The organism is Rhodoferax sp. OV413 (assembly GCF_900104385.1).
Classification (GTDB): Bacteria; Pseudomonadota; Gammaproteobacteria; order Burkholderiales; family Burkholderiaceae_C; genus Rhodoferax_B.
Window position 1 is genome coordinate 283,196 of the sequence record NZ_FNJA01000004.1, and the last position, 56,929, is coordinate 340,124.

The following is a 56,929-nucleotide window of genomic DNA, read 5'->3' on the forward strand; positions in this document are numbered from 1 at the left end:
TCATGGCCGCTTCGCTGGCCGTCGCGTTGTCACGGCGCAAAGCCACCAGCGCGTAGCTGGACAGCGTCAACAGCTCCAGCCCCATGTAAATGACCAGGAAGTTGTTGCCCGAAATCATCACCGACATGCCCAGCAGCGCAAACAGGCTGAGGGTGAACATTTCGCCGCCCTGCAGCATGCCACGGTCGCCAGCATAGGGACGGCCGTAAACCAGGGTCACCATGACCGAGATGGTGGCAAAACACTTCAGCCAGTTACCCATGGGATCGCTGACAACCATGTTGCCAAAGCCGTACAAGGTGGTATTACCGTTGGCGTAAAGGCCTTGCAGGAAGGCCACCACGCCCAGGGTCAGAAGCGTCAAGGCATAGGTGCCTGTGCGGCGGGGGCTTTTAACGGCCAGATCTACCAGTGCAATGATGCAGGCCATCGCCAACAGGACGATTTCTGGGTAGACCGTGATCCAACTGATTGTGTCAATCATCTTATCGTTCTCAATTCAGTGGGTCAGTTCAGCTTGGAAACTGCAACATGCTTGATTAAATCGGCCACCGAAGCGTCCATTACGTCGGTGAAAGGCTTGGGATAGAGGCCCATGGCGAGTACGGCGATCGCCAGCAGCAGCAACATCAAAAATTCGCGGGCATTGATGTCCTTCAACTCTTTCACGTCGTCGTTGGCCACCGGCCCCAGATAGACGCGCTTGAACATCCACAAGGTATATGCCGCACCAAAAATCAGGGCCGTGGCGGAGGCAAAACCAATCCAGAAGTTGAATTTAACCGCACCCAGAATCACCATCCACTCGCCCACAAAACCGGCTGTGCCCGGCAGGCCGCAATTGGCCATGGCGAACAGCAAGGCAAACGCCGCAAACTTGGGCATGGTGTTGATCACGCCGCCATAGCTGGCGATCTCACGCGAATGCACGCGGTCGTACAGCACACCGATCGACAAAAACATAGCTGCAGAGACAAAGCCATGGGCGATCATCTGCACGATACCGCCGGAAATGCCCAGGTCGTTGAAGATGAAGAAACCCAGGGTCACGAAACCCATGTGGGCGACAGATGAGTAGGCCACCAGCTTCTTCATGTCTTCCTGGACCATCGCCACCAAACCAACGTACACCACCGCCGTCAGCGACAGCGCAATCATCAGCCAAGACCATTCATGGGCTGCGTCGGGTGCGATAGGCAAAGAAAAACGCAGGAAACCGTAAGCACCCAGCTTCAGCATGATCGCAGCCAGCACAGCAGAGCCGCCGGTAGGCGCTTCCACGTGCACATCGGGCAACCAGGTGTGTACAGGCCACATCGGAACCTTGACTGCGAAAGCCGCCAAGAATGCGAAAAACAGCAGGGTCTGGGTATGGCTGTCCAGGGGCAGCTGGTGCCAGGTTGCAATATCAAAACTGCCGCCCGACTTGGCGTACAGGAAGATCAAAGCAACCAACATCAGCAATGAGCCGAGCAAGGTATACAGAAAGAACTTGAACGCTGCGTAAATCTTGTTGGGACCACCCCAAATACCGATGATCAAGTACATCGGTATCAAGGTAGCTTCGAAGAACACGTAGAACAAGATGCCATCCAGCGCACAGAACACGCCGATCATCAAGCCGCTGAGGATCAGAAATGCGCCCATGTACTGGTTCACGCGGCTGGTGATCGACTCCCAGCTGGCAATCACAACGATCACGTTGATGAAGGCCGTGAGGATAACGAACCACACCGAAATGCCGTCTACGCCAAGGTGGTAGTTCACATTGAAGCGCTCAATCCAGCTCGTATTTTCTACAAACTGCATGGCCGAAGTTCCAAGCTGGAAACCACGGTACAGCGGCAAGGTCACCAGCAAACTGATCACAGAACCGATCAAGGCGATCCAGCGGACCGCCCCTGCCTGCTCGTCACGGCCTAAGGCCAAAAGTACAACGCCAAAGAATATCGGTATCCAGATGGCAAGGCTCAACAATCCCATTTTTCTTATTCCTCTACTTGTTGAGCCAAACGAAATACGTCATCAGCACAAAAATACCCACAATCATGGCCAACGCATAGTGGTAAATAAAACCGGTCTGAACCCAACGCACTGCGCCAGAAATCCAACCCACGATTTTCCATGAGCCATTCACGACAGCACCATCAATGATGGCCCGGTCACCGATTTGCCAAAGGCCTGTGCCCAAGCCACGTGCACCACGCGCCAAGACGTTTTCATTGAACCAATCGAGGTAGTACTTGTTTTCCAACAAGGTGTAGATAGGTTGGCAGGCACGTTTGATAGCAGCAGGCAGCGCGGGGTTGACCATGTACATGTAGTAGGCCGTCAAGACACCCGCCAGCGCCAGGATGAATGGCGCAGTTGTCAGTGCATGAATGGCCATCTGCAGCGGGCCGTGGAATGCATGCGCAAGCTCTTCCATCGCACCATGCTTCTCATGGTCCACAAAAATAGCACCCTTGAAGAACTCGCCATACAGCATGGGTTCAATTGTCAGGAAACCTAACACCACCGACGGAATCGCCAGCAAAACCAGAGGCAGGGTCACAACCCAAGGCGACTCGTGGGGTTTGCCGTCACCATGGTGTCCATGGTCGTCGTGGTGGTGGTCATCATGGTGGGCATCCGGATTCTGGTCGAACCGCTCCTTGCCGTGGAAAACCAGGAAGTACAAACGGAACGAATAGAAGGCCGTCACAAAGACGCCTGCCAATACGGCAAAGGATGCGAAACCGGCACCTGGGAGATGGCTCTCGCGCACCGCCTCAATGATGCTGTCCTTGGAGTAAAAACCCGAAAACAGCGGCGTACCGATCAAAGCCAAAGAACCCAGCAAAGAAGTAATCCAGGTAATCGGCATGTACTTGCGCAGACCCCCCATCCAGCGGATGTCCTGGTTGTGGTGCACGCCCATGATCACAGAGCCCGCTGCCAGGAACAGCAGCGCTTTGAAGAATGCATGGGTCATCAGATGGAAGACCGCAACGGAGTAGGCAGAAGCACCCAAGGCCACCGTCATGTAGCCCAACTGAGACAGAGTGGAATACGCGACTACGCGCTTGATGTCGTTCTGGATGATGCCCAAGAAGCCCATGAACAGCGCCGTAATCGCACCAATCACCATGACGAAGTTGAGCGCGGTCTCACTGAGTTCAAACAGCGGAGACATCCGTGCGACCATGAAAATCCCGGCCGTCACCATGGTAGCTGCGTGGATCAGCGCGGAAATGGGTGTTGGGCCTTCCATGGAGTCCGGCAACCAGACATGCAACGGGAACTGGGCTGACTTACCCATGGCACCGATGAACAGACAAATGCAAATTACGGTTACCAGCATCCAGTCGGTGCCTGGAAATGCCAGTTTGCTCAGGTCGTCGGCCTTGGCGAAAGCCTCGGCATAGTTCAGCGTGCCTGCATACGCAGCGATCAAACCAATACCGAGAATGAAACCGAAGTCACCAACACGGTTGACCAGGAAAGCCTTCATATTGGCGAAGATGGCGGTAGGCCGGTTGAACCAGAAGCCGATCAGCAAGTAGGACACTAAGCCCACGGCTTCCCAGCCAAAGAACAGCTGCAGCATGTTGTTGCTCATTACCAGCATCAACATCGAGAAAGTGAACAGGGAAATATAGGCAAAGAAACGGTTGTAACCTTCGTCCTCCTCCATATAGCCGATGGTGTAGATGTGCACCATCAGCGACACGAAGGTCACAACGCACATCATCATGGCGGTCAAGCCATCGATAAGAAAGCCGACCTCCATGCGCAAGCCGCCAACCACCATCCACGTGTAAAGGGTTTCGTTAAAACGCGCGCCATCCAGCACGACGCTCTTCAGCGTCATGGCCGACAAAATGAAGGCGACGAAAACACCCAGAATCGTAAGGCTATGGCTCGCGCGCCGACCGATAAGGTTGCCACCGAAGGCAGTTCCCAGAACACCGGCTAACAAGGCGCCGGCCAAAGGTGCCAGCGGTACCGCCAACAAAGTAGAAGCTGTAAGGGTTTGACTCATTTTTATTAACCCTTGAGCGTATTGAGTTCATCCACATTGATGCTGGACTTGTTACGGAACAAGAGCACCAAAATAGCCAGACCAATTGCAGATTCGGCTGCAGCCACGGTCAAGATAAAAAACACAAAAATCTGACCGTGCATGTCATTCAGGTAATACGAGAACGCTACGAAATTCATATTGACGGCCAACAGCATGAGCTCGATGGCCATCAGCAACACGATGAGGTTTTTACGGTTCAGAAAAATACCAATGACCGACAGGGCAAACAAAATCGCCCCCAGTGATAGAAAGTGTCCCAGCGTTAACGTCATGCTTTTTTCTCCACACCTGCAGCAGCAGCCACCTCTTCCACTGCGGGCTGGGTTACCTTCATCTTGATGATTTCCACGCGGTCTCGCGCCTTGACCCGCACCTGATCGGATGGGTTGGTGTGCTTGCTATCTTTGCGCTGGCGCAAAGTCAAAGCGATCGCAGCCACGATAGCCACCAGCAGAATCACAGCGGCAATTTCCAGCGGATACAGATACTCCGTATAGAGCAGCTTGCCCAATTCCTTGGTATTGGAAATCTGGGCACCGATAGGAGCCGCCCCGGCCAAATTGCGCGACTCTTCGCTGACCCGGAATCCGCCCATCAGAACGGCAGCCATCTCCAGGGCGATCAACGCACCTACGGCTGCGGCAAAGGGGAAATGCTTCCAAAAACCCTGGCGCATGGAGTCGATGTTGATATCCAACATCATCACCACGAACAGGAAAAGCACCATCACCGCGCCGACATACACCAGCACCAAGGCAATAGCCAGGAACTCTGCTTTGAGCAAAATCCAGATAGCTGCCGCCTGGAAGAACGCGAGCACCAAATACAGCGCTGCGTATACCGGGTTACGCGAGGTAATGACCCGAAATCCTGCAAACAGCAAAACTGTTGCAAAAAGATAAAAAAGGCCGGTTTTAACGTCCATGGATCAATTCTTGTTATAGGGGATCGGGGGCTGTGAATAGGTGTACTTAACGGTACTTCGCATCTGCAGCACGGGCTGCGGCGATGTCTTTCTCGTACCGATCACCAACTGCCAACAACATGTCTTTGGTGAAGTACAAATCGCCGCGCTTCTCACCGTGGTACTCAAAAACATGGGTTTCCACGATGGAGTCGACCGGGCAGCTTTCTTCGCAGAATCCGCAAAAAATGCATTTGGTCAGATCGATGTCATAACGGCTGGTACGGCGTGAACCGTCTGCACGCACATCCGACTCAATCGTGATAGCCATAGCGGGACAAACTGCTTCACACAGTTTGCAGGCAATGCAGCGCTCCTCACCGTTCTCATAACGGCGCAAAGCATGCAGGCCGCGAAAACGTGGCGAGATCGGTGTTTTCTCTTCCGGGAACTGCACCGTGATCTTGCGTCGGAAAGCATGCTTACCGGTAAGCGCCAGGCCTTTGAAAAGCTCTGCCAACATAAAGCTGGACAAGAAGTCTTTGAGCGAAAAGGCTGGAGAAGCCAATGTGGACATAAACGACTTTCCTTACTTCCAGATATTAAAAGGCGTTTGCATCCAAGCGCCCACCACGACCAACCACACCAAGGTGACGGGTATGAAAATCTTCCAGCCCAAACGCATGATCTGGTCGTAACGGAAGCGAGGAAAGCTAGCCCGAACCCATAAGAACATGGTCACAACCGCAAATGTCTTGATGCCCAACCAAATCCAGCCCGGTATCCAATTGAACAGCACACTGTCAATCGGTGAAAGCCAGCCGCCCAGGAACATGATGACGGTCAAGATGGAGACCAACCACATATTCGCGTATTCGGCCAAGAAGAACATGGCGAAGCTCATGCCTGAATATTCGACCATGTGACCAGCAACAATTTCCGACTCCCCTTCCACCACGTCAAACGGGTGGCGGTTGGTTTCTGCCAGACCGGAGATGAAGTACACCAGAAACACCGGCAGCAAAGGCAGCCAATTCCAAGACAGGAAGGTCAAGCCCTTTTCAGCAAACATGCCCTTGGCCTGCCCCATGACAATGTCCGTCATGTTGAGGCTGGCAGAAACCATCAGCACGATCACCAGGCAAAAGCCCATGGCGATTTCATAGCTGACCATCTGCGCCGATGCCCGCAATGCACCCAGGAACGCGTACTTCGAATTGGACGCCCAACCGGCGATGATTACACCGTAGACTTCCAAAGAAGTGATCGCCATCAAGAACAACAAGCCCGCATTGATGTTGGACAACGCTATTTCCGGTCCAAATGGCACAACCGCCCATGCGGCCAAGGCCGGCATGATGGTCATGATGGGGCCAAGAAAGAACAGTCCCTTGTTCGCTACGGTAGGGAGAATAATTTCCTTCGTCAACAGCTTCAACGCATCTGCAATAGGCTGCAGCAAGCCCAAGGGGCCTACACGGTTCGGGCCAATACGAATCTGGGTCCAGCCAATGGCCTTGCGCTCCCACAGCGTGAGGTAGGCGACGCAGCCCATCAACGGCAACAGCACCAGCACGATCTTGAGCAGGGTCCAGATAACAGGCCAAACACCACCTGTCCACCAGCCAGCACCAACCAAGCCTTGGCCAAAACCGAAAATAGTATCAATCATGCGGCCACCTCTTGTGCAGCAGCTGCTGCATTGCGCGCGTCTGCCGTCAACTGCAAAGATGTTGCACGGCGAACAATGCCGTCCAGCTGGTACAGGCTCGCCACCACAGGGGCAGCCTTCTCGGCTTGAGAAAGGTTGATACTCGCCTGTGTCACATTGCTCAATTTGTCAGCAGCAACATGCGTTGCATCCTCCGAAAAACCGGAACGCAGGGAAGTCAGCACATCTTGCGAAGACTCAAACTCAAATCCCGGTAAGTCCAACAAATTAGCCAACACCCGCAGTACTTTCCAAGCAGGACGGGCGTCGCCCAAAGGCCGTACTACCGCATGGAAGCCCTGAACGCGCGCTTCCGCATTGACAAAAGTTCCAGAAGTCTCGGAGAACGGCGCGATCGGCAACAGCACATCGCTAAAAGCCATGTTCGCCTTGAAGGGGCTCAAAGTAACCACCATTTCGGCCTTGCCCAAGGCTTGCGCTGCCTGGATACCAGTGGCCGAATCGAACACCGGCTCGTTGTTCAGCAACACGACTGCCTTCAGCGCGCCAGACAACATCTGGGCTGCATCCAAGCCACCTGGGCCGGGTTGCGCACCAGCCAGTTGCGCACCGACCGTATTGGCGGCTTCCGTCAGATAACCCACTGTCGCACCGGTTTGCGCAGCAATCCAATTCGCAACAGCTAGCAAGCTGGACGCCTGGGCGTGGTGGGCTGCTGCATTACCCAGCAAAATAGCTTTGCGTTCGCCGCCCAACAGCGATTTGGCAATCGCCTTCGCCGATGCAGTCGCTTCCCCGGAAACGGGTGCCGCAACGCCTTTGTCTTCGGCAACTGCAACAGCGACGTCGGCCAATGCCTGCAACCATTGCGCAGCTGGAACCAGCACAGAATGTGCAACGCTCAAAGCCCAGGCGTCTGGTTTCGCCAGTTCTGCTGCAGAATTGATAGCACTCACCGCACAGCCCTTGCGCACCGCCTGCCGAATTCTTTGTGCAAACAAAGGATGGTCTTTACGCAAGTTGGAGCCAACTACCAGCACACGCTGCAATTGGCTTAACGACGCGATCGAGGTGCCCAAATAGCGTATGCCTTCAGACTGTACAAACTCGGCATTGCGCAAACGGTAGTCGATGTTTTCGCTACCCAAACCGCGCACCAGCGCTGCAGCCAGAGTCAACTCTTCCAAGGTGCTGTGGGGACTGACCAAGGCGCCAATACTGGCTGCACCATGCTGCGTCTTGATCTGCTTCAGACCATTGGCGACGTATTCGAGCGCGCTTTGCCAATCGACCGTCTTCCATTCACCACCCTGCTTGATCATGGGGCTGGTAAGACGCTCTTCACTGTTCAAGGCTTCGTAGGAAAAACGATCGCGGTCGGCAATCCAGCATTCGTTTACCGCTTCATTCTCCAGCGGCACCACGCGCATGACCTTGTTGTTCTTGACCTGCACCACCAGATTCGCACCCGTGGAGTCATGGGGACTGACCGACTTGCGGCGTGACAATTCCCAGGTCCGCGCGCTGTAGCGGAACGGCTTGCTGGTCAGTGCACCGACTGGGCAGATGTCGATCATATTGCCGGACAGTTCGGAGTCGATGGTCTCGCCCAGAACGGTCGTGATCTCGGAGTGTTCACCCCGATGGATCATGCCCAGCTCCATCACGCCGGCCACTTCCTGGCCGAAACGCACGCAGCGGGTGCAATGTATGCAACGGCTCATTTCTTCCATGGAAACCAGCGGGCCCACATCTTTATGGAACACAACCCGCTTCTCTTCCTCGTAGCGGGAAGAGGAACCGCCATAGCCCACGGCCAAATCCTGCAATTGGCATTCACCGCCTTGGTCGCAAATCGGGCAATCCAAAGGATGGTTGATCAGCAAGAACTCCATCACCGATTGCTGTGCCTTGATGGCCTTATCGCTCTTGGTGCGCACAATCATGCCTTGCGTCACGGGTGTGGCGCAGGCAGGCATGGGCTTAGGAGCCTTTTCCACATCAACCAAGCACATACGGCAATTGGCCGCGATGCTGAGTTTCTTGTGATAGCAAAAATGGGGGATATACGTCCCCGCTTTTTCGGCCGCATGCATGATCATGCTGCCTTCTTGAATGTCGACCTTCTTGCCGTCGAGTTCGATTTCTACCATGTGGTCCTACCTCGATCAGGCGTGCGCCGCAGCCCGTGGATTTTTGTTCTGGATCAACGCCTCGAATTCAGGGCGGAAATGCTTGATCATGGCGCGCACCGGCATAGCCGCCGCGTCGCCGAGCGCACAGATAGTGCGCCCCTGGATGTTGTCGGCAACGGAATTGAGCAGATCCAGATCGGCTGGACGTCCCTGCCCGTTCCAGATGCGGTCGATGACACGCCACATCCATCCCGTACCTTCACGGCACGGGGTGCACTGCCCACAAGACTCGTGCGAATAGAAATACGACAGTCGCAGCAAACTCTCCACCATGCTGCGAGAGTCATCCATCACGATGACTGCTCCCGAGCCCAGCATGGAGCCAGCCTTGGCAATGGAGTCGTAATCCATCGTGCATTGCATCATGATGTCGGCAGGCAGCACGGGCGCAGAAGATCCGCCTGGAATCACCGCCTTGAGGGTGCGACCGGTGCGAACGCCTCCAGCCAGCTCCAACAGCTTGGAGAAAGGCGTGCCCATGGGAATCTCGTAGTTACCCGGACGCTCGACATCACCGCTTACCGAGTAAATCTTGGTACCGCCATTGTTGGGCTTGCCGCACTCTAGATAGGCAAGGCCGCCATTACGGATGATCCACGGCACAGCCGCAAAGGTTTCCGTATTGTTGATGGTCGTAGGCTTGCCGTACAGACCGAAACTGGCCGGGAATGGAGGCTTGAAGCGGGGTTGGCCCTTTTTGCCTTCCAGCGACTCGAGCAAAGCCGTTTCTTCACCGCAGATGTATGCGCCAAAACCATGGGAGGCGTGCAACTGGAACGAGTAGTTGCTGCCCAGGATGTTGTTGCCCAACAAGCCTGCTGCACGCGCTTCTTCCAGGGCTTCTTCAAACCGCTCATAAGTGCCGAAGATTTCGCCGTGGATGTAGTTGTAGCCCACCGAGATACCCATGGCATATGCCGCAATCGCCATACCCTCAATCACGATATGCGGGTTATATTGCATGATGTCGCGGTCTTTGCAAGTGCCCGGTTCGCCTTCATCAGAATTGCAAACAAGGTACTTCTGCCCGGGAAACTGGCGCGGCATGAAGCTCCACTTCAGGCCAGTCGGGAAACCCGCACCACCTCGTCCACGCAAGGCCGACTCCTTGACCGTCGCGATGACTTGGTCTTGCGTCATGCCCTCGCCGCCATCTTGGCCGAGAATCTTGCGCAAGGCTTGGTAACCGCCGCGCGCTTCGTAAGACTTCAGGTTCCAGTTGGTTCCATCCAGGCCCGCCAAGATCTGCGGATTGATGTGCCGATCATGGAAGCAGGTTTGGACACCGGTCGCCTTGAACTGCGACAGAATTTGCTCTGCAGACATTATTTGACCTCCACAGATGCAACATGGGAAGCCCGCAAACCATCCACCAACTGGTCTAGTTTGTCGTTGCTCATGAAACTGCACATGGTGCGGTCATTCACCAGCATCACTGGCGAGTCGGCACAAGCACCCAGACATTCACTTTGCTGCAAAGTAAACAAACCGTCTGGCGTGGTCTCGTTCATCGAGATACCCAGCTTGTGCTCAAGATGCTTCAGCGCTTTGGCGCCATCTCGTAACTGGCAGGGCAAGTTGGTACAGACGTTAAGCTTGAAGCGTCCGGTCGGTGCCTGGTTGTACATGTTGTAGAAGGTAGTCACTTCGTGCACGGCGATGGGCGGCATGCCCAGGTACTCCGCAACGACGTTTTCACTTTCTGCACTGACATAGCCCAGCTCCTGCTGGACGATGGACAAACATGCCATCACGGCCGACTGTTTCTGGTCGGCCGGAAATTTTGCGACTTCACGCGCAAAACGGGATTTGGTGGATTCAGAAATCATACTTGCATTACCGGTCAATTTCACCAAACACGATATCCATCGTGCCGATAACAGCGACAGCGTCCGCAATCATGTGACCGCGTGACAATTCATCCATCGCCGCCAAATGGGCAAAACCTGGCGCCCGGATTTTCAGTCGATAAGGCTTGTTCGCACCGTCACTGACCAAATAGATGCCGAACTCGCCCTTAGGATGCTCCACAGCCGCATAAGCCTCGCCCAAAGGTACGTGAAAGCCTTCGGTGAACAGCTTGAAATGGTGGATCAACTCCTCCATGTTCGCCTTCATGGACTCGCGTGCTGGTGCCGCCACTTTGTGGTTATCGGTAATCACAGGACCAGGATTGACGCGTAGCCAGTCTACGCACTGCTTGATGATGCGATTGGACTCACGCATCTCTTGCACGCGCACCAAGTAACGGTCATAGCAGTCACCGGTTTTACCTACAGGAATATCGAAATCCACTTTGTCATAGGCATCGTAGGGCTGCTTCTTGCGCAGATCCCAAGCCACACCAGATCCCCGCAACATGGGGCCAGTAAAGCCCAGATTCAGAGCGCGTTCTGGCGTGACCACGGCGATACCCACAGTACGCTGCTTCCAGATACGGTTCTCGGTCAGCAGAGTTTCATACTCGTCTACGCATTTGGGGAAACGGCTGCTGAAATCGTCGATGAAGTCCAACAGGCTTCCTTGCCGGTTTTCGTTCAACTGCGCCATGGCCTTGGCATTCTTGATCCGGCTTGCCTTGTACTGGGGCATGGTGTCCGGCAGATCGCGGTACACGCCACCAGGACGGAAGTAAGCCGCATGCATGCGCGCGCCGCTAACGGCCTCGTACATATCAAACAGGTCTTCGCGTTCACGGAAGCAGTAAATCAGCACATTCATAGCGCCGCAATCCAGCCCGTGCGCACCCAACCACAGCAGGTGGTTCAGCAAACGGGTGATCTCAGCAAACATCACGCGGATGTATTGCGCACGCACGGGCACCTCGATGCCCATCATCTTCTCGATTGCAAGACAATACGCCTGCTCATTGGCCATCATCGACACGTAGTCAAGACGGTCCATATAGGGCAGAGACTGGATAAAGGTCTTGGTCTCGGCCAGCTTCTCCGTCGCGCGGTGCAGCAAACCGATATGCGGGTCTGCACGTTGGATCACTTCACCATCCAACTCCAACACCAAACGCAAAACACCATGCGCAGCAGGGTGCTGAGGCCCAAAATTGAGCGTGTAATTTTTAATTTCAGCCATGAGCCGTACTGCGCTTAATGCAGTCCCCCGTAATTGTCTTCCCGGATGATTCTTGGCGTAATCTCGCGCGGCTCAATCGAAACCGGCTGGTAAACGACACGCTTTTGCTCTGGGTCATAGCGCATCTCAACATGCCCCGAAGTTGGAAAATCCTTACGGAAAGGATGACCAATAAAACCATAGTCGGTCAGAATGCGGCGCAAGTCATTGTGCCCTTCGAAGATGATGCCGAACAAGTCGAAAGCTTCGCGTTCGAACCAGTTGGCAGCATTCCAGATATCGTTGATCGAATCCACCACGGGGAAATCATCGTCAGCGCATAGCACTTTGAGGCGCACACGCTGGTTCAAGCTGACGGACAGCAACTGCAGCACAACGCCGTAACGCGGACCTTCGTAGGCACCATCTTGGTACGACGAATAATCCATGCCACACAGATCAATCAACTGCTCGAACTTCAAGCCCGGTGCATTACGCAAAAGGGTGGCAACAGCGGAATACTTGTCGGCAGCAACCAATACCTCGACTTCACCCAAGGCCACTTTGACATGGCGCACTTGGTCGCCAAGCAGGCTAAGAAGCGTATCTCGCAAAGCTTCCGGCTGGACAGCAAATACAGTCATCTCAAGCCCTCGCAATCGTATTGGTGCGGCGAATTTTTTGCTGCAACTGGATCACACCGTAGAGCAAAGCTTCGGCGGTTGGCGGGCAACCTGGCACATACACATCCACCGGCACGATACGGTCGCAGCCGCGAACGACAGAATAGCTGTAGTGATAGTAGCCACCACCATTGGCGCACGACCCCATGGAAAGAACCCAGCGCGGCTCGGGCATCTGGTCATATACCTTGCGCAGAGCCGGCGCCATCTTGTTGCATAGCGTGCCAGCCACGATCATCAAATCGCTCTGACGTGGACTGGGACGAAACAACATACCAAAACGGTCTATGTCGTAACGGGCAGCACCGGCGTGCATCATTTCGACCGCACAGCAAGCCAAGCCGAACGTCATCGGCCACAGCGAGCCGGTTTTCGCCCAATTCACCACCGAGTCGTATGACGTAGTGACGAACCCTTCTTTCATGACACCTTCAATCATCGCTTTACTCCCAATCGAGGGCGCCTTTTTTCCACTCGTAAACAAAGCCTACGACCAGAATACCCAGAAAAATCATGACGGCCCAAAAACCCACCACACCCACTTCCTTAAGCGCTACAGCCCAGGGAAACAGGAAGGCGATTTCCAAGTCAAACAAGATAAACAAAATAGCCACAAGGTAGTAGCGCACATCGAATTTCATGCGCGCGTCCTCAAAGGCTTCAAAGCCGCATTCGTAAGGAGAGTTTTTGGCGCTATCAGGGCGGTTGGGGCCAAAAATATAGCCGAGCACCTGGGGCGCTACGCCGACACCCACGCCGACCAGGATGAACAAAAGGACGGGGAGGTACTGGTCGAGGTTCATCTTGAGGTTCTGATCACCGCTAGAACCTGCCGAACGCGTGTTCGACAGGTTTTTATGTTGGTGCCGTCGGCGAGACTCGAACTCGCACAGCTTTCGCCACTACCCCCTCAAGATAGCGTGTCTACCAATTTCACCACGACGGCGGTTTTTCTGTACAGATGGCATGAGGAACCTTGCGGCTTGTGGCTTTCTGTACAGACATAGAGTTTACCCGAAACACCCCCAATTTCTGGAGGCGAACCGGAAATTCAGCACAGATTATTTGGTCGGAATCTGGCCTGCACCCGAAGCCGCGACGGCAGGCGCAACCGGCGCCGGGACGGCACCAGAGGCTGCCAGCTCAGGGGCAGGTACGCTGCTTGCAGCTCGCTCCAGAACGCTGCCCGAACTGGTGGGACGCGCGCTATTGAAGTAAGCCAAGGCCAAGGTGCAAACGAAGAATACCGCCGCCAAAACACCGGTGGTACGCGACAGGAAGTTAGCACTGCCGCTGGCGCCAAACAGGCTGCCCGAACTACCACTGCCAAAGGCCGCACCCATATCGGCGCCCTTGCCGTGCTGGACCAAAATCAGGCCAATCATGCCGATGGCGGCAAGCATCTGAACAGCCAGAAGAATGGTCAATAAAAAATTCATCTCAATACTCCTAAATCTAACGCACGAATGTTGAACAAACACCACCCACGCAGCTGGCGCAGGTGCAAATAACTATTGGGCTGCAGCAATGATGGCCAGGAAGTCAGAAGCCTTCAACGCAGCCCCACCCACCAAACCACCATCGATATCAGGCTGTGACAGAAGCTGCGCGGCATTGGCCGCGTTCATGCTGCCACCGTAAAGAATCTGGATCCGATCCGACTGGTTGCTGGCCGCATGCAGCTGTGCACGCAGCAAAGCATGCACCTGCTGGGCCTGCTCTGGGGTCGCGGTTTTACCCGTCCCTATCGCCCACACCGGCTCATAGGCCAGCACAATTTCGCTGATGCAATGGCCATTGGTATGAACCACAGCGGCCAATTGGCGCTTCACCACTTCTTCGGTCTGGCCGGCTTCACGCTCCGCCAAGGTTTCGCCCACACACACGATGGGCGTAATGCCATTCGCCAGAGCAGCCTGGGTCTTGGCCGCGACCACGGCATCGGTTTCACCGTGGTAGAGCCGACGCTCCGAATGGCCGACGATGGCGTAGCGCACGCCAAACTCTTTCAGCATCGCTGCAGACTGTTCACCGGTAAAAGCGCCAGCGGCATGCTGAGATATGTCTTGCGCTCCCAAATCAATAGCACCAGATGCAAGCAAAGCCTGCGCCTGAGCCCAATATGGTGCAGGAACACAAACCGCTACACCACAGGCCGGCGTACCCACGCCAGCCAGCAAAGCTTCGATCAAAGCCTGATTGGCAGCCAGGCTGCCATTCATCTTCCAGTTGCCGACAACCAGTTTCTTCTTCATAGATTCACCATGTCAAAACAATCTTCCCCACATGCCGACCCGACTCCATCAAGGCATGCGCCTGCGCCGCCCCGCTGGACTCTTGCCCGCCATCCGCAGCAAACACACCGTGGATCACCGGCTTGATGCTGCGGTTTTCCAGCAAAGGCCAGACATGCAACTTCAAAGCCTGGGCAATCGCGCCCTTGAACGCCACGGACCGGGCGCGCAGGGTCGAGCCCGTAATGGTTAGGCGCTTGCGCAGCACTAAACCCGCATTGATTTCACTCTTGACGCCGCCTTGCACCGCAATGATCACCAGACGCCCATCTTCGGCCAAACACTGAACCTCACGCGCCACATAGCCGCCCGCAACCATGTCCAGGATCACATCTACACCTGCGCCACCGGTGATGTTTTGCACCGCCTCGGCGAAATCACGGCTGTTGTAGTTGATCGCGTGGTCCGCACCCAGTGCAAGACAAGCAGCGCATTTTTCATCGCTACCCGCCGTCGCCAACACAGTTGCACCCATCGCCTTGGCCATCTGGATCGCCGTCACCCCAATGCCGCTCGTGCCGCCTTGCACCAGCAAGGTCTCGCCCTTTTGCAGGCACCCACGGTCAAACACATTGCTCCACACCGTGAAGAAGGTTTCCGGTAGCGAAGCAGCCTCCACATCACTCAGACCTGCAGGGATAGGCAAACACTGGGCCACAGGAGCCACGCACATTTGCGCATAGCCACCGCCGGCAACCAAGGCGCAAACCCGATCCCCCACCTGAAAACCCGCTTGCGCCATGGCCAGGGCGTCGCCGCCTTCCACCACGCCAGCCACTTCCAAGCCAGGAATATCGGATGCACCGGCAGGCACAGGATAATTTCCCGTGCGCTGCAGTACGTCCGGCCGATTAACCCCGCTGGCGACCACGCGGATCAGCAACTCGCCCGGGCCAGGCACAGGCACAGGCCGCTGCGCGACGCGCAAAACGTCGGGCGCACCAAAAGCGGTGATTTCTATGGCATTCATGGCGAGATCGATGGCATGCAGGCAACTTTCCTCCTACAGGGCCGCATCACGGCAGCCCTGCGGATGGATCAGTGTTGCGCTTCTTGGGCGTAGCCAGCAGGTGCGGGACGGTCCAGCAAAACCTTCATGGACAGCTTGATACGGCCTTTTTCATCCGTTTCCATGACCTTGACCTTGACGATCTGGCCTTCCGACAGGTAGTCGGTAACCTTCTCGACGCGCTCGTGGGCGATCTGGCTGATGTGCAACAGGCCATCTTTGCCTGGCAACAGATTAACCAAAGCACCGAAGTCCAGAATCTTGGTAATCGGGCCTTCGTAGACCTTGCCGATTTCAACTTCGGCCGTGATCTGCTCGATGCGGCGCTTGGCTTCTTCAGCCTTGGCTGGATCGCTGGAAGCGATGGTGATGGTGCCGTCTTCTTCGATGTTGATCTGCGTGCCGGTTTCTTCGGTCAGCGCACGGATCACCGCACCGCCCTTGCCGATCACGTCGCGGATTTTTTCCGGATTGATCTTCATGGTGAACAGACGTGGCGCGAAGGTCGACACTTCGGTCTTGGCTTCCGACATCGCATCCATCATCTTGCCCAGGATGTGCAAGCGGGCTTCCTTGGCTTGCGCCAGTGCGACCTGCATGATTTCCTTGGTGATACCTTGGATCTTGATGTCCATCTGCAGCGCGGTAATACCGTTGGTGGTGCCAGCGACCTTGAAGTCCATGTCACCCAGGTGATCTTCGTCGCCCAGGATGTCGGTCAGCACAGCGAAACGGTTGCCGTCTTTGATCAGACCCATAGCGATACCGGCCACGTGGGCCTTCATCGGCACACCAGCGTCCATCAACGACAGACAGCCGCCGCAGACCGAAGCCATCGACGAGGAGCCATTGGATTCGGTGATTTCCGACACCACACGCATGGTGTAGGGGAAGTCTTCCTTGCTTGGCAGCACAGCCACCAGAGCGCGCTTGGCCAGACGGCCGTGGCCGATTTCGCGGCGCTTCGGCGTTCCCACACGGCCGGTTTCGCCGGTGGCGAACGGAGGCATGTTGTAGTGCAGCATGAAACGGTCTTCGTACTCGCCAGCCAAAGCGTCGATACGCTGGGCATCGCGCTCGGTGCCCAGGGTGGTCACGACCAAAGCCTGGGTTTCACCGCGGGTGAACAGCGCCGAACCGTGGGTGCGTGGCAGCACACTGTTGCGGATCTCGATGGCGCGCACGGTACGCGTGTCGCGACCGTCGATACGCGGTTCGCCGGCCAGAATCTGGCTACGCACGATCTTGGCTTCGATGTCGAACAGCATGCCTTCAACAGCCACTGAATCGAACTCGACGCCTTCAGCCTTCAGACCCTTGTTCACCCAGGTATAGACTTCACGGCAGGCGTGGGTACGGGCTTGCTTGTTGCGGATTTGGTAGGCCGCGGCCAGCTTCTCTTGGGCAAGTGCATCCACCTTGGCGATCAGCACTTCATCCTTGGCAGGAGCCTTCCAGTCCCACACCGGCTTGCCAGCGTCACGCACCAATTCATGGATGGCATTGATGGCGATATTGCCTTGCTCATGGCCGAACACCACGGCGCCAAGCATGATTTCTTCGGACAGCTGCTGGGCTTCGGATTCGACCATCAGCACAGCGGCTTCGGTACCGGCCACGACCAGATCCAAGATCGAATCCTTGCGGGCGGTCTGGCCGGGGTTCAGCACGTATTCGCCGTTGACGTAACCCACGCGGGCTGCACCAATCGGGCCATTGAACGGCACACCGCTGACCGACAGAGCGGCGCTCACGGCGATCAGAGCGGCGATGTCGGCGTCGACTTCAGGGTTCAGCGACAGCGTGTGGACCACCACATGCACTTCATTGAAGAAACCTTCGGGGAACAGCGGGCGGATAGGACGGTCGATCAGGCGGCTGGTCAGCGTTTCGAATTCGCTGGGGCGGCCTTCGCGCTTGAAGAAGCTGCCGGGGATCTTGCCTGCGGCATAGGTCTTTTCCAGGTAATCCACGGTCAGCGGGAAAAAGTCTTGGCCGGGCTTGCCTTCGGTCTTGGCGACCACGGTGGCCAGCACGACGGTGCCGTCCATGTCCAGCAGCACAGCGCCGCTCGATTGGCGGGCGATCTCGCCGGTTTCCATGGTGACGGTATTGCTACCCCATTGGAAGGTCTTGCTTACTTTATTGAACATAGTCATTTGCAGTCTCCTGGAAGGAAGGTAGATCACAACGATCTACCGATGGTTTGCAGCCCGCACGGGCTGGCTAGGGACAAAGAGGGTTCGGCCATACGATGCCATTCCATAAAACACCACTATCCCGGTGTTTTATGGAATGACACAGCGCGTACGGGGTAAACAGCCTCTGAGTGAAAAATCAAACAAAAACGCCTGAGCTAGTGAACTAACTCAGGCGCTTGTGCATTCGGAACAGGGATTACTTACGCAAGCCGAGTTTGACGATCAATGCGGCGTAACGGTCGTGGTCCTTGGCGTTCAGGTAGTCCAACAGCTTACGGCGACGGCTCACCATACGCAGCAGACCGCGGCGGCCATGGTGGTCCTTGGCGTGGGTCTTGAAATGGGGGGTCAGTTCGTTGATACGGGCGGTCAGCAGTGCAACTTGCACTTCTGGACTACCGGTGTCGGTTGCGCTGCGCGCGTTGGCCTTGACGACTTCGGCCTTGATAGAGGATGCGATCATTTTTTATCCGTTAAATGTGACTTGCGTTGGCAGAGGAAAATCCACCAACGTGCGCTCTGCGGTATGCAAAGCCTTGAAATTATAGCCCGGAACGTACAGCCGTCACAATTGGCGGGCACTGAAGGTGTCGCAGGACTTCACCACGCCAGTCTGAAAACCCGTGCTGAACCAGCGCTGGCGCTGGGCGCTGGTGCCGTGGGTGAAGCTATCGGGCACCACTTCGCCTCCGCCAGCCCGCTGCAAGGCGTCGTCGCCGATCTTGGCTGCGGCGTTCATGGCTGACTCGATATCGCCGTTTTCCAGGATCTGGCGGGCATTCTGTGCATGGTGGGCCCAGACGCCGGCAAAACAGTCGGCCTGCAACTCCAGCCGCACGCTCAAGGCGTTGTACTGGGTCTGGCTGACGCGGCTGCGCATGCCATCGACCTTGGCACTGATGCCCATCAGGTTCTGCACATGGTGGCCGACCTCGTGGGCGATTACATAGGCCTGGGCGAACTCGCCCGGCGCGCCGAGACGGTTTTTCAGGGTTTCATAAAAGCCCAGGTCGATATAGACCTTCTGGTCGCCCGGGCAATAGAACGGCCCCATTGCCGCCTGCCCTTGACCGCAGGCGGTACGGGTAGCACCGCGGAACAAGACTAGCGCCGGCTCCTTGTAGGTGCCGCCGGCCTTGGCAAACACGCCCTTCCAGACGTCCTCGGTATCGGCCAGCACTACGGAAACGAACTTCGCCAGCTGGTCGTCCTTGGGCGGCCGGTGCGCCGGCGCCTCCTGCACCTGGGCCGAAGGCACGCCACCACCACTGAGCAGGCTGATGATGGTCATGGGGTTGATGCCGAACATCCAACCGCCCAGCAAGGCGATCACGATGGTGCCGATACCGACGCTGCGCCCACCCAGCATGCCGCCACCGGAGCCGCCACTGTCCCCGTCGCGCCGGTCTTCCACGTTGCTGGACTCTCGATTGCCTTCCCACTTCATATCGCGCTCCCGGTGTACTAGGCCGCGATGGTACCGCGCCCTGCCCTGTTAACGCAGCATTGCGGACATGGCCGACAAGCTGTTCAGAGTGCGCACCACATGCTGCACCGTCGGGCCGCCAAAACCCAGAGTCACACCATCCAGGCGCTCCACCCCGGGCAACACCGCAAACAGGTCGGCCAGGCCCGGGCTCTGGGTCTGCAGACGGCAACGCGCAGGCAAGGCTGTCGGCTGCGGCACGGGCAGCGCCAGCGCCAGCACCTCGCACGCCGCGGCCTCGATGGCGGCGCAGGCAGCCTCGGGCGAGAGCGATACGCCGCTCGCATGTCCCTGCGCGGTCTTGGTGACCACAAAGCGGGCCTGCGGAAACAGCGGCGCGGTCTCGGCCTGGAATACGTCGTCGCCGCTGGCCAGCAGCACCGGCACGCCCAGCTCGGCGGCCAGCGCGCCGTACAGCCCGGCCTCGCCCAGCTCCTGGTCGTTCAGCCAGATGCGGGCAAACGCAAAGCTGTTGATGGTGTGGGCCAGCACCCCGCGGCTCTGGGAACGCGCGTGGTAGCCGACCATGAACACGCCGTCGCAGCCCTGCTCCAGCCCGCCCATCATGCCCAGCACCCGGGGTTTGCCCCAGACCGCATGGGCGCGCGGGTCCAGCACATCGGGCAGCAGATTGCGGAAGCCGCCGTGCGAATCATTGACCAGCACGCTGGTGGCACCGCCGGCCAACGCGCCGCGTATCGCCGCATTCGCCTCGGCGGTCATCAGCCGGCGCGCGCGCTCGTACTCGGTGTTGCCGGCCCGGGTCTGCTCGGCGTGGAACACCCCGGCCACACCTTCTATATCTACCGAAATCAAAATTCTCATGCTGTGCAAATCCTAGTGGGAAGCTAGTGGGAAATCAGGGCGCGCCAGTCAGGCGCTATATCTTTAATAGCTACTCGCGCATGTCCGCCATGCCCCAACACCGTTTCTGATGCAAATAATGCGTGGACGATGGCCTGCTCGGTAGCCTGGGCGGCGGCGGCAAACAACGGGTCCAGCGCGCTCTCGTGCAGCAGCGCCTGCGGGTGCAACTGCCCATCGTCCAGCTGCGGCACGGTGTAGGCGGTGGAAAACGCCAGCGCAATGTCGCCGCTGCCATGGCCAAAGTCCGAGCCGGTACGCGCCAGGCCGGCCCCGGCGCGCAATGCCAGGCGCCGCAGCTGGCGCGCATCCAGCGGCGCATCGGTAGCCAGCAGCATGATGATGGAGCCGCGCTCAGCCACGGGCAGACCTGCTTGCAGCCGCTGCGCCAGCACCGGGCCGATGCACTTCCCCGCCAGGATCAGCGCGTAAGGTCGGCCAAAATTAGCCAGCACCAGAGCCCCCAGGGTGAAACCGCCGGCGCGGGTCGCGGCTATCCTGGATGCCGAACCGATACCGCCCTTCAGTCCAAAGCAGGACATGCCGCGGCCCGCGCCCACCGCGCCCTGCGCAAAGTCGGGGCGGCAGTCGGCGTAGGCCTGCGCGTAATGGGTTTCGGCCACCGCGAAGGCCTGCAAGTCATTCAGATAGCCGTCGTTGCACTCCAGCACCAGCGGGTTCACGGTCGGCAGCTGGCGGCCGATTTCGGGGTTGGCTACCACCGCCGCGCGGGTCAGTGCGGTGGCGATCGTGCCGACGGCGAAGGTATTGGTCAGCGCAATCGGTGACTCCAGCACGCCCAGCTCCTGCAGCTGGACCAGGCCGGCGCTTTTGCCAAAGCCGTTGATCACCGCCAGGCCGGCCGGCGTCTTGTGCATGAAAGGGTCTTGCGCGTGGGTGCGGATGACTGTGACGCCAGTTTGCACTGCGCCCTGGGCCAGCGTGCAGTGGCCCACCAGTACGCCAGCTACGTCGGCAATGCTGTCCCGCGGGCCACTGGGCAGGTCGCCGATACGCAGAGCCTCCGGCATGGCTAGTTGTCGAGCTTGGGGTCGAGCGCGTCGCGCAGGCCGTCGCCCAGCAGATTGAAGGCCAGCACGGTGAAGAAGATGGCCAGGCTGGGGAACAGCGCGATGTGCGGCGCGCTCATCATGTCGGCGCGGGCCTCGTTCAGCATGGCGCCCCATTCGGGCGTCGGCGGCTGGGCGCCCAGGCCCAGAAACGACAGGCTGGCAGCGGTGATGATGGAGGTGCCGATGCGCATGGTGAAGTACACCACCACCGACGAAATCGTGCCCGGGAAGATGTGCCGGGTGATGATGGTCCAGTCGGACGCGCCTATCGAGCGCACGGCTTCGATATAGGTCAGGTGCTTGATCGACAAGGTATTGCCGCGCACCAGCCGCGCAAACGCCGGCACGCTGAACACCGCCACCGCGAAGATCACGTTCACCATGCCGCTGCCCAGGATCGCCACGATGCCGATGGCCAGCAGGATGCCGGGGAAGGCGAACAGCACGTCAGAGATGCGCATCACGATGCGGTCCCACCAGCCTTCGTAATAGCCGGCCAGCAGGCCCAGCACGGTGCCGATCACCGCGCCCACCGCCACAGAAATGAAGCCGGCGGCCAGCGAAATGCGCGCCCCCATCAGGATGCGGCTGAAGATGTCGCGGCCCAGCGAGTCGACACCGAACCAGTGGGTGGCCGAAGGCGTAGCGTTCAGCGCGTCGTAGTCAAAGAAATTCTCGGCGTCAAACGGCACGATCCATGGCGCAATCACTGCCACCAGTACCAGCAGCAGCACAAAGAAGCCGGCCACCAGGGCCACATGCTGGCCCTTGAACTTGCGCCAGAACTCGCTCCAGGGCGTGCGCACCTTTTCATTGGTCAAAACCGGGCTTTGCGCAGGTGAAGCTTGCATGGGTAGCTCTATTATTTATAGCATTACTTGTAACGAATGGTCGGATTGATGACCGCATACAGCACATCCACGATCAGATTGATCAGGATGAATTCCAGCGAGAACAGCAGCACCTCGGCCTGGATGACCGGGTAGTCGCGCATCTCCACCGAATCCACCAGCAGCCGGCCCATGCCCGGCCAATTGAACACCTTCTCGACCACGATGGAACCGCCGAGCAAGAAGCCGAACTGCAAGCCCATCATGGTGACCACCGGGATCAGCGCATTGCGCAGGCTGTGCTTGACCACCACCACGAACTCGTTCAGGCCCTTGGCGCGGGCGGTGCGCACATAGTCCTCTTTGAAAATGTCGATGAAGGACGAGCGGGTAAAGCGCGCCATCACCGCGGCCACGCCGGCGCCCAGGGTCAGCGAGGGCAGGATGTAGTGCCGCCAGCTGTCCGCGCCCACCGTAGGCAGCCAGCCCAGTTGCACCGAAAACACCTCCATCAACACCATGCCCAAGGCAAACGACGGGAATGAGATGCCGGTGATCGCCAGGGTCATGCCCAGGCGGTCCGGCCACTTGTTGCGCCACACGGCCGACACCGTGCCAATCACCAGCCCCAGTAGCACCGACCAGCCCATGGCTGCCACGGTGAGCCAGAAGGTCGGCATGAAGCGCTCGGCAATCTCGGTAGACACCGGGCGCTTGCTGCGCAGCGAGGTGCCGAAGTCGCCCTGCACCGCATTGCTGATGAAGCGCCAGAACTGCTCATGCATGGGCAGGTCCAGCCCCAAATCCTTGCGGATCATCTGCACCACCTCCTCGCCCGCCTCGGGACCCGCCGCCAGCCGCGCCGGGTCACCCGGCAGCAAGTGGACGAACAGGAACACCAAGGCCGCCACGATCAGCAGAGTCGGCAGCAGCCCCAACAGGCGTTTAAGAATGAAATTCAGCATGGTGCAGTCAGCAAGGCGGCTTACTTCAGTTCGACTTCGTCAAAGTTGAAGGACGCATCGGGCATCATGTAGAAGCCGTTCAGGTTCTTGCTGCGCGCAGACAGCAGTTGCTCGGTGGCCAGGAAGATCCAGGGCGCATCCTTCCAGATCTGCTGCTGGGCGCTGGCGTACAGCTTGGTCTTCTCGGCAGTGTCCACCGTGGCCAGTGCCTTGGCGATGTCGGCATCTACCGCGTCGTTCTTGTAGTACGCGGTATTGAAGGCCTTGGGCGGGAAGGATTCAGACGCCAGCAAGGGGCGCATTGCCCAATCGGCCTCGCCGGTCGACGAAGACCAGCCCACGTAGTACATGCGCACGGGTGCGGTGGCGGGGTCTTGCCAGCTCTCCACACGCTCCACACGTTGGCCGGCTTCCAGCGCCAGCACTTGGGCCTTCACGCCCACCACGCTCAGCTGCTGCTGGATGAACTGGATCAGCTTCTGGCCGGTGCTGTGGTTGTAGGCCGACCACAGCGTGGTTTCAAAACCATTCGGGTAGCCGGCTTCCTTCAGCAGTTCTCGCGCCTTGACCGGGTTGTAAGGCCATGGACCCAGCTTGGTGGAATAGGCCACATCCTTGGGTACCACGCCTTCGGCGGGAATCGCATAGCCACCGAATACCACCTTGACCAGCGCTTCCTTGTTGATCGCGTAGTTCAGCGCTTCGCGCACCTTGGGGTTGTCGAAAGGCTTTTGCTGGGTGTTCAGCGAGACATAGCGGTGCACGATGGACGGCGCTGCCGTGACTTCCAGCGTCGGCTTGGTCTTCAACAGTTCGGCTTGCTCGGGCGGTACCGGATAGGTGAAGTTGGCTTCGCCGGTTTGCATCATGGCGGCACGCGAATTGTTGTCGACCACCGGACGCCAGGTAATGGTGTCCACCTTGGGGTAGCCCTTGCGCCAGTAGCCGCCAAATTTTTCCACCTTGATGTAGTCGGTCTGCTTCCATTCGACAAACTTGAAGGGGCCGGTACCGACTGGGTTTTGGCCGATCGTCTTGCCAAACTTTTGCAATGCCGCAGGCGAAATGATCACCGCGGATGGGTGGGCCAAGGTGTTTACAAAAGCGGAGAACGGCTCCTTCAGGGTGAAGCGCACCGTGTTGGCGTCCACGGCCTCGGTCTTGGTGATGTTCTTGTACAGGCCGTAGCGCTTGAGTTTGTTGTCAGGATTGGTGACACGGTCAAAATTGACCTTGACCGCCTCGGCATTGAAGTCGGTTCCGTCCTGGAACTTGATGCCTTTTTTCAGTTTGAAGGTGTAGCTCAGCCCGTCTTTGCTGGCGGTAAAGCTCTCGGCCAGCACGGGGGCCATCTTCATGTTTTTGTCGAAGCCCATCAGCCCTTGGTAGAAGGACTTGGCGACCGCTTGCGACAAGGTGTCTTGCGAGTCATACGGGTCCATGGTGGTGAAGTTGGAGAACACCGCCACCACGACATCCTTGGCAGCAAAAGCGTGGGGCACGAACGCGGCGGACACGGCCAGCGCCACGGACAATTTCGACAATTTGGTCAAAGCGTGTTTCATACAAAAGCTCCAGGGTTACAAAAAATCCCGACCATCGGGAACCAGAAAATCAATAAATACCACCCACTTTATGGCGCGCCACGAAGTGGCCGGGGCCCACCTCGTGCAGCGGCGCCACTTGGGGCAAATCATCCAATGCGCGGATCGGGCTGGGGATCTCGCCGGCCAGCAGCTCGCGCTTGCCATGCCGGCGCGCCGGGTCGGCCACTGGCACGGCCGCCATCAGGCGGCGGGTGTAAGCGTGCTGCGGGTTTTCGAACACCGCGCGGCGCGGGCCGATCTCGACGATCTGGCCTAGGTACATCACCGCCACCCGGTGGCTGATGCGTTCCACCACCGCCATATCGTGCGAGATAAACAAGAAGGCAATGCCGAACTCGCGCTGCAAATCCAGCATCAGGTTCACGATCTGCGCGCGGATCGATACGTCCAGTGCCGACACCGCCTCGTCGGCGATCACCACCTTGGGGTTCAGCGCCAAGGCCCGGGCGATCGCGATACGCTGGCGCTGGCCGCCGGAGAACTCATGCGGGTAGCGCTGCGCCGCTGTGGCCGGCAGACCGACGCGGTACAACAGCTCGGTGACGCGCTTCTCGGCGTCCGCGCCCTTGGCCACGCCATGCACCAGCAGCGGCTCCATGATGGCAAAACCGACGGTCAAACGCGGGTCCAGCGAGGCGAACGGGTCCTGGAAAATAAACTGCACATCGCGGCGCAAGGTCTGCAGCGCCCGGCCTTGCAAGGGCGCAATCGGCCGGCCCGCCACATCCACCGCACCCGAGTCAAATTGCACCAGCCGCGCCAGCGAACGCCCGGTGGTGGACTTGCCACAGCCGGACTCGCCGACCAGGGCCAGCGTTTCGCCCGGTTGCAGGCTGAAGCTGACCTGCTCCACCGCACAGACCTGGCGCGTGACCCGGCCAAACAAGCCGGTACGCACCGGGAAACGGGTGGTCAGGTTCTTGACCCGCAGCACCGGTGGCATGGCGTGCTGCACGGTATCGCGCACCGGCCAGACCGCTGCATCGGGCGCATCCAGCAGCGGAAAGCGCGCCGGAATATCCGTGCCCTGCATTGCACCCAGGGTCGGCACCGCCGCCAGCAGCGCCTGGGTATAGCTGTGCTGAGGTGCGGCAAACAGCGCTGCGCAATCGCCCTCTTCCACCTTGTCGCCGCGGTACATGACCAGCACGCGATCAGCCATCTCGGCCACCACGCCCATGTCGTGGGTGATGAAGACCACGCCCATGTGCATCTCGTCCTGCAGCATGCGGATGATGGCCAGCACCTGGGCCTGGATGGTCACGTCCAGCGCCGTGGTTGGCTCGTCGGCGATCAGCAGGCTGGGCTTGCACGACAAGGCCATGGCAATCATCACCCGCTGGCGCATGCCGCCCGACAGCTGGTGCGGGAAGCGGTCCAGCACGTTCTTGGCCTCGGGTATGCGCACCAGGTCCAGCATGCGCAGCGCCTCGGCACGGGCGGCGTTGCGGCCCAGGCCCTGGTGCAGGCGGATGGATTCGGCAATCTGCTCGCCCACCGGGAACACCGGGTTCAGCGAGGTCATGGGTTCCTGGAAGATCATCGCCATCTCGGCGCCGCGGATGCCACGCATGGTGGCGGTGCTGGCCCGAGCCAGGTCCAGGGTGGAGCCGTCGCGCCGGTGGAAGTTCATGCTGCCGCTGAGGATGCGGCCGCCGCCGTTTTCCACCAGCCGCATCAGCGCCAGCGACGACACCGACTTGCCGGAACCCGACTCGCCGACGATGGCCAGCGTTTCGCCGGCATTCACATGGAACGACAGGTCGCGCACCGCGTCGACCACGCGCTCCTTGGTCTCGAAGCGTACGCTGAGATTCTTGACATCCAGCACCCGGCGCGGGCCGGAACCCTGTGCCGCCACACCCTGGCTCATACCGCGACGCCCTGCACCGCGCGGATCGATGTGGAGGTTGGCGGCTTCGGCCGGGCCGGCCGCAAGGGCCGGGGTGGCCGGGCGGGCAAACTGGTGCTGCTCCACACCTGGGCGCCCTCGACAAACACCTTGAGCTCACCCGGCTCGAACTTAGCCCAGGGCTCGTCGGCCGTCAGCGGTTCGGTGGCGATCAGCACCATGCGGTCGCTTTCGCTATTGGTCTGGCGCAGGTCGAGCGTCATGTCGCAGTCGATCAGGCGCGCGGTCTGGAACGGATGCTGGCGCGACAGCCAGCTCAGGTTGGTTGAGCAATGCGCAAACATGGCCTCGCCGTTGGACAGCAGGAAATTGAAAGTGCCATGGCTGGCGATGCGCCGCGACAGGTCGGCCAGCACCGGCGCCAGCTGCTTCCAGTTGGGCGGGCAGGCGTCTTTGAAGGCGCTGCGCAGTTCCTGCAGCATCCAGCAAAAGGCTTTTTCGCTGTCGGTCGTGCCCACAGGCAGGTAGTTGCCGCGCAGCCGCGGGTGGTAGTTCTTCAGGTCGCCGTTGTGGCAGAACACCCAGTGCTGACCCAGCCATTCGCGCTGGAACGGGTGGCAGTTGGACAGGGTGACTGCGCCCTGGGTCGCCTTGCGGATGTGCGCGAGCACCGACTTGGACTTGATCGGGTAGCTGCGCACAAAGTCGGCCAGGGCCGAGTCGCTGGCCCGGCCGTCGTCTATGAACACCCGGCAGCCGGTGCGCTCGTGGAAGGCAATGCCCCAACCATCAGCATGCTCGCCGGTCTGCCCGCCGCGGGCCGAGAAGCCGGTGAACGAGAAATTGATGCTGGCAGTGCTGTTGCAATTCATTGCAAGCATTTGGCACATGGTGGTTTCTTTCCTTGCTTTCCTAGGTCTAGCCGAATGCCCTGCAAGAATCAGGCCCTGGAGCTGTGCAGCCCGGGCCTACGCTCTGGGCAGAGTGACGCCGCTCTGGCCCTGGTACTTGCCGCCACGGTCTTTGTAGCTGACTTCGCAGACCTCGTCGCTTTCGAAAAACAGCACCTGGGCACAGCCCTCGCCTGCGTAGATTTTGGCTGGTAGCGGCGTGGTGTTACTGAATTCCAGCGTCACATAGCCTTCCCATTCGGGCTCGAACGGCGTCACGTTGACGATGATGCCGCAGCGCGCGTAAGTGCTTTTGCCCAGGCAGATGGTCAGCACATTGCGCGGAATGCGGAAGTACTCGACCGTGCGGGCCAGCGCAAAACTGTTCGGCGGGATGATGCAGCTGTCGCCCGAAAAATCAACGAAGCTCTTTTCGTCGAAGTTCTTCGGGTCGACCACGGTGCTGTGGATATTGGTGAAGACCTTGAATTCAGGCGCGCAGCGGATGTCGTAGCCGTAGCTGCTGGTGCCGTAGCTGATGATCTTGTGGCCTTCGCGTTCGCGGATCTGGCCGGGCTCGAAGGGCTCGATCATGCCGGTTTGCTCGGCCATGCGGCGAATCCATTTGTCGCTTTTGATAGTCATACGGAAATCTCTCAGGTAAGTGCGGATTGTAGCGCGCAGGTGTGCAACATCGCTACCAAATTAATAGCTATATCAATATATGAATAAAGCGGTAGCAGCCTATTGGGCTTGGGAAATCACAGTGCGCTCGACGGCCCGGTCGTCGGCCAGGATGATCAGCGAGAACAGCAGCTCGTCCAGGCTCTGGGCGCGCGCCGTCTTGCGCGCCAGCAAGGGCGTGGCCTGCGGGTTCAGCACCAGGAAGTCGGCCTCGCAGCCGACCGCCAGATTACCGATCACCCCACCCAGGCCCAGTGCCTGGGCCGCGCCCGCCGTGTGCTGCCACCACAGGTTTTGCGGGTTCAGCGACAGGCCGGGCTTGGTCTGGCCTTCGCGGCCCACATAGTAGGCCGCGCGCATGGTGTGGAACGGGCTGAAGCTGGTGCCGCCGCCCACATCGCTGGCCAAGCCGTAGCCAAAGCCGATGCGGTCTGCGCCCTCGTAGTCAAAAAAGCCGCTGCCCAAAAACAGATTGCTGGTCGGGCTGATGGCCGCCACCGTGCCGCTGTCGCGCATCAGCGCGCGGTCGGTGTCGTCGAAGTGGATGCAGTGCGCATACACCGCGCGCGGGCGCAGCAGGCCAAAGTCTTCATACACGCTGAGGTAACTGCGCGCATCGGGATAGAGATCGCGCACCCAGGCGATCTCGCCCAGGTTTTCGGCCACGTGCGACTGCACCCAGACATCCGGGTAGCGCGCCGCCAACTCGCCCGCGCCGCGCAGCTGGGCCGCGCTGCTGGTGGGCACGAAGCGCGGGGTGATGGCGTAACCCAGCCGGTCCACGCCATGCCAGCGCTGGATCAGCGCCTCGGTGTCGAGCAGGCTTTGCTCGGTGTCATCGCGCACGCCGTCGGGGGAATTCTGGTCTTGCAGCACCTTGCCGGTGATCAGGCGCAGCTGCTGTTGCTGAGCCTCGGCGAACAAGGCGTTGACCGAGCTGGGGTGCGAGGTGGCAAAGGCCAGCGCGCTGGTCACGCCGTTGCGCAGCAGCTCTGCTATGAAAAAACCAGCTACCTCCGCAGCATATTCGGGCGCTACAAAGCGTTTTTCTGCAGGAAATGTGTAGTTCTCCAGCCAGGGCAGCAGGCCGTCGGCAGGCGCACCGATGATGTCGGTCTGCGGGTAGTGGATGTGCATGTCGACAAAGCCCGGCGCCAGGATGCGGCCTGGTAGATGTTCGACAGCCAGGCCCGGGAAATCCTGGGCCACAGTACGGTAGGCGCCCACAGCCTGGACCACCTGGGCGCCCTGGCTATTCGGTCCGACCACCAGCAGGCCATCTTCCTCGTAGATGGCGGAATGGTCAGGGGCAAAACGGAGGATCGCGGCACGGTAAGCTTTCATACCCCCGAGCTTACGCATAATTCAGCCCGTTTGACATCCACCCCCATCCACCCAGTCCATGCCCGCTACCGCCCTGCCCCCTATTCCCACCCGCACTGCCGAGCTGGCCCAGATCACCCCCGCGCAATGGGCCGCCGTGCTGGCCAGCCCGGCCGACCAGGCCGGCCCCTGGGTGCAGGCCGCCGCACAGCTGGGCAGCGCTAACGCGCAAGCCGTGCTCGGCCAATGGCTGCTGGACGGCCACGGCCTGGAGCGCAATCCGGCGCTGGCCCTTCAGTGGTTTCTGCGCGCCGCCGCCCAGGATCACCCCATGGGCATGAACATGGCCGGCCGCTGCCTGGAAAACGGCTGGGGCGCGCCCATCGACATGGCGCGTGCCGTAGCCTGGTACCAAAAGGCCGCCGCCACCGGCCTGGACGCCGGCCTGTACAACCTGGCCAACCAGCTGGCCGCCGGCAAAAGCATCGCCCAAGACCATGCCGCCGCGCTCAAGCTCTACCAGCAGGCCGCCGACCTGGGCCACGCCAAGTCCATGACCAAGATCGGCCTCTATTACGAGAACGGCCAGGTGGTGGAAAAGGACGAGGAAGCCGCCTTCTTCTGCTACCAGGAAGCCGCCCAGGGCGGCGACTTCCGCGGCCAGTTCAACTATGCAGGCATGCTGGCGGCACGCGGCCGCCTGGCCGAGGCGCTGGAGTGGCTGGAAAAAGTGCCCAAGACCGCCACCCCGGCCTATCTGCAGCAGGTGGGCGCGCTGCTGGAACGGTCCAGCTACGCGGAGTTCCAGCAGATCGGCGAGCGCATGCGCGCGCTGGCGGACAGCAAGACCGCCTGAATTACCAGCCAGGGGTGACTACACTCCAGTGCTCGCTCTGCCCCTTATTCTTTACAGACTCCCCCAATGGACTTTTTCATCCTGGCGATCCTGGTCGCCATCGGCATCTTCGTACTCAACGGGCAGGACCAGCGCCGGCGCATCGCCCTGCTGGGCAGCCACCTCAGCCAGTACCAGATCGAAAAGCTGATGGAAGCCCTGACCCAGGGCTATCTGCGCGCGCTGGGAGAAAAAGACGAGGAGCGCCGCACCCAGATCTGGAACCTGCTGAGCACCACCGAAACCCAGCTGTGCGAACAGTTCAGCCGCTTCGCCACCAGCTTTGCCCGGGTGCCGGCCGAGGAAACCCGGGTCAGCAAGATCGCCTTTGCGATTCCCTACATCGACAAACTGCTGCCTCAGGCCACCTTCGACCTGCGCCAGGCTTTTGCCATCCACGCCAAAGGCATGGCCGATACGGTGCAGAACACCGCCCAGCGCTCGCCCAAGGACAAGGCTTTCACCATGTCGGCCGAGCTGTTCCTGATGCAGCACACCTGCCACTGGTTCTGCAAATCCAAGGTCGTGGCCTCGGCCCGGATGCTGGCCCGGCACCAGACAGCCTACGCGCAGCTGCTGGAGGCGGTATCGCCCGGCACGCGCAAAGCCTATAGCAGCCTGATCGAGAGTTAACCGCTATCTAAAAAGTAGCTGCTTGCACTGGTGGAATAAGCGCCAGAGCCCTAAAACACTTACATCTCGTCAATCGCCGTGCTGCGCGCCGCGGCCTGGGCTTCCAGCGCGTAACGCTCATTGGTCTTCACATAGAAGCTGGCGCCAAAGCGGCCCACCGGCTGGTAGTGCTGCAGGCGCACGCGCCAATTCTCGGTGTCGATCAGCTCGTCACGCGCATGCATCCAGCGCACCTGGCCGATGAAGATCTGCCGGCTGGTGGTCTCCAGCGTTTCCCACAGCGTGCATTCAAACGCCACCGGCGCCTCGGCGATGCGCGGCGGCGCCACCGATGACGACGGTGCCGTGGTCAGCCCCACCGCGTCCAGCTCGCTCACATGCACCGGGAAGTTCTCGCCGCAGCGGTGCATCTGCTCGGCCAGGTCTTCGTCGCACATGTGCACCACAAATTCCTTACTGCGCTGGATGTTCGCCGCCGTGTGCTTGAGATGCCCGTCTTTCAGCCGGTTGATGCTGAGCATCACGATGGGCGGCTCCTCGCCCAGCATATTGAACATGCTGAACGGCGCGGCGTTGACCACGCCGTCTTCGCCCAAGGTGGTGACCAGCGCAATCGGCCGCGGCACGATCAGGCTGGCCATCATCTTGTAGCGCTGGTATTCGGTCAGGGTGGCGAAGTCGATATTCATGGGACGCAATAGTGGGTTGAAAAGGGGGCCGGCGTGCCGGCTGCCATGGCAGGAGCCCAGCAATATGCGTACCCACATGGCAAGCCTATCGGAGGAACCGGCCATGGATTTTTATCACTTTGGATATTCCCGCAGATTTGCGGTGCAATCGGGCCTGCAGCGCCATTGAGGCCCCAAAACGCCTGCGTCAGCCCGTGAAATGCGGAAAAACTACCGAAAACAGGCCGCTGAAATGCACGAAATACTTTCATATTTATGCTTTCGTGTCATTTTCCACGCCTGCAAAAGAATCATATAAACCATTTGTATCAATTTTATTTAAAATTCACACACCGCAACATAACGACAACGCAACGATGCACATACCCGCCCCTCAGCCCAGCACCAGCGCCACGGCAGCGCTGGGCGCCACCAGCGAATACCTCTCCTTCCGGCTCGGGCCGGTGGAATACGGCATTGACATCCTGAAAGTGCAGGAGATCCGTTCTTATGCCAAGCCGACCCACATTGCCAATGCGCCCGACGAATGGCTGGGCGTGATCAATCTGCGCGGCGTGATCGTGCCGATCATTGATTTGCGGCTCAAGCTGCACTGCGCCACCGCCGCCTACACGGCTACCACCGTCGTCGTGGTTTTGAACCTGGAACACCAGGTCATCGGCGTGGTGGTGGATGCGGTTTCAGATGTCGTGCAGCTGGAGCCCGCCTGCGTGCAACCGGCACCCACGCTGCACCCCGATGCCGACGTCAACGCCATTACCGGCCTGGCCAACCTGGGCGAACGCATGCTCGTGCTGCTGGATACCGAAGCCCTGTTGGGCAAGCCTGCCACCAGCGCCGCCGCCGTCCACTAATCAATAACCCACCCCATTTAATCCAAGAGACTTCCCATGAACTTCAAGAACTTCACCGTCAAAGGCCAGCTCAGCTTTGCCTTTGGCCTGCTGGCCGCCCTGGTACTGGCCATCTCCCTCGCCGCCCTGAACGCGCTGAGCAATACCAATAGCAACTTCACCGAATACAACCAGATCAACGTAGCGCAAAGCCAGCTGGTGACGGACGTGCGTGGTGCCGTCAACCGCCGCGCGATTGCCGCCCGCAACCTGGTGCTGGTATCCGCCCCCGAAGATATCGCCGCGGAAAAGCAGGCCGTGACCCAAGCCCACCAGGACACCCAGGACAGCCTGCTGAAACTGAACAAGGCCATCCAGCAGAACCCCAAAACCAGCGCCGAAGAACGCAAGCTGGTGGAAGAAATCAACCGGGTCGAAGGCCTGTACGGCCCCGTCGCGCTCGACATCGTGAAGCTGGCCCTGGACGGCAAGAAGGACGAAGCCATCGCCAAGATGAACAAGGAATGCCGCCCCCTGCTGGCCGCCCTGCTGACCGCAGCCAAAAACTACCAAAGCTTCAGCAGCAAGGGCGGTGTCGAAAGCGTGGCCAGTGCCGCCGCCGACTACCAACACGCCAAGCTGCAGCTGATGGCCTTCAGCCTGCTGGCCGTCGCCGCAGCCGCAGCCCTGGGTGTGCTGATTACCCGCAACCTGGTAGGCGCTCTGGGCGGCGAACCCGCCGTGGCGGCCGACCTGGCCCGCGCTGTGGCCCAAGGCGACCTGACCATGCCGATTACCGTCAAGCCCGGCGACAGCAGCAGCCTGATGGCCCAGCTCAAAGCCATGCAGGACAGCCTGGTGGGTGTGGTGTCCCACGTGCGCCAAAGCGCCGATGGCGTAGCCACCGCCAGCGCCGAGATCGCCCAGGGCAATAGCGACCTGTCTAGCCGCACCGAACAACAAGCCGGCGCCCTGGAAGAAACCGCCGCCTCCATGGAAGAACTCTCCAGCACCGTACGGCAGAACGCCGACAGCGCCCACCAGGCCAACCAGCTGGCCGTGAATGCATCGACCGTGGCCGTGCAAGGCGGCGCCGTGGTCAACCAGGTGGTAGACACCATGAAGGACATCAACGACAGCAGCAAGAAGATTTCCGACATCATCAGCGTGATCGACGGCATCGCCTTCCAGACCAATATCCTGGCGCTGAATGCGGCTGTGGAAGCTGCCCGTGCCGGCGAACAAGGCCGCGGTTTTGCGGTGGTGGCCTCCGAAGTGCGCAACCTGGCCCAGCGCAGCGCAGCCGCGGCCAAGGAGATCAAGACCCTGATCGACAACAGCGTGAGCCAGGTGGAGCAAGGCAGCAACCTGGTGGCCAAAGCCGGCAGCACCATGACCGAGGTGGTCACCGCCATCCGCCGGGTGACCGACATCATTGGCGAAGTCAGCTCGGCCAGCAGCGAGCAGAGCCAGGGCGTAGCCCAGGTGGGCACCGCCATCACCCAGATGGACCAGGTGACGCAGCAGAATGCCGCCCTGGTCGAAGAATCGGCGGCAGCCGCCAACAGCCTGCAGACCCAGGCCGAACAGCTGCTGCAATCGGTGGCCGTGTTCAAGCTCGCCGCCAACACCGGTAGCTATGCCACTCCGGCCGCCCGCCCCCAAGAACGGCGCAGCCCTGAGCGGGCCAAAAATGTGACTCGCCCGGTCTTCGGCGCCAGCAAGCTGGCCGCCCCCAAGCTCAGCATGCCCAAGACCGCCCTGGCCGCAGCCGGCGGCGGCGACTGGTCCAACTTCTAAAAACCGCGGCAGCCGCCTACGCGGCACGCCATCCCCCACCACCGATGTCCCTGCACGCTGCTGAACAAGCAGCCGACAGGGACATCGGTGTTTGTGCCAGATGAACGCAGCGGGTTTACTATCTATTTAATAGCTACTAGCGCTGGTGCCATCTGCGCTACAGCCCTAAAACTTTTGAAACTAGCCCTCGAACTGCGGGTGCAGCTGGCGGATCTTCGTCATGGCCACGCCGGCCGCGGCAGTGCGTGTTTCTACGCCTAGCTTCACGTAGACGCGCTCCAGGTGCTTCTTCACCGTAGCCGGGCTGCTGCCCAGGATCTCGCCGATGTCGCGGTTGGTCTTGCCCTTGACCACCCAGTACAGCACCTCGGCCTCGCGGGTGGTGAGCTTGAAGCTCAGGCTCATGGCCTCGATCACCGCGGCGTCGGACACCTCGCGCATCACGATCAGCCAGTCGCCGCCGCCCTCGCTGTCGCCGGTCTGCTGGTGCAGGCGGAAGCTCAGGCGGCGCGCGCCCTGCTCCACGCTGAGGCGCGGCGGCTCGACCTGCTGTTGCGCAGCGGGTAAGTGCTGCTGCAACCAGTCGACCACCAGCTGCGGGGTCTGTGGTGCGCTGGTGCCAAAGTAATCCATCAAAAGATCACGGGCCAGCGCGGTCTGCCACATCAGCTTGCCGTCGCTCGCGCGCACGGTGATGCTGGCGTAGCCAAACGCGTCCAGCGCATTGCGCGCCTGGCCGGCCTGGCGCACCTGCTGGCGTGCCTGGCGCGCGCCCTGGAGATGCACGTTCATGCGGGCCAGCACTTCTTTCGGCTTGATCGGCTTGGTCACGTAGTCCACGCCGCCAGCCTCCAGTGCCGCCACCAGGTGCTCGGTCTCGGTCAGGCCGGTCATGAAGATGATGGGGATGTGGGCAGTGGCCGCGTTGGCCTTCAGCCGGCGCGCGACCTCGAAGCCGTCCATGCCGGGCATCATGGCGTCGAGCAGCACGATGTCGGGCAGGGCCTGGGCGGCGCGCTGCAAGGCGGTTTCGCCGCGGGTGGCGACCAGCACGGTGTAGCCGGACTCGTCCAGCGCGTCGTGCAGCACGGCCAGGTTGTCGGGCACGTCGTCAACGATCAGCACCAGGTCGCTGTTGCTGCGGTCGAGCATGGCTTTGGGTTCAGGGAGCATGGGTGGAAGCGGGACTAGCGGGTGCCTCGGCCAGCAGGCGGCCTATGGCTTCAAACTGGAATTGTTGCGCCAGGCTGCGCACTTCTTGCGCCAGGCCCCGGCAGGCGGGCTGGTCGGCCTCAAGCGCGGCCAGCTGGTTGAGGATACCGCGGTAGAAGCCCAGCTCGGCCACCTCGCGCAGCGCGCGCAGGCTGGCCGCGTCGGGCCAGACCCGGTGGGTCGTGGCTGGCGCGGCCGGTTCCTGGGTGGCGATGTCACTCCACTGCAGAGTCAGGCGGCGCTCCAGCCAGTCCAGCAGCTCGCTGTGCCGCACCGGCTTGGTGATGAAGTCCTCGGGGCGGATCCCGACATCGTTTTCCAGGCCCTTGTCAAAGGCATTGGCCGAGACGATGGCCACATGGGCGCCGTGGTGGCCGTCGGTACGCATTCTGCGGATGGTTTCCCAGCCATCGATGCCGGGCATGGCCAGGTCCATCAGCACCACATCGGGCTGGTAGCCGGCGGCTAGCAGGTCCAGCGCGTCGTGGCCGCTGGCGGCGGTGCGCACCTCGAAGCCCAGGGGCTGCAGCAGCTGCACCAGCAGCTCGCGGTCGGGCTCTTCGTTATCGACTACCAGCAGCTTGCGGCGCGGCCCCAAGTAGGCGCGGCGGGAGCGCGCGGCCTTGGGCCGCACGGCCTGCAGGTCGGCGCCATGCACCTCGGGCAGGAACAGTTTGACGCGGAACACCGAGCCGCTGCCCGGCGTGCTGGCCACGGTCATCTCGCCGCCCATCAGGTCGGTGAGCATCTTGGCGATGGTCAGTCCCAGGCCGGCGCCCGGGCTGGTCGGCGCGGCCAGGGTGCCGCGGGCAAAGGGTTCGAAGATCTGCGCCAACTCGTCGGCCTGCATGCCAGGGCCGGTGTCTTCGATCTCGATGAAAGCCATTTGCAGCGCATAGCGGGCGCGCAGCCGGACACGGCCGCTGGCGGTGAACTTGATGGCATTGCCCAGCAGGTTGATCAGGATCTGGCGCAGCCGCTTCTCGTCGGCCCGCACCTGTTCGGGCAGCACGCCCTGCGGGTCGAAATGGAAGGCTAGGCCCTTGGCGCGCGCCTGGGGTTCGAACATCTCGGCCATTTCGTGCAGCAGGTCGGCAAACGGCATGGCCTTGGTGGCCAGGGTCAGCTTGCCGGACTCGATGCGGGCGATGTCCAACGTGCCTTCGATCAGCGACAGCAGATGCTCGCCGCCGCGCTTGATCACGCTGACTGCCTGCTGTCGGTGCGGCGGCACGCTGGCATCCTCGCCCATCAGCTGGGCGTAGCCGAGGATGCTGTTCAGCGGGGTCCGCAGCTCGTGGCTGATGGCGCTGATGTAGCGGCTCTTGGCCTGGTTCGCGTGGTCGGCCTGGGCCCGGGCTTGCTCGGCCACCAGGCGGGCGGCCTGCAAGGCCTGGTCGGTCTGCTGGTGCGAGGCGATTTCGCGCTGCAGCAGATGGGTTTGGCGGTTCGACTCTTCCTGCGCGACCTGCCGGCTCTTGTGCGCCAGCACCAGCCACCAGGCAACGATGCCGGCGATGACGATCAAGGCCATATAGGCTTTGACGAAGCCCGAGCGCAGCGACTGGCCCGTATCTAAATCGGCATCCAGCGCAGACTGGGCCAGCGCGCGCAGCTCTTGAAAATATAGCAAACCAAACAAGGTGGCCAGCACCGGCACCACCACCAGCATCAGCAGGATGAAGTGCGCCAGGCCGGTATCCAGATACGGCCAGATGCGCTGCGGCAGCAGCCAGCGCAGGGCCGAAGCCCATTGCACCGACAGGCTCGCCTGCGGCTTGCACAGGTCGCCGCAGCGCGCATCCAGCGTGCAGCACAGCGAGCAGATGCTGCCCTGGTAGGCCGGGCAATGCGCCATGTCGGGCGCCTCGTATTCGCGCTCGCAGATCACGCAGCGCTGCAGCCGCTGGTAGCCGCCAACGTCCAGCGGTTTGCTGGCGCCACGCTGAACCCAGTCCGCCTGCGGGCCGCGGGCGATGTAGTAGCGGCCCTTGGTCCACCAGGCCAGCAGCGGCGAGGCCAGCAGCGCCGTGCCCAGCGCGATCAGCGCCGAGAACGCCTGCGCCATCGGCCCCAGCAAGCCCATGTAGGCGAGCATGGACAGGGCCGAGGCCAGGGCCATTGCGCCGACTCCCACCGGGTTGATGTCATACAGATAGGCGCGCTTGAATTCGATGCCCGGCGGCGACAGGCCTAAGGGCTTGTTGATCACCAGGTCGGCCACCACGGCCATCATCCAGGCGATGGCCAGGTTCGAGTACAGGCCGAGCACATCGCCAAGCGCCTCGAACACGTTCATCTCCATCAGCATGAAGGCGATCAAGGTGTTGAACACCACCCAGACCACCCGGCCCGGATGGCTGTGGGTGATGCGCGAGAAGAAGTTGGACCAGGCCAGCGAGCCCGCATAGGCGTTGGTGACGTTGATCTTCAGCTGCGACAGCACCACGAACAGCGCGGTCACCGCCACCGCCCAGCCGTACTGCGGAAACACGTATTCGTAGGCCGCCAGGTACATCTGGTTCGGGTCGACCGCGCGCTCGGGCGGCACCATATGGGTGATGGCCAGATAGGCCAGCAGCGCGCCGCCCAGCATCTTCACCACACCCAGCAGCACCCAGCCTGGCCCGCCGGCCAGCACGCCCAGCCACCAGCGGCGCCGGTTGTGGGCTGTCTGCGCGGGCATGAAGCGCAGGTAGTCGGCCTGCTCCCCCATTTGGGTGATCAACGCAATGCCCACGGTGAGCGCCGCACCAAATGAGAGCATGTTGAAGCTATCGCCCTTACCAGATACACCAGCGTAGTGCGTGACGGCCGCAAATGCACCAGGTTCGCGCATCCACACATACGCAAACGGCACGACCAGCAACAGCAGCCACAGCGGCTGGGTCCAGACCTGCAGCCGGCTGATCATGGACACGCCGTGCGTCACCAGCGGAATCACCACCAGCGCGCAGATCAAATAACCCCAGCGCGGCGGTATGCCCAGCGACAGCTCCAGCGCATAGGCCATGACCGCGGCCTCCAGCGCGAAGAAGATGAAGGTGAAGGACGCGTAGATCAGCGAGGTCAGCGTGGAGCCAATGTAGCCAAAGCCCGCGCCGCGGGTCAGCAAATCCATATCCACACCAAAGCGGGCCGCGTAGATGCTGATGGGCAGGCCAGCCAGAAAGATGATCAGGCCGGTAACCACGATGGCCCAGAAGGCATTCACAAAGCCATGCTGCACCAGCAGGGTGGCGCCTACGGCCTCCAGAATCAGAAACGAGGCCGCGCCAAAGGCGGTGTTGGCGACCCGCCATTCCGACCATTTGCGAAAGCGCTGCGGCGCGAAACGCAGGGCGTAGTCTTCCAGCGTCTCGCTGGCCACCCAGCTGTTGTAGTCGCGCCGGACCTTCACCACATGCTGCGGTGGATCAAATGGGGGGGAGTTATCAGGGTCAAGCACCGCATGAGCGTCGCAGCTTTCAGGCCAGCCCCGGCCGCACTGATCGGCAGCGATCTGCGCCCGATGGCGTATGTGCGGGGCACATAGCTTGCTTAATAATGGTGATCGAACTGACGCCCTCTATCTAGCGAGCCTCCATGGAACTTACGCCACGCGTTCGGCCAGCTTATGCGGCCGCACGAGCTCACTAATTAACTATCGAGTGAAACGAGATGGAACTGACTCCTCGCGAAAAAGACAAGCTGCTGATCTTCACCGCCGCCCTGCTGGCCGAACGCCGCAAAGCCCGCGGCCTGAAACTGAACTACCCCGAAGCCATTGCCTTCATCAGCGCTGCTGTGATGGAAGGCGCGCGCGACGGCAAGAGCGTGGCCCAGCTGATGAGCGAAGGCCGCAACATCCTGGGCCGTGCCGACGTGATGGACGGCATCGCCGAGATGATCCCCGACATCCAGGTCGAAGCCACCTTCCCCGACGGCACCAAGCTGGTCACCGTACACCAACCCATTGTTTAATCCACCGGACGCCCACACCATGCGCACGCCCTCCCTACGCACTATTGTTTTGATAGCTTCTGCCGCAGTATCTACGGGTGCCAGCGCCCATTTAGGCACTGATGCTGGCGTACACCACTCGTTTCTGGACGGGTTGATGCACCCCTTGACCGGCATGGACCACATGGCTGCCATGCTGGCCGTGGGCCTGTGGAGCGCCATGACAGCACGCCGGGTCTGGCTGGCACCGATCTCTTTTGCAGGCATGCTGATGGTCGGCGCGCTGCTGGGCCTGGGCGGGCTGCAACTGTCGGGCGTGGAGCCGATGATCGCCGCATCGCTGCTGGTGCTAGGCCTGTTGGTCGCCACCAAGGCCCAGTTGCCCAGCCTGCTGGCAGCCGGCGTGGTCGGCGTGTTTGCCGTGTTCCACGGCATCGCCCACGGCACCGAGCTGGCCGGCGGCGACAACGGCTGGGCGCCGCTGGTCGGCATGCTGGTCGCAACCCTGGGCCTGCACCTGGCCGGCGTGGCCATCGGCCTGGCGCTGCGCAGCTACCCTGCCTGGATGCGGCGCGTGGCCGGCGGCCTGGTGGCCGTGGTGGCGGTCCTTCCCGTCCTGTAAGGAGCCACAGCATGACCCCAGGCGAATTCTTGGTTGACGCGGGCGAGCACGCCCTGAACACCGGGCGGCGCAGCCTCACCCTGGTAGTCAGCAACACGGCCGACCGACCGATTCAGGTCGGCTCGCACTACCACTTTGCCGAAACCAATGGCGCACTCGGCTTTGACCGCGCCGCCGCCCAAGGCATGCGGCTGAACATCGCCTCCGGCAGCGCAGTGCGCTTCGAGCCCGGCCAGCAGCGCACGGTGGAGCTGGTGGATTTCGCGGGCGACCGCACGGTGTATGGCTTTCGCGGCCTCACGCAAGGAAAACTCTGATGGCAACGATAGGTAAACGCGCTTACGCCGAGATTTTTGGACCCACCACCGGCGACCGGGTGCGCCTGGCCGATACCGACCTGCTGATCGAGGTCGAAAAAGACTACACGCTGCTGGCTGGTGCCTACGGCGAGGAAGTGAAGTTCGGCGGCGGCAAGACCATCCGCGACGGCATGGCGCAAAGCCAGCGCATGAACAGCGAGGGCGCGGTGGACTGCGTGATGACCAATGCGCTGATCCTCGACCACTGGGGCATCGTCAAGGCCGACATTGGCCTCAAAGGCGGCCGCATCGTCGCCATCGGCAAAGCCGGCAACCCCGACGTGCAGCCCGGCGTGGACATCATCATCGGCCCGGGCACCGAAGTCATCAGCTGCGAGGGCAATATCGTCACCGCCGGCGGCATCGACAGCCACATCCACTTCATCTGCCCGCAGCAGATCGAAGAAGCCCTGGCCAGCGGCGTCACCACCATGATGGGCGGCGGCACCGGCCCGGCCACCGGCACATTTGCCACCACCTGCACGCCCGGCCCCTGGAACATCGAGCGCATGCTGCAGGCGGCCGACGCCTTCCCCATGAACCTGGGCTTTCTGGGCAAAGGGAATGCCAGCCTGCCTGCAGCACTGCACGAGCAGATCAACGCCGGTGTGATCGGCCTGAAGCTGCACGAAGACTGGGGCACGACGCCGGCCGCCATCAGCAACTGCCTGGACGTGGCCGACGCCACCGACACCCAGGTCGCCATCCATTCCGACACGCTGAACGAGAGCGGCTTCGTCGAAAACACCATTGCCGCGACCAAGGGCCGCGGCCTGTGCGCCTTCCACACCGAAGGCGCGGGCGGCGGCCATGCACCCGACATCCTGCGGGTGGTCGGCGAGGCCAACTTCCTGCCCAGCAGCACCAACCCCACCATGCCGTACACCGTGAACACGCTGGACGAGCACGTGGACATGCTGATGGTCTGCCACCATCTGGACGCCAGCATCCCCGAAGACCTGGCCTTTGCTGAAAGCCGCATCCGCAAGGAAACCATTGCCGCCGAGGACGTGCTGCACGACCTGGGCGCCATCAGCATGATGAGCAGCGACAGCCAGGCCATGGGCCGGGTCGGCGAAGTCATCCTGCGCACTTGGCAGACGGCGCACAAGATGAAGACCCAGCGCGGTAGCCTGCCCGAAGACAGCAGCCGCAACGACAACTTCCGCGCCAAGCGCTACGTGGCCAAGTACACCATCAACCCGGCGATTGCCCACGGCATCAGCCACGAAGTCGGCAGTATCGAGGTTGGCAAATGGGCCGACCTGGTGGTCTGGAAGCCGGCCTTCTTCGGCGTCAAGCCGGCGCTGATCCTGAAGGGCGGCTTCATCGCCATGGCCGCCATGGGCGACCCGAACGCCAGTATCCCTACACCCCAGCCGGTGCATTACCGGCCTATGTTCGGCTCCTACGGCAGCGCCCTGGCGCGTGGCTCGCTGACGTTTGTGTCGCAAGCTGGGCTGAACGCTGGCATCAAGGACCGCTTCGGCCTGGCCAAAACCCTGAGCGCCGTGCACAACATCCGCGGCGTACGCAAGCAGCACATGGTGCACAACAGCTATCTGCCGAAAATGGAAATCGATGCCCAAACTTACAGCGTACGTGCCGACGGGGTGCTGCTGACCTGCGAAGCCGCAGTAAGCTTGCCGATGGCCCAACGTTACTTTCTTTTTTAATGCTCCAAACCTCCAAACTCATCTCCCAAGGCAAGGGTCTGGCCCCTGCCCTGCTGAAACGCGCCAGCACCATCGAACTCGACTGGGACGTACGGCAGAAAAGCCGCTTCGACGCCACCGACTCGCTGGGCCGGCAACTCGGCGTGTTCCTGCCACGCGGCACCCTGGTGCGCGGCGGCGACGTACTGGTGGCCGAAGACGGTTCGCTGGTGCGGGTACTGGCCGCGCCGCAATCGGTGCTGCTGATCACCGCTTGCGCGGAGCACGGCACGCCTTTCGACCTGACCCGTGCCGCCTACCACTTGGGCAATCGCCATGTGCCCATCGAGCTGCAACCCGACCATTTGAAAATCGAGCCCGACCATGTGCTGGCCGAGATGCTGCGCGCCATGCATTTGACGGTGGCAGAAGTCACCGTGGCGTTTGAGCCCGAAGGCGGGGCCTACGCTTCCGGCGGGCACAGCCATGGCCACGACCATGGGCACGCCGCGCCTAAGCCGATCAAGCCCATCACGATCCCGATTGCGGCAGCACCGCACGTCCACGGCCCGGGCTGCGGACACGACCATGGGCACGGCCATTCCCACTGAACCGATGATGGTGCGCAGAGTCCGCCCCCTGACACCGCCGCTACGCCGCCGCCCTGCCAGAGCCGTTCAGCCCAGTGCCAGCCGGCCAGAAGCGGCCACGCCCAGCCTGCTGCAGCTGATCTGGCTGGCGTCCCCGGCTTTGCCAGTGGGCGGGTTTTCGTACTCGGAAGGGCTGGAAGCGGCCGTAGACCGTGCGGGAGTAGCTACAGAAAGCAGAGCATCCGACTGGCTGATAGACCAGTTGCACATCACGCTGATGCGCGGCGACCTGGCGGCCATCGCCAAAGCCATCCCGGCCTGGCGCCGCGGTGCCATCGATTCTGTGGCCGAACTCAATGCCTGGGTGCTGCAAACCCGCGAAACCAGCGAGTTCCGCGCCCAGGCCGAGCAAATGGGCCGTTCCCTGCTGGACTGGCTGCGCAACCACAACACCGCCACGCCAGACCATATTGCCGCCTGCGCCAGGATGCAGCCCACCTACCCCATCGCTTACGCGCTGGCCGCGGCCGCCACCCAGGCCCCGCTGCGCGACTGCCTGCTGGCCTACGCTTTCGGCTGGGCCGAGAACATGACCCAGTCGGCGATCAAGTCCGTGCCCCTGGGCCAGAGCGCCGGCCAGCGCATACTGGCACGACTCGCGGCCGACATTCCCGCCGCCGTAGACCAGGCCATCCAGCTCCCAGACAGCCAGCGCCAGGCGTTTTCGCCGATGCTGGCAATCCTTTCCTCCCAGCACGAAGTGCAATATTCCAGACTGTTTAGATCATGAGCACACTGCACCACATCGCAAATCGCACCAAGAAACTCCCCCCGCTGCGCGTCGGCATCGGCGGCCCGGTGGGCTCGGGCAAGACCACCTTGCTAGAAATGCTGTGCAAGGCCATGCGCGACAAGTACGACCTGGTGGCCATCACCAATGACATCTACACCAAGGAAGACCAGCGCCTGCTGACCGTCAGCGGCGCCCTGCCCGCCGACCGCATCATGGGTGTGGAAACCGGTGGCTGCCCGCACACCGCCATCCGCGAAGACTGCTCGATCAACCTCGAAGCCATTGACCGCATGCTGGTCGAGCACCCGAATGCCGACATCGTGTTTGTGGAAAGCGGCGGTGACAACCTGGCCGCCACCTTCAGCCCCGAGCTCAGCGACCTGACCATCTACGTGATCGACGTGGCGGCCGGCGAGAAAATCCCGCGCAAAGGTGGCCCCGGCATCACCAAGAGCGACCTGTTCGTGATCAACAAAACCGACCTGGCGCCGCATGTGGGCGCAAACCTGGACATCATGGAATCCGACACCCGCCGCATGCGCAGCAGCGGCCAGGGCGTCAAGCCGTTTGTGATGACCAATCTGAAAACCCTGACCGGGTTGGCCGAGGTGGTTTCCTTCATCGAGACAAAGGGCATGCTGGCCTCGTAAAATCAAGGGCTTAGCAAGTTTCACCGCTGACAGCGGTGCGTTCCCATGACCTATAGCGTCAAAGAGATTTTCTACACCCTGCAAGGCGAAGGCGCCCAGACAGGTAGCCCTGCCGTGTTTTGCCGCTTTGCGGGCTGCAACCTCTGGACCGGCCGCGAAAGTGACCGCGCCACCGCGGTCTGCCGCTTCTGCGATACCGACTTTGTGGGCACCGACGGCACCCTAGGCGGCAAATTTGCCACAGCCGACGCGCTGGCCGACCTGATAGAAGCCCAATGGCCGGCGGGCGACACGCAGAACCGGCTCACCGTGCTAACAGGCGGCGAACCGCTATTACAAGTCGACGCCGAACTGGTTGCCGCCCTGCACGCCCGTGGCTTTCGCATCGCCGTGGAAAGCAATGGCACGGTACGCGCCCCCGAGGGCATTGACTGGCTCTGCATCAGCCCCAAGGCCGGAGCGCCCTGGATACAGCAGCAGGGCCAGGAGCTGAAAGTGGTCTGGCCACAATCGGGCATGGACCTGGGCACATTGGTCAGCACCGGCCAGTTCACCCACCGCTTCCTGCAACCCATGGACGGCCCCGAACAGGCGGCCAATATGACACTCTGTATAGACACCTGCATGCAGCACCCCGCCTGGCGCCTGAGCATCCAGACCCACAAGATCAGTGGTATCCGCTGATTCGCCCATCTTCGTTTCCGATTGACCCCCATGCAGCTGACCATCAGCCAACGCTTCTACTTTGATGCCGCCCACACGCTTCAACGCGAAATTGAAACCGAAGGCAGCCGCCGCATCCATGGCCATACCTACCATGCAGAGGTCAGCGTGACGGGACCGCGTGATCCCGTCAATGGCATGGTGCTGGATTTAGGTTTTTTACGTCAACGCCTGGAAACTGTGCGCGAGCAGCTGGACCACCACCTGCTAGACGAAGTGCCCAAGCTTGGTACGCCCACGCTAGAGAACCTTTGTAGCTTTATTGCAGAGCAACTTTCGGGTGTCCACCCCCCCGTCAGTCGGGTACGGGTTTGGCGCGACGCCATTGGGGATGCTTGCACTTTGGACATCCCCTAAATGGCGTACGTTTTGTAACGCTGGGGTAAATACCAAGGTTAGAATCATGGGCTTGGAAGCGTGGCAGAGTGGTCGATTGCACCGGTCTTGAAAACCGGCGACCCGCAAGGGTCCGTGAGTTCGAATCTCACCGCTTCCGCCATATCTGGGAAAAGTCCATAGTGTGCAAGAAAAGCTAAGTCCGTGTGACTTGCCTGTAACGTCTTCACCTTCGGCATCAAGCAATTCGAGTTCATTAGCGTGCCTTTGGGCTTAATGGGTTCTATACCAACAATAGCCATAAGCACGCAAAAACAGCACAAACATCTGATGTGCAGATGGTCGAATCCCACTCCACTAAAGAAATTTCACTGAAATGAGTCTTCTGCTGTTCTGCACGCTTGAGCCCCTTTACCTGAAGCCCCGTACACCCATCCGCAGATACGGCTTCTTCGCCTCTACATTCACGATGCCGCTCGCATGAACCCGCATATCGCGCATCCGACCTCCCTTTCGGCTTTAGCACGTAGCCTCTGGCTTCATCGCCAACTCATTCTGCAAATGACCAAGCGCGAAGTGCTGGGCCGCTATAAGGGTTCAGCATTCGGTATGGCATGGTCGTTTTTCAATCCGGTATTCATGCTGGTTGTCTATACATTTGTATTCTCTGAGATCTTCAAATCCCGCTGGGGTGGGGAAGGCGGCAACGACAGCAAGACCCAATTCGCCGTATTGCTGTTTGTAGGCATGATTGTGTTGAACTTGTTCAACGAAGTTTTGAATCGTGCACCAGGCTTAGTAGTAGGCAATGTCAACTACGTCAAAAAAGTGGTTTTCCCTGTAGAAATTTTGCCCGTTGTCGCAACGGGCGCCGCCTTGTTTCATAGCCTGGTAAGCCTTGGCGTGTTACTCCTAGCATTCGCCATTTTCAACGGCTATGTGCACTGGACTGCAGCTTTAACCCCGTTTGTGCTGCTTCCCCTCGTAATCCTAGCCACTGGTATTGCCTGGATGCTTGCATCTTTAGGTGTATTTTTGCGTGATATCGGCCAAACTATCGGTGTATTTACGACCATTCTGATGTTCCTCTCGCCTGTATTTTTTCCGGTATCCGCTGTTCCGGAGCGATTTAGGCCATACATCATGGCTAATCCTCTGACATTCATAATCGAGCAGGCACGTGAAGTGCTGATTTGGGGACATATGCCAAACTGGGCGGGCTTAAGTGTGTACACCGCCGCGGCTACCGCGATAGCTTGGGCAGGCTACGCTTGGTTTCAAAAAACCAAGAAGGGCTTTGCGGATGTCCTCTAACAATATTGTGATTCGCGTTAAAAATCTTAGTAAATGTTACGAAATTTATAACGCGCCAAGAGATCGACTAAAACAATTTCTTCTACCCCGCTTGCAGACCCTAATCGGTCGCGTGGTCAAGCAGTATTTTCGCGAATTTTGGGCAATCAAGGATTTATCGTTTGAAATCAAAAAAGGCCAAACAGTAGGAATTATTGGGCGCAATGGTGCCGGCAAGTCAACCCTACTGCAAATAATTTGTGGAACATTGACGCCAACGAGTGGATCGATTGAGATAAATGGCCGCGTCGCGGCTCTGCTGGAACTGGGTGCTGGTTTTAACGGGGAATTTACCGGTCGTGAAAATATTCAGATGTATGGCGGGGTTCTAGGACTGAGTTCTGAAGAGATAGCGGCACGCTTTGATGACATCACCGATTTTGCCGATATTGGTGATTTTCTGGATCAACCGGTCAAAACGTATTCATCGGGCATGTACGTCCGTTTGGCCTTTGCTGTGGTAATTCATGTGGATGCTGACGTGTTGATCGTTGATGAAGCATTAGCGGTGGGAGATATTGCATTCCAGGCAAAATGCATGATGGCGTTGAAACGCCTTATGGATGACGGGGCTACTGTTTTGTTTGTGAGCCACGATACTTCTAGTGTGCGAAACCTTTGCCAAAAGGTTTTGTGGCTGGATGCTGGAAAGTCCAAGGCTTTCGGCGATCCAGAAAAAATTATCGGAAATTATGTAGCGGAATCGCATTTAACGATAAATAGCCACCTGGCTAAAGTGCGTCCAGCAACGAATGAGCACGTGGCAACTGAAAACGCCAAGCTCAAAGATCCGTTGCTCTCTATGGAGCCGCATATCTCATTCGCCAAAGGCTGGCGTCGCTATGGAGATGGTCGAGCCTATATTAGAAATGTGTTTTTCTTGAATGAACAGGAAAAACCATTTGAGACGCTGCAACTGCACGAGAAATTTTTTATCAGGTTCTCGGTTTTTGCTGAAAGCTATATAGAGCGGCCGGTTTTTGGGTTTTCTTTTCGAGACCTAAAAGGTAATCAAGTCATCAGCTCTATGACCACCAACTACCGAAATTGTCACGTCCCTAGTCTGCCGGCCGGCCAGGCTTTCATCGTGGAAATTTCCGGTGAAAATGTGTTGGCACAAGGTACCTACACACTTACATTGGGTATGGAAAATATGGTTGAGCGAAATTTGGCACATGAATATATTGATGTTGTTGAAAATGCCATCACCTTTCAGAGTAGTTTTGGTAATGATGCTCACGATATTTTCCCTGGGCTAGTGTGGAAGCAGATGGAAATTAAAATTAAAAACGCAGGGGTGTCTTTGGTGTCAACTGATCATGTTGCGCTCACCTGAGTTTGTCTTGAATTTAACAAGAGATTTTTGGAATTTCCATGCCTAAGGACTATAAGTTTTTTGAATATCTGACATATGAAGATTTTCAGGCAATGGCGCTGAATCAAGAGTTATCTTCTTTTGAGAAAATAGGATTTCCTGATGCGTATCGCGATTTATACGAACAGCATATTTTTGAGGATTTGCAGTTAAAGCTGCCCGCCTTATTGCAGCGTGATTCGGTTATTTTTGATATTGGCTGCGGTTGCAGTACTCTGCCGAATCTGCTGACTCAGCGTGCAATTGAATTGAATCAAAAACTTATTTTGCTTGACTCGTTTGAAATGCTAAGTCAATTGCCGGAGAGTGGGTCGGCTTTGATCAGAAAATTTCCCGCCCGATATCCAGACTGCCCCGACCTTTTGGAAGAGTTGAAAGGGCGTGTCGACGCTGCTGTTGTTTATTCAGTCATCCAGTATGTGTTTGCCGAGGGAAACATATTTGATTTTCTCGATCAAACGCTTGAACTCTTGACCCCGGGTGGTCGAATTTTGATTGGAGATATACCTAATATCTCTATGAGGAAACGTTTTTTTTCCAGTGATGCTGGAATTAAAAGCCATCAAGATTTTACGAATTCAAATGATATTCCAAACATCGAATTCAATAAGATTGAAGCAAAGCAGATCGATGATTCAATCATGATGAGCATCGTACAGCGGGCGCGGGCTGCTGGATTTCATGCATTCTTATTGCCACAGGCAAAAAACTTGCCTATGTCAAATCGAAGAGAAGATATTTTGATTGTCCGACCGTGAGAACAACATGGTAAAAACAAAAAAACTGATCATCGTTGGCGACTCAGCTTTTGCCGAAGTAGCGCATGAATATTTTGATGCGGACTCTGAGTACGAGGTAGTAGCCTTTAGCGTCGAGCAGGCCTTTCTCAAGAACCAGGAAATGCGTGGTCTACCTGTCGTGTCATTTGAGAGCTTGGAAACCCGCTTCGATCCAAATACGCATGAGATTTACGTGGCCGTGGTGTATACCCAACTCAACCGCTTGCGTTCTCGGTTGGCGCAGGCTGCCAAAACCAAGGGTTTTAGGTTGGCGTCCTATGTCAGCTCTCGTGCCTTTGTCTGGAGAAATGTAAAAATCGGCGAGCATTGCTTTATCTTTGAAGACAACACAGTGCAGCCCTTTGTGTGCATTGGTGACAACGTTGTGCTCTGGAGTGGCAATCACATTGGGCACCATTCAAAAATTGGCAGTAACTGTTTTATCTCCTCGCACGTGGTGATTTCGGGTTTTTGCGACATTGGTGAAAATTGTTTTATCGGTGTCAATGCCGCCATTGCCAACAACGTCGATATTGGACGTGACAATTGGATCGGCCCCAGTTCGACCATTATGAAAAACACCGAAGCGGGTGCTTTGTTCGTGACGAAGCAGTCAGAGATGGCTAAGGTGTCGGCCCCGCGCTTTTTCAAGCTGAGGGACTAAGGTATGCGTTGGGAAAAAATGGGACTGGTTTACGGTCCTGACGGATCGTTACCGTGGGCCCAATCGCACGCGATGATTCCTACGCCAGTTACGTTGAATTCCGACGTCGTGCGGGTGTTCATAACGTGCTGCGATGCCCAGGGAATTAGCCGTCCTGGTTATGTCGATATCTCTGCACATGACCCCCTTAAGGTTCTGCGGGTGTCTGAGTCACCTTTACTCGATATCGGACAATCCGGCACCTTTGACGAAAATGGTGTCCTAGCTTGTTCCGTTATCAAGTTAGACGACGGACGAATGTTCATGTATTACGCGGGTTTTGAGTTGGGGACGAAAATCCGCTATCGGTTGCTCACTGGGTTGGCCGTCAGTACGAATAACGGGGAAACATTCGAGCGCTATTCGACAACGCCGATTTTGGAGCGAACCCCTGATGAGCTTTTTTTCCGCGGCGGCCCATGCTGTCTCTTTGAGGGGGGGCGTTTCCGACTTTGGTACGTCGCAGGCAGCACATGGACGAACATAGATGGCAAACCTATGCCAGTCTATGAAGTGCGCTATGCAGAATCTACTGATGGTATCCACTGGCCGTCCAAAGGTTGCACACAAATCGAAATTAGCGATTCTGATGAACATGGTTTTGGGCGCCCATATGTAAGCAAAAAACTTGATGGCAGCTATCAAATGCACTATTCGGTAAGACGCAGATCCTTGGCCGCCTATCGTCTTGGTTACGCGACTTCTCCCGACGGCAAAAGTTGGCAACGTCAAGACGAGCAGCTCAATCTTGATGTTTCGCCCTCGGGCTTTGATTCAGACGCCATCATGTACGCGGTGCCCTTCGAAATGGGTGGTGAGACCTATTTGTTTTACAACGGCAATAACTTTGGATCTCAAGGTTTTGCCGTGGCGCGCCTGGAGACCGCATGACGATCCAGGTGCGGCCTTTCGAGGCCAGGGATGCCGACGAATGGGATTCCTACTGCGGTCAAGCCTTGCAGGGAACCTTTCTGCATACTCGCCGATTTCTGTCCTATCACGGTGATCGCTTTGTCGATCAATCATTGATTCTCGAGCGCGACAAGAAATGGGTTGGTCTGTTTCCAGCGGCGTCTGACCCTGCCCATGGTGAATGCATCATTTCCCACCCTGGCATCACCTATGGCGGCCTGCTTCATTGCGGGCAGCTACAAGGGGCTTCTGCCATGGAGGCGCTGCAGCAAATTCAGGCCTATTACCGACAACAGGGCTTCCAGGAAATCTTGTACAAAGCCGTGCCTGCGATTTACCACAATGCACCCGCACAGGACGATTTATACGCGCTGTTTCGGTTGGGGGCGGTCAGGGTGCGTGCTGATCTCAGCTGCACAATCGATCTGCAGCAGCGGCTGCGAGTCAGTTCAAGACGAGGGCGCAGTCTAAGAAAGGCGCTTGCGGCCGGGATTGAAACGGCAGAGGGGCACATCTTTCTGCCTGCCCTTTGGGAGGTATTGGCTGACAATCTTCAGCGCAAACACCAAGCCGTACCTGTTCACAGTTTGGCGGAGATCAGTCTTCTCGCGGAGCGCTTTCCGCAAAACATCCGCTGCGTCGTTGCCCGTTGGCAGCAAAAAATCGTTGCTGGGGTGCTGTTGTTCAATACCCCCGGCGTGCACCACGCCCAATACATCGCCTCCAGTGCTGAAGGTTATCGGTTGTCTGCGCTCGATGCCATTTTTGACGACTGCATTAACACGGCCATCGAGGCCGGGTGTCGTTGGTTTGATTTTGGTACTAGCAATGAACAGGGCGGGACTATCCTGAACAATAGCCTGTATGAATTCAAGTCAGAATTCGGTGGAGGCGGTGTCGTGCATGAGTTTTATACATTGCGATCAGCTGAAGGATTTTGACCATGTCTATTCAACAATGTAATTTGATCGAACTTCCTAAAATCACTGATCCGCGTGGGAACTTGTCATTTATTGAAGGCGAAAAGCATATCCCGTTTGATATTAAGCGGGTTTTCTATTTGTATGACGTCCCCGGTGGGTCTGATCGCGGATCCCATGCGCACAAAACCTTGCATCAATTCATTGTCGCCATGTCGGGAAGTTTTGATGTGGTATTAGACGACGGCTACGAGCAAAAAAGAATAACGCTTAACCGATCCCATTATGGTCTTTATGTATGCCCCATGATTTGGAGCTTTTTGGATAACTTCTCGTCAGGCGCCGTCTGCATGGTTTTGACATCCGCATATTTTGATGAGGCTGACTACATTCGTGACCATACTAAATTTCTAGCCGAGGCCAAAAAAGCATGAGAGTTCCGCTGCTGAACATGAAGGCACCGCATGAAGAGCTGGCCGATGAAATGCAGACCGCGTTCACGCGGGTATTGAAATCCGGTTGGTACATCCTCGGCCAAGAGGTTTCAGCGTTTGAGGCCGAGTTTGCCGGGTACTGTGAGTCCCAGTACTGCGTCGGTGTCGGTAATGGCCTAGACGCTTTGCATTTGCTGTTGCGCGCTTACGATGTTGGCGCAGGTGACGAGGTGATCGTGCCGTCGAACACCTACATCGCCACTTGGTTGGCCGTTGAATATGCTGGTGCAACGCCTGTCCCCGTCGAGCCAGACGACCGAACCTACAATATCGACCCAGCCAAGATTGAGGCCGCCGTTTCGTCGAAAACCAAAGCCATCCTCGTGGTGCATCTGTATGGTCAGACGGCTGATATGGATCCGATCAATGCTATCGCTCAAAAGCACGGCTTAAAGGTCATAGAGGACGCGGCGCAAGCCCATGGCGCGAAGTACAAAGGTCGTCCTGCAGGCTCGCTGGGAGATGCTGCTGGTTTCAGTTTCTATCCGGGGAAAAATTTGGGGGCATTGGGGGATGCTGGGGCAATCACCACCAATGACGCCGGAGTTGCCGAAAAAGTCAGAGTGCTGGCGAATTACGGCTCCGAAATAAAATACAAAAACAGTGTGAAGGGATTTAATTCGCGCCTGGACGAGCTGCATGCGGCTTTTCTTCGCGAGAAACTGAAAGTTGTTGATGCATGGAATACACGGCGTGTATTGGCCGCTGAACGTTATATCCATGCGCTGCAAAAAACAGCCTTGAAGCTGCCATATGTGCCGGAGACATGCCAGCCTGTCTGGCATCAGTTTGTGATCGAAGCGCCGCAGCGCGATGCGTTGCAAAAATATCTCACTGACGCCCAGATCGGCACCTTGATCCATTACCCCATTCCGCCCCACCTGCAAGAGGCATATGCCTCTTCGGGATGGCGTCGTGGTGATTTTCCGCTTGCCGAGCGTATGGCTGAGCACGTTCTGAGCCTGCCCATGGGGCCGCATCTGGCGCCAAACGAAATTGACTACGTCTGCCAGAAATTGATTGATGCCATTTAAATGCAAGTCGTAGAACAGAGAAAAGGTCTGATTTCTGTACTGGAATCAAACGTACACGCTGGTGTTAAGAGAGGAGAGTTTGGGAAGGCACTTGAGGCCGTTCGAACCTTTGCAGAAGACATCATCTTCGACCCAGCGTCCGTGGCGAAGGTGTTTGTCAGTTCCGAGCTGGACTTCTTGTGCAAGCACATCGGAGAGACAAAAGCCAGAGGCTTGCTGACCCAACCGGTTCAGGGGGGAGTGGGCACGCTGATTCTGGCGAGCGAGATTTCGAAAGCCGGGGGGCACAACGAACTGATCAAAGATATCGTTCGGTTGCATCTCTTTGAGAACCCGGTCAGCCTTCTGCTGACTGACTGCTTTTCGCGAGTGGACTCAAAGCTTTGTGAGGACTTTTCGCTTGAAAATGGTCTTCCTGTGGAGGTGCTGTCTGGTCGAGACGAAGAAGAAAAATTTTCGAATATTCTTCAACTGATTTACTCTCGACCAATTAAAAATCTGGTTCTGCTCACCCACAATCAAGATGCCCTGGGTGTTGCGGCTGCCTTTGCCGCAAAGACGTCGGGTTGGGCCCAGGAGGTGGTGTTTGTCCACCATGGTGATCACCATTTGAGTCTGGGTGCTGCGACCACGGAGTTCATTCATGTGGACCCACATCAGATGGGGTATTTCCACTGCAAGAATGAGTTGGGCCATGCCCTAAATCACTATTGGCCCTTGACGGTCAATCTCAAGGCGATCCAGCCGCGAAACATTCCTTTTCTAAGCCAAGGCCGTCTGGTGACCTGTTCCAGCGGCCGGCCGGAAAAGTTCGAGCAGGGTGCGTACCTGTATGACTATTGGACGCTGATTCCGCAGTTGTTGGCTCGTAGCCAAGGCGTTCACGTGCACATCGGTGAATTGCACGCAGGGCAACACGAAAAACTACTCGCCAGTCTGGCGGATCAGGGCATACCTGCCGACCGTTTCATCCATGTACCTTGGGTTGACTCGATAGCCAATGCACTGGTAGCGCAGCGGGTCGATCTTTACATATCATCGTTTCCTCTCGGTGGGGGCAAGGCGACGCTGGAGGCAATGGCTTCGGGTACGCCTCTTTTGATGCACGAGAGCTACCGCTCGCGGTTTCACGGAGGCGTAGATATCGCTTATACCGGCGCCTTGGTGTGGCGCGACGAGGCAGAGTTTCTGAGCGCCATCGAAGGGCTCGATACCGACGTATTGCGCTTGCATTCTGCAATGGCGAAATCTCATTATGAGAAATTCCATGATGAGCATATCCTGGTCCGTTGTTGTGACTTCTCCCGCCCCGTCGATGCACAGCTGATTCCACCTCTGCGTGTCTACCGCGAAAATGTTTTTCAGCGCTTTCTAGACGAACTCAGAACCAAAGAGCTCGGGCTGCAATCCAAGCTGCGTTTGATTGATGCGCAGCGCGAGGAACTGGTCAAGTACGAAGTGCAATCGCAAACCTTGAGTGCGCAATGGGAGCAAGCGGAGCGGGGAGCGCGGGCGTTGGAGCTTGATCTGGGCATACAGCGCAGCCAGGTCGCACATTTGGAGAAACAAGCCGCAGCCATGGCAGATAGCATGCTTGCCGCCGAGGCCAAAGCACAGTCCGATGGCGAGCGTATTTATGGGCTGACCAGCGAGGTGTCGGCTCTGCGCAGTTCGACGAGTTGGCGCATCACGAAACCGATCCGAATGCTATCGGACCTACGAAAAAATCGTCCAATAATCTTAAATATTCGCCATTTGATTTCGCGGGCCGGGATTGCGCGTGGGTTCAAAATGCGAGTGAAACGTTATTTAGTGGCGGAAAAGAGCCTGCCACCAAATTTCGATGGCGCAACCTATCTGAAGTTGAATCCGGATTTGGCCGCGGCCGGTGTCGACGCGGGTGATCACTTTTTGCTGCACGGCCGCAACGAAGGCCGGCTCTGGGCACTCCCCGCGGTTGATTTTTCAAAGAGCCCGCAGTTCGTGACAGGACAGGAGGCCGTGCTTGTGGTGAGTCACGAGGCGTCGCGCACCGGAGCCCCTATCCTGAGCTTCAACTTGGTGCAATCGCTGGTCAGGAAGTACAACGTTGTGGCGCTGCTGTTAGGGGGCGGAGATCTGCTCGACGCCTTTAAGGCCACTGGCGCAACGGTTTGTGTCGCGCCCTCAGTGCGTGGTAATCCTTTTGTGGCGCATCATGTGGGCAGTCAGTTGTGCCGGGAGTTTGATTTCAAGTTCGCACTGGTCAATAGCATCGAATCGCGTTACCTGCTGCCGGTTCTGGCCGAGCATTTTGTGCCGACCATTAGCCTAGTGCATGAGTTTGCGTCGTACACCCGGCCCAAAAGTGCTTTCGGAGATGCCTTGTTCTGGTCGAGTGAGGTGGTGTTTTCCGCCAACGTAACTAAGGAAAATGCGTTCTCAACCTTTCCCGATCTGGATGCGGTGGCGGTCCATGTCATGCCGCAGGGCAAGTGCTTGTTGCCAGCTTCGGCGCAGGACGCCGCAGCGGAGCAGCAGGAGGCGACAAAACTACGCCGGCTGATACGGCCTGCGGGGCTCGATGAGGACACTCTGGTAGTGTTGGGCGCCGGTTTTGTGCAGTTGCGCAAGGGCGTGGACTTGTTTCTAGAATGTGCAGCACGTGTCCAGCGCCTAGCCGGAGCGCGCAAAGTTCGCTTTGTCTGGATCGGCAGCGGTTATGACCCGGACCATGACGTTGCTTATTCCGTCTACTTGCATGACCAGATCCGACGCGCCGGGCTAGAAAACCATGTCGCCTTTCTCGGTGAGACTTCTGCCATCGAGGCGGCCTACGACGAGGCTGATGTTCTGCTGCTGTCCTCTCGGCTGGATCCGCTGCCAAATGTGGCGATTGATGCCATGTCAGTCGGCGTGCCTGTGGTCTGCTTCGACAAAACCACCGGCATTGCCGACTTTCTGCAGGCCAGCGGACTGGCGGAAACCTGCGTCGCCGCTTACCTGGATACCGCCGATGCGGCCGAGAAAATTCTTCGTTTCTCTTCCGTGCCCGGTTTGCTCGAAAAGGTTGGTGCTAAATGCCGCGAAGCGGCCCTGCAGTATTTCGACATGGAGCGCTACGTTCAGAATCTTGAGGCGCTTGCCCATGCCGTTGGCCAACGCACTCTACGCGAAAAAAGTGACTACCAGGCTGTGCTTGCCGCAGAGGTGTTGCGCTCCGATGTGGCCTGTTACCCGGATGCGCTCCCGTCATCACAGTTAGCGCGTCGTTATGTGCGCGCCTGGGCCAGTGGCATCGGGCGGCGCAAGCCGTTCCCTGGGTTCCACCCGGGCATCTACCAGGAACGGCATGGCCTCGCCGTGTCCGGCGCGGATCCCTTGGCCGACTATTTACAGTCTGGTCAACCTGATGGAGCCTGGAGTTATCCCGTGATCACGCCTCTCGATGGGCCGATCACCGTGGCCCACGATGGCCTGCGGCTGGCACTGCACGTCCATGCCTACTATGTTGACCTGCTGCCGGAGATCATCCAGCGTCTGGGCCTGAACCAGCACCGGGCGGATTTGTTCATCAGCGTCAAAGATGAGGCGGCGCTCGAGCTGGCAAAGACCTATCTGGCGACCTATCCCGGCCGCGTGGCTGCGATGCGGGTGGTGCCAAACCGTGGCCGGGATATCGGCCCATTTTTGACGGACTTCCTGCCGGCAATACTGACGTCCTACGACCTGGTGGGCCACATCCATACCAAAAAGAGCAAGGATGTCAAAGACGAAAACATGGGGAAGACCTGGTTCCATTTTTTGATGGAAAACCTGATTGGCGGCGCCTCCGGGCCGATGATGGACATCATCGTCGACCGTTTGCAGAAAGATGCGTCCATTGGCATGGTCTTCCCGGACGACCCCTATATCACCGGCATCGAAAAGAATGGAGACATTGCGGTCGCCATCGGCAAGAACATGGGCATCTCCAACATT

At 58.8% G+C, this 56,929-nt stretch carries 54 protein-coding genes and 2 tRNA genes (2 of these 56 cut by a window edge); 23 read left to right on the forward strand and 33 right to left on the reverse strand.

Translation table 11 applies throughout. The annotated features are described in order from the left end of the window. The 30 genes from nuoN to guaD form a co-directional block, all read right to left on the reverse strand. Positions 1 to 484, reverse strand: the beginning of a protein-coding gene (gene nuoN / locus BLT66_RS15860) for an NADH-quinone oxidoreductase subunit NuoN (protein WP_092758802.1). It extends 1,004 nt beyond the left edge of the window; the window shows 484 of its 1,488 coding nt (coding positions 1-484); the start codon lies at positions 482 to 484; the stop codon falls past the left edge of the window. A gap of 23 nt (positions 485 to 507) precedes the next feature. After that, the gene (locus BLT66_RS15865) at positions 508 to 1,983 is read right to left on the reverse strand and encodes an NADH-quinone oxidoreductase subunit M (protein ID WP_092758804.1); all 1,476 of its coding nucleotides are present in this window, start codon (positions 1,981 to 1,983) and stop codon (positions 508 to 510) included. Between the two features lie 13 nt (positions 1,984 to 1,996). Further along, a complete protein-coding gene (gene nuoL / locus BLT66_RS15870) occupies positions 1,997 to 4,024 on the reverse strand; it encodes an NADH-quinone oxidoreductase subunit L (protein WP_092758806.1) in 2,028 nt (675 codons plus the stop codon). 5 nt (positions 4,025 to 4,029) lie between these two features. Further along, positions 4,030 to 4,338 (reverse strand): NADH-quinone oxidoreductase subunit NuoK, encoded by a 309-nt coding sequence (gene nuoK / locus BLT66_RS15875; protein WP_092758808.1) that lies wholly within the window; start codon positions 4,336 to 4,338, stop codon positions 4,030 to 4,032. After that, positions 4,335 to 4,991, reverse strand: a complete 657-nt coding sequence (locus tag BLT66_RS15880) for an NADH-quinone oxidoreductase subunit J (protein ID WP_092758810.1) — start codon at positions 4,989 to 4,991, stop codon at positions 4,335 to 4,337. Before BLT66_RS15880 ends, nuoK begins: the two co-directional genes overlap by 4 nt. A gap of 46 nt (positions 4,992 to 5,037) precedes the next feature. Next, a complete protein-coding gene (nuoI, locus tag BLT66_RS15885) occupies positions 5,038 to 5,547 on the reverse strand; it encodes an NADH-quinone oxidoreductase subunit NuoI (protein WP_092758812.1) in 510 nt (169 codons plus the stop codon). A 12-nt stretch (positions 5,548 to 5,559) separates the two neighbouring features. Then, complete coding sequence (nuoH, locus tag BLT66_RS15890; RefSeq protein WP_092758814.1) at positions 5,560 to 6,642, reverse strand: NADH-quinone oxidoreductase subunit NuoH; 1,083 nt, start codon at positions 6,640 to 6,642, stop codon at positions 5,560 to 5,562. Beyond that, positions 6,639 to 8,795: an NADH-quinone oxidoreductase subunit NuoG gene (gene nuoG / locus BLT66_RS15895; RefSeq protein ID WP_092758816.1), complete on the reverse strand. Its 2,157-nt coding sequence runs from the start codon at positions 8,793 to 8,795 to the stop codon at positions 6,639 to 6,641. The genes nuoH and nuoG overlap by 4 nt, the downstream gene beginning before the upstream one ends. Before the next feature lie 15 nt (positions 8,796 to 8,810). Beyond that, entirely contained in the window at positions 8,811 to 10,166 is a 1,356-nt protein-coding gene (gene nuoF / locus BLT66_RS15900; protein ID WP_092759182.1) for an NADH-quinone oxidoreductase subunit NuoF, read from the reverse strand. Next, the gene (gene nuoE, locus BLT66_RS15905) at positions 10,163 to 10,666 is read right to left on the reverse strand and encodes an NADH-quinone oxidoreductase subunit NuoE (RefSeq protein WP_092758818.1); all 504 of its coding nucleotides are present in this window, start codon (positions 10,664 to 10,666) and stop codon (positions 10,163 to 10,165) included. The genes nuoF and nuoE overlap by 4 nt, the downstream gene beginning before the upstream one ends. A 7-nt stretch (positions 10,667 to 10,673) precedes the next feature. Continuing rightward, positions 10,674 to 11,927 (reverse strand): NADH-quinone oxidoreductase subunit D, encoded by a 1,254-nt coding sequence (locus BLT66_RS15910; protein ID WP_092758820.1) that lies wholly within the window; start codon positions 11,925 to 11,927, stop codon positions 10,674 to 10,676. 14 nt (positions 11,928 to 11,941) lie between these two features. After that, positions 11,942 to 12,550 (reverse strand): NADH-quinone oxidoreductase subunit C, encoded by a 609-nt coding sequence (locus BLT66_RS15915; protein ID WP_092758822.1) that lies wholly within the window; start codon positions 12,548 to 12,550, stop codon positions 11,942 to 11,944. Between the two features lies 1 nt (position 12,551). Next, positions 12,552 to 13,028: a NuoB/complex I 20 kDa subunit family protein gene (locus BLT66_RS15920; RefSeq protein ID WP_092758824.1), complete on the reverse strand. Its 477-nt coding sequence runs from the start codon at positions 13,026 to 13,028 to the stop codon at positions 12,552 to 12,554. Between the two features lie 4 nt (positions 13,029 to 13,032). Then, the gene (locus BLT66_RS15925; protein WP_092758826.1) at positions 13,033 to 13,392 is read right to left on the reverse strand and encodes an NADH-quinone oxidoreductase subunit A; all 360 of its coding nucleotides are present in this window, start codon (positions 13,390 to 13,392) and stop codon (positions 13,033 to 13,035) included. 58 nt (positions 13,393 to 13,450) lie between these two features. Next, positions 13,451 to 13,535, reverse strand: a tRNA-Leu gene (locus tag BLT66_RS15930). A gap of 115 nt (positions 13,536 to 13,650) precedes the next feature. Further along, positions 13,651 to 14,028, reverse strand: coding sequence for a preprotein translocase subunit SecG (secG, locus tag BLT66_RS15935; RefSeq protein WP_092758828.1), 378 nt, complete (start codon positions 14,026 to 14,028; stop codon positions 13,651 to 13,653). A 72-nt stretch (positions 14,029 to 14,100) separates the two neighbouring features. Further along, complete coding sequence (gene tpiA / locus BLT66_RS15940) at positions 14,101 to 14,844, reverse strand: triose-phosphate isomerase (RefSeq protein WP_092758830.1); 744 nt, start codon at positions 14,842 to 14,844, stop codon at positions 14,101 to 14,103. Positions 14,845 to 14,848: 4 nt separating this feature from the next. Beyond that, positions 14,849 to 15,853 (reverse strand): NAD(P)H-quinone oxidoreductase, encoded by a 1,005-nt coding sequence (locus BLT66_RS15945; RefSeq protein ID WP_092758832.1) that lies wholly within the window; start codon positions 15,851 to 15,853, stop codon positions 14,849 to 14,851. Positions 15,854 to 15,921: 68 nt separating this feature from the next. Next, positions 15,922 to 18,051 carry a polyribonucleotide nucleotidyltransferase gene (pnp, locus tag BLT66_RS15950; RefSeq protein ID WP_092758834.1) on the reverse strand — a complete coding sequence of 710 codons (2,130 nt, stop codon included), beginning with the start codon at positions 18,049 to 18,051 and terminating at the stop codon, positions 15,922 to 15,924. 238 nt (positions 18,052 to 18,289) lie between these two features. Next, a complete protein-coding gene (gene rpsO / locus BLT66_RS15955) occupies positions 18,290 to 18,556 on the reverse strand; it encodes a 30S ribosomal protein S15 (RefSeq protein WP_092758836.1) in 267 nt (88 codons plus the stop codon). A gap of 102 nt (positions 18,557 to 18,658) precedes the next feature. Further along, positions 18,659 to 19,540 carry a KPN_02809 family neutral zinc metallopeptidase gene (locus BLT66_RS15960; RefSeq protein ID WP_092758838.1) on the reverse strand — a complete coding sequence of 294 codons (882 nt, stop codon included), beginning with the start codon at positions 19,538 to 19,540 and terminating at the stop codon, positions 18,659 to 18,661. Between the two features lie 48 nt (positions 19,541 to 19,588). Further along, positions 19,589 to 20,404 (reverse strand): M55 family metallopeptidase, encoded by an 816-nt coding sequence (locus tag BLT66_RS15965; RefSeq protein WP_092758840.1) that lies wholly within the window; start codon positions 20,402 to 20,404, stop codon positions 19,589 to 19,591. Between the two features lie 23 nt (positions 20,405 to 20,427). Beyond that, complete coding sequence (locus tag BLT66_RS15970) at positions 20,428 to 21,474, reverse strand: P1 family peptidase (RefSeq protein ID WP_092758842.1); 1,047 nt, start codon at positions 21,472 to 21,474, stop codon at positions 20,428 to 20,430. Positions 21,475 to 21,476: 2 nt separating this feature from the next. Next, complete coding sequence (gene gsiD / locus BLT66_RS15975) at positions 21,477 to 22,367, reverse strand: glutathione ABC transporter permease GsiD (protein WP_092758844.1); 891 nt, start codon at positions 22,365 to 22,367, stop codon at positions 21,477 to 21,479. 23 nt (positions 22,368 to 22,390) lie between these two features. Then, positions 22,391 to 23,311 carry a glutathione ABC transporter permease GsiC gene (gsiC, locus tag BLT66_RS15980; protein WP_092758846.1) on the reverse strand — a complete coding sequence of 307 codons (921 nt, stop codon included), beginning with the start codon at positions 23,309 to 23,311 and terminating at the stop codon, positions 22,391 to 22,393. A 20-nt stretch (positions 23,312 to 23,331) separates the two neighbouring features. Further along, positions 23,332 to 24,876, reverse strand: a complete 1,545-nt coding sequence (gsiB, locus tag BLT66_RS15985; protein WP_092758848.1) for a glutathione ABC transporter substrate-binding protein GsiB — start codon at positions 24,874 to 24,876, stop codon at positions 23,332 to 23,334. A gap of 49 nt (positions 24,877 to 24,925) precedes the next feature. Then, a complete protein-coding gene (locus BLT66_RS15990) occupies positions 24,926 to 26,791 on the reverse strand; it encodes a dipeptide ABC transporter ATP-binding protein (protein WP_092758850.1) in 1,866 nt (621 codons plus the stop codon). Next, positions 26,788 to 27,660, reverse strand: coding sequence for a class II glutamine amidotransferase (locus tag BLT66_RS15995; RefSeq protein ID WP_092758852.1), 873 nt, complete (start codon positions 27,658 to 27,660; stop codon positions 26,788 to 26,790). The genes BLT66_RS15990 and BLT66_RS15995 overlap by 4 nt, the downstream gene beginning before the upstream one ends. Before the next feature lie 78 nt (positions 27,661 to 27,738). After that, the gene (gene dcd / locus BLT66_RS16000) at positions 27,739 to 28,305 is read right to left on the reverse strand and encodes a dCTP deaminase (protein WP_092758854.1); all 567 of its coding nucleotides are present in this window, start codon (positions 28,303 to 28,305) and stop codon (positions 27,739 to 27,741) included. Between the two features lie 99 nt (positions 28,306 to 28,404). Next, the gene (gene guaD, locus BLT66_RS16005) at positions 28,405 to 29,688 is read right to left on the reverse strand and encodes a guanine deaminase (RefSeq protein WP_092758856.1); all 1,284 of its coding nucleotides are present in this window, start codon (positions 29,686 to 29,688) and stop codon (positions 28,405 to 28,407) included. 58 nt (positions 29,689 to 29,746) lie between these two features. On the opposite strand from guaD, the gene BLT66_RS16010 reads away from it, so the two are divergent. Both BLT66_RS16010 and BLT66_RS16015 read left to right on the forward strand, forming a co-directional pair. Continuing rightward, on the forward strand, positions 29,747 to 30,523 hold the full coding sequence (locus BLT66_RS16010; protein WP_092758858.1) for a tetratricopeptide repeat protein: 777 nt from the start codon (positions 29,747 to 29,749) through the stop codon (positions 30,521 to 30,523). Between the two features lie 66 nt (positions 30,524 to 30,589). Beyond that, complete coding sequence (locus BLT66_RS16015; RefSeq protein ID WP_092758860.1) at positions 30,590 to 31,195, forward strand: hypothetical protein; 606 nt, start codon at positions 30,590 to 30,592, stop codon at positions 31,193 to 31,195. A gap of 59 nt (positions 31,196 to 31,254) precedes the next feature. Here BLT66_RS16015 and BLT66_RS16020 read toward each other — a convergent pair whose 3' ends face one another. Further along, on the reverse strand, positions 31,255 to 31,884 hold the full coding sequence (locus BLT66_RS16020; RefSeq protein WP_092758862.1) for a flavin reductase family protein: 630 nt from the start codon (positions 31,882 to 31,884) through the stop codon (positions 31,255 to 31,257). Positions 31,885 to 32,240: 356 nt separating this feature from the next. On the opposite strand from BLT66_RS16020, the gene BLT66_RS16025 reads away from it, so the two are divergent. Both BLT66_RS16025 and BLT66_RS27430 read left to right on the forward strand, forming a co-directional pair. Continuing rightward, positions 32,241 to 32,738, forward strand: a complete 498-nt coding sequence (locus tag BLT66_RS16025; protein ID WP_092758864.1) for a chemotaxis protein CheW — start codon at positions 32,241 to 32,243, stop codon at positions 32,736 to 32,738. Between the two features lie 36 nt (positions 32,739 to 32,774). After that, positions 32,775 to 34,517 (forward strand): methyl-accepting chemotaxis protein, encoded by a 1,743-nt coding sequence (locus tag BLT66_RS27430; RefSeq protein ID WP_092758866.1) that lies wholly within the window; start codon positions 32,775 to 32,777, stop codon positions 34,515 to 34,517. Between the two features lie 180 nt (positions 34,518 to 34,697). Here BLT66_RS27430 and BLT66_RS16035 read toward each other — a convergent pair whose 3' ends face one another. Further along, positions 34,698 to 35,690 (reverse strand): response regulator, encoded by a 993-nt coding sequence (locus tag BLT66_RS16035; RefSeq protein WP_092758868.1) that lies wholly within the window; start codon positions 35,688 to 35,690, stop codon positions 34,698 to 34,700. After that, positions 35,680 to 39,177 carry a hybrid sensor histidine kinase/response regulator gene (locus tag BLT66_RS16040; RefSeq protein ID WP_255406952.1) on the reverse strand — a complete coding sequence of 1,166 codons (3,498 nt, stop codon included), beginning with the start codon at positions 39,175 to 39,177 and terminating at the stop codon, positions 35,680 to 35,682. Before BLT66_RS16040 ends, BLT66_RS16035 begins: the two co-directional genes overlap by 11 nt. A gap of 212 nt (positions 39,178 to 39,389) precedes the next feature. Here BLT66_RS16040 and BLT66_RS16045 point away from each other — a divergent pair, with 212 nt between their 5' ends. From BLT66_RS16045 to BLT66_RS16135, 19 genes are all read left to right on the forward strand, one after another. Next, positions 39,390 to 39,692 (forward strand): urease subunit gamma, encoded by a 303-nt coding sequence (locus BLT66_RS16045; protein ID WP_092758872.1) that lies wholly within the window; start codon positions 39,390 to 39,392, stop codon positions 39,690 to 39,692. A 19-nt stretch (positions 39,693 to 39,711) separates the two neighbouring features. Beyond that, on the forward strand, positions 39,712 to 40,293 hold the full coding sequence (locus tag BLT66_RS16050) for a HupE/UreJ family protein (protein WP_092758874.1): 582 nt from the start codon (positions 39,712 to 39,714) through the stop codon (positions 40,291 to 40,293). 11 nt (positions 40,294 to 40,304) lie between these two features. After that, entirely contained in the window at positions 40,305 to 40,610 is a 306-nt protein-coding gene (locus BLT66_RS16055) for an urease subunit beta (RefSeq protein ID WP_092758876.1), read from the forward strand. Next, entirely contained in the window at positions 40,610 to 42,328 is a 1,719-nt protein-coding gene (ureC, locus tag BLT66_RS16060) for an urease subunit alpha (protein WP_092758878.1), read from the forward strand. The genes BLT66_RS16055 and ureC overlap by 1 nt, the downstream gene beginning before the upstream one ends. Next, entirely contained in the window at positions 42,328 to 42,918 is a 591-nt protein-coding gene (ureE, locus tag BLT66_RS16065; RefSeq protein ID WP_092758880.1) for an urease accessory protein UreE, read from the forward strand. The genes ureC and ureE overlap by 1 nt, the downstream gene beginning before the upstream one ends. Further along, entirely contained in the window at positions 42,896 to 43,687 is a 792-nt protein-coding gene (locus BLT66_RS16070) for an urease accessory protein UreF (RefSeq protein ID WP_255406954.1), read from the forward strand. Before ureE ends, BLT66_RS16070 begins: the two co-directional genes overlap by 23 nt. Then, positions 43,684 to 44,340 (forward strand): urease accessory protein UreG, encoded by a 657-nt coding sequence (gene ureG, locus BLT66_RS16075; protein WP_092758882.1) that lies wholly within the window; start codon positions 43,684 to 43,686, stop codon positions 44,338 to 44,340. Before BLT66_RS16070 ends, ureG begins: the two co-directional genes overlap by 4 nt. A 45-nt stretch (positions 44,341 to 44,385) precedes the next feature. Further along, positions 44,386 to 45,024 carry a 7-carboxy-7-deazaguanine synthase gene (gene queE, locus BLT66_RS16080; protein ID WP_092758884.1) on the forward strand — a complete coding sequence of 213 codons (639 nt, stop codon included), beginning with the start codon at positions 44,386 to 44,388 and terminating at the stop codon, positions 45,022 to 45,024. 30 nt (positions 45,025 to 45,054) lie between these two features. Next, a complete protein-coding gene (locus BLT66_RS16085) occupies positions 45,055 to 45,420 on the forward strand; it encodes a 6-carboxytetrahydropterin synthase (RefSeq protein ID WP_092758886.1) in 366 nt (121 codons plus the stop codon). A gap of 54 nt (positions 45,421 to 45,474) precedes the next feature. Further along, positions 45,475 to 45,562, forward strand: a tRNA-Ser gene (locus tag BLT66_RS16090). A gap of 317 nt (positions 45,563 to 45,879) precedes the next feature. After that, a complete protein-coding gene (locus BLT66_RS16095) occupies positions 45,880 to 46,713 on the forward strand; it encodes an ABC transporter permease (protein ID WP_092758888.1) in 834 nt (277 codons plus the stop codon). A gap of 91 nt (positions 46,714 to 46,804) precedes the next feature. Then, entirely contained in the window at positions 46,805 to 48,088 is a 1,284-nt protein-coding gene (locus BLT66_RS16100; RefSeq protein ID WP_369821606.1) for an ABC transporter ATP-binding protein, read from the forward strand. Between the two features lie 38 nt (positions 48,089 to 48,126). Continuing rightward, entirely contained in the window at positions 48,127 to 48,885 is a 759-nt protein-coding gene (locus BLT66_RS16105) for a class I SAM-dependent methyltransferase (protein ID WP_092758892.1), read from the forward strand. Between the two features lie 7 nt (positions 48,886 to 48,892). Beyond that, positions 48,893 to 49,570 (forward strand): acetyltransferase, encoded by a 678-nt coding sequence (locus tag BLT66_RS16110; RefSeq protein WP_092759186.1) that lies wholly within the window; start codon positions 48,893 to 48,895, stop codon positions 49,568 to 49,570. Positions 49,571 to 49,573: 3 nt separating this feature from the next. After that, positions 49,574 to 50,500 carry a glycoside hydrolase family protein gene (locus BLT66_RS16115; RefSeq protein WP_092758894.1) on the forward strand — a complete coding sequence of 309 codons (927 nt, stop codon included), beginning with the start codon at positions 49,574 to 49,576 and terminating at the stop codon, positions 50,498 to 50,500. After that, entirely contained in the window at positions 50,497 to 51,462 is a 966-nt protein-coding gene (locus tag BLT66_RS16120) for a GNAT family N-acetyltransferase (protein ID WP_092758896.1), read from the forward strand. The genes BLT66_RS16115 and BLT66_RS16120 overlap by 4 nt, the downstream gene beginning before the upstream one ends. A gap of 2 nt (positions 51,463 to 51,464) precedes the next feature. Continuing rightward, complete coding sequence (locus tag BLT66_RS16125) at positions 51,465 to 51,875, forward strand: sugar 3,4-ketoisomerase (RefSeq protein WP_092758898.1); 411 nt, start codon at positions 51,465 to 51,467, stop codon at positions 51,873 to 51,875. After that, positions 51,872 to 52,969 (forward strand): DegT/DnrJ/EryC1/StrS family aminotransferase, encoded by a 1,098-nt coding sequence (locus BLT66_RS16130; RefSeq protein ID WP_092758900.1) that lies wholly within the window; start codon positions 51,872 to 51,874, stop codon positions 52,967 to 52,969. Before BLT66_RS16125 ends, BLT66_RS16130 begins: the two co-directional genes overlap by 4 nt. Then, positions 52,970 to 56,929, forward strand: the 5' portion of a protein-coding gene (locus tag BLT66_RS16135) for a rhamnan synthesis F family protein (RefSeq protein ID WP_092758902.1). It continues 219 nt past the right edge of the window; 3,960 of the gene's 4,179 nt are visible here — the first part of the coding sequence; the start codon lies at positions 52,970 to 52,972; its stop codon lies off the right edge, out of view.

What these genes read in the sequence shown, in the direction of transcription:
- BLT66_RS15865 (WP_092758804.1), bottom strand. Translation starts at nt 1,983, where the DNA reads ATGGGATTGTTGAGCCTTGCCATCTGGATACCGATATTCTTTGGCGTT.
- nuoL (WP_092758806.1), bottom strand. Translation starts at nt 4,024, where the DNA reads ATGAGTCAAACCCTTACAGCTTCTACTTTGTTGGCGGTACCGCTGGCA.
- nuoK (WP_092758808.1), bottom strand. Translation starts at nt 4,338, where the DNA reads ATGACGTTAACGCTGGGACACTTTCTATCACTGGGGGCGATTTTGTTT.
- BLT66_RS15880 (WP_092758810.1), bottom strand. Translation starts at nt 4,991, where the DNA reads ATGGACGTTAAAACCGGCCTTTTTTATCTTTTTGCAACAGTTTTGCTG.
- nuoI (WP_092758812.1), bottom strand. Translation starts at nt 5,547, where the DNA reads ATGTCCACATTGGCTTCTCCAGCCTTTTCGCTCAAAGACTTCTTGTCC.
- nuoH (WP_092758814.1), bottom strand. Translation starts at nt 6,642, where the DNA reads ATGATTGATACTATTTTCGGTTTTGGCCAAGGCTTGGTTGGTGCTGGC.
- nuoG (WP_092758816.1), bottom strand. Translation starts at nt 8,795, where the DNA reads ATGGTAGAAATCGAACTCGACGGCAAGAAGGTCGACATTCAAGAAGGC.
- nuoE (WP_092758818.1), bottom strand. Translation starts at nt 10,666, where the DNA reads ATGATTTCTGAATCCACCAAATCCCGTTTTGCGCGTGAAGTCGCAAAA.
- BLT66_RS15910 (WP_092758820.1), bottom strand. Translation starts at nt 11,927, where the DNA reads ATGGCTGAAATTAAAAATTACACGCTCAATTTTGGGCCTCAGCACCCT.
- BLT66_RS15915 (WP_092758822.1), bottom strand. Translation starts at nt 12,550, where the DNA reads ATGACTGTATTTGCTGTCCAGCCGGAAGCTTTGCGAGATACGCTTCTT.
- BLT66_RS15920 (WP_092758824.1), bottom strand. Translation starts at nt 13,028, where the DNA reads ATGATTGAAGGTGTCATGAAAGAAGGGTTCGTCACTACGTCATACGAC.
- BLT66_RS15925 (WP_092758826.1), bottom strand. Translation starts at nt 13,392, where the DNA reads ATGAACCTCGACCAGTACCTCCCCGTCCTTTTGTTCATCCTGGTCGGC.
- secG (WP_092758828.1), bottom strand. Translation starts at nt 14,028, where the DNA reads ATGAATTTTTTATTGACCATTCTTCTGGCTGTTCAGATGCTTGCCGCC.
- tpiA (WP_092758830.1), bottom strand. Translation starts at nt 14,844, where the DNA reads ATGAAGAAGAAACTGGTTGTCGGCAACTGGAAGATGAATGGCAGCCTG.
- BLT66_RS15945 (WP_092758832.1), bottom strand. Translation starts at nt 15,853, where the DNA reads ATGAATGCCATAGAAATCACCGCTTTTGGTGCGCCCGACGTTTTGCGC.
- pnp (WP_092758834.1), bottom strand. Translation starts at nt 18,051, where the DNA reads ATGACTATGTTCAATAAAGTAAGCAAGACCTTCCAATGGGGTAGCAAT.
- rpsO (WP_092758836.1), bottom strand. Translation starts at nt 18,556, where the DNA reads ATGATCGCATCCTCTATCAAGGCCGAAGTCGTCAAGGCCAACGCGCGC.
- BLT66_RS15960 (WP_092758838.1), bottom strand. Translation starts at nt 19,540, where the DNA reads ATGAAGTGGGAAGGCAATCGAGAGTCCAGCAACGTGGAAGACCGGCGC.
- BLT66_RS15965 (WP_092758840.1), bottom strand. Translation starts at nt 20,404, where the DNA reads ATGAGAATTTTGATTTCGGTAGATATAGAAGGTGTGGCCGGGGTGTTC.
- BLT66_RS15970 (WP_092758842.1), bottom strand. Translation starts at nt 21,474, where the DNA reads ATGCCGGAGGCTCTGCGTATCGGCGACCTGCCCAGTGGCCCGCGGGAC.
- gsiD (WP_092758844.1), bottom strand. Translation starts at nt 22,367, where the DNA reads ATGCAAGCTTCACCTGCGCAAAGCCCGGTTTTGACCAATGAAAAGGTG.
- gsiC (WP_092758846.1), bottom strand. Translation starts at nt 23,311, where the DNA reads ATGCTGAATTTCATTCTTAAACGCCTGTTGGGGCTGCTGCCGACTCTG.
- gsiB (WP_092758848.1), bottom strand. Translation starts at nt 24,876, where the DNA reads ATGAAACACGCTTTGACCAAATTGTCGAAATTGTCCGTGGCGCTGGCC.
- BLT66_RS15990 (WP_092758850.1), bottom strand. Translation starts at nt 26,791, where the DNA reads ATGAGCCAGGGTGTGGCGGCACAGGGTTCCGGCCCGCGCCGGGTGCTG.
- BLT66_RS15995 (WP_092758852.1), bottom strand. Translation starts at nt 27,660, where the DNA reads ATGTGCCAAATGCTTGCAATGAATTGCAACAGCACTGCCAGCATCAAT.
- dcd (WP_092758854.1), bottom strand. Translation starts at nt 28,305, where the DNA reads ATGACTATCAAAAGCGACAAATGGATTCGCCGCATGGCCGAGCAAACC.
- guaD (WP_092758856.1), bottom strand. Translation starts at nt 29,688, where the DNA reads ATGAAAGCTTACCGTGCCGCGATCCTCCGTTTTGCCCCTGACCATTCC.
- BLT66_RS16010 (WP_092758858.1), top strand. Translation starts at nt 29,747, where the DNA reads ATGCCCGCTACCGCCCTGCCCCCTATTCCCACCCGCACTGCCGAGCTG.
- BLT66_RS16015 (WP_092758860.1), top strand. Translation starts at nt 30,590, where the DNA reads ATGGACTTTTTCATCCTGGCGATCCTGGTCGCCATCGGCATCTTCGTA.
- BLT66_RS16020 (WP_092758862.1), bottom strand. Translation starts at nt 31,884, where the DNA reads ATGAATATCGACTTCGCCACCCTGACCGAATACCAGCGCTACAAGATG.
- BLT66_RS16025 (WP_092758864.1), top strand. Translation starts at nt 32,241, where the DNA reads ATGCACATACCCGCCCCTCAGCCCAGCACCAGCGCCACGGCAGCGCTG.
- BLT66_RS27430 (WP_092758866.1), top strand. Translation starts at nt 32,775, where the DNA reads ATGAACTTCAAGAACTTCACCGTCAAAGGCCAGCTCAGCTTTGCCTTT.
- BLT66_RS16035 (WP_092758868.1), bottom strand. Translation starts at nt 35,690, where the DNA reads ATGCTCCCTGAACCCAAAGCCATGCTCGACCGCAGCAACAGCGACCTG.
- BLT66_RS16045 (WP_092758872.1), top strand. Translation starts at nt 39,390, where the DNA reads ATGGAACTGACTCCTCGCGAAAAAGACAAGCTGCTGATCTTCACCGCC.
- BLT66_RS16050 (WP_092758874.1), top strand. Translation starts at nt 39,712, where the DNA reads ATGCGCACGCCCTCCCTACGCACTATTGTTTTGATAGCTTCTGCCGCA.
- BLT66_RS16055 (WP_092758876.1), top strand. Translation starts at nt 40,305, where the DNA reads ATGACCCCAGGCGAATTCTTGGTTGACGCGGGCGAGCACGCCCTGAAC.
- ureC (WP_092758878.1), top strand. Translation starts at nt 40,610, where the DNA reads ATGGCAACGATAGGTAAACGCGCTTACGCCGAGATTTTTGGACCCACC.
- ureE (WP_092758880.1), top strand. Translation starts at nt 42,328, where the DNA reads ATGCTCCAAACCTCCAAACTCATCTCCCAAGGCAAGGGTCTGGCCCCT.
- BLT66_RS16070 (WP_255406954.1), top strand. Translation starts at nt 42,896, where the DNA reads ATGGGCACGGCCATTCCCACTGAACCGATGATGGTGCGCAGAGTCCGC.
- ureG (WP_092758882.1), top strand. Translation starts at nt 43,684, where the DNA reads ATGAGCACACTGCACCACATCGCAAATCGCACCAAGAAACTCCCCCCG.
- queE (WP_092758884.1), top strand. Translation starts at nt 44,386, where the DNA reads ATGACCTATAGCGTCAAAGAGATTTTCTACACCCTGCAAGGCGAAGGC.
- BLT66_RS16085 (WP_092758886.1), top strand. Translation starts at nt 45,055, where the DNA reads ATGCAGCTGACCATCAGCCAACGCTTCTACTTTGATGCCGCCCACACG.
- BLT66_RS16095 (WP_092758888.1), top strand. Translation starts at nt 45,880, where the DNA reads ATGAACCCGCATATCGCGCATCCGACCTCCCTTTCGGCTTTAGCACGT.
- BLT66_RS16105 (WP_092758892.1), top strand. Translation starts at nt 48,127, where the DNA reads ATGCCTAAGGACTATAAGTTTTTTGAATATCTGACATATGAAGATTTT.
- BLT66_RS16110 (WP_092759186.1), top strand. Translation starts at nt 48,893, where the DNA reads ATGGTAAAAACAAAAAAACTGATCATCGTTGGCGACTCAGCTTTTGCC.
- BLT66_RS16115 (WP_092758894.1), top strand. Translation starts at nt 49,574, where the DNA reads ATGCGTTGGGAAAAAATGGGACTGGTTTACGGTCCTGACGGATCGTTA.
- BLT66_RS16120 (WP_092758896.1), top strand. Translation starts at nt 50,497, where the DNA reads ATGACGATCCAGGTGCGGCCTTTCGAGGCCAGGGATGCCGACGAATGG.
- BLT66_RS16125 (WP_092758898.1), top strand. Translation starts at nt 51,465, where the DNA reads ATGTCTATTCAACAATGTAATTTGATCGAACTTCCTAAAATCACTGAT.
- BLT66_RS16130 (WP_092758900.1), top strand. Translation starts at nt 51,872, where the DNA reads ATGAGAGTTCCGCTGCTGAACATGAAGGCACCGCATGAAGAGCTGGCC.